Here is a 57671-nt window from a genome sequence, read left to right as displayed (position 1 = left end):
CAGCCACCTCAAGATCAGGATACCTATAAAACCTTGTTGGAATCCACCAAAGCGATTCCATGGAAAATCGATTGGGCCTCCAAACGCTTCAGCTATATTGGCCCGCAAATCGAAGCCTTGCTCGGCTGGACACCGGACAGCTGGCAATCTGTAGAAGATTGGGTGGCTCGTATGCACGAGGAAGACCGGGAAAGGGTATTTAACTTCTGTGTCAGCCAATCCCTGCAAGGGCGCGATCACGAGGCAGACTACCGTGCGCTCACCGCCGATGGCGGCGTTGTCTGGATACGTGACGTCGTGCATGTGATCCGTGCTGCAAATGGCGAGCCAGAAGCGCTGATAGGCTTTATGTTTGACATCAGCGAACGCAAGCAGACAGAACAGCAATTACTGGACTTGCAAAAACAACTAGAAATGCTGTCTTATCAAGATGGACTGACAGGGGTGGCCAACCGCCGCAGGTTTGAGGAGGTGCTTGCGCGAGAGTGGCTGGAAGCCTGCCAACATCAGCAACCACTGGCCCTGATGATGATAGATATTGATTACTTCAAGCAATTTAATGACTTTCACGGCCATTTAAAAGGTGATGAGATTCTCAAGCAGGTAGCCAATACCTTAGCGCGTGCGGGTACCCGCGCCAAAGACTTCTTTGCCAGGTTTGGCGGCGAAGAGTTTGCCTGGATTTTGCCAGACACCGACCTTGCAGCGGCGGGCAAGATTGCAGAGCGCTGCCGCAACCTGATCTTTAAGGCACAAATTCCGCACCCGGATTCAGCCATTAGCCAGTTACTCACCATCAGTGTCGGGGTGGGCAGTATGATTCCGACCACAGCGGACGAGTTGAAAGATTTTGTAGCGGACGTTGACCGTTTGATGTATCTCGCCAAACATCAAGGCAGGGGCAGGATTATCTTACAGACCTCTGCTTAAGTGCATTGCAAGCAGGCACGGTCATTGTGAGGGTTAATGCAGCTGCATGGCCTGGCGGATGGCTGCAGTTCTGGCGTCAGCCACCGCTTGCTTGATCTGCGCCGGTGACTGGCATTGTTGAGCAATCGCACCAGCGTCCACGGTGAGAGCGGCTTGCAGTGCAGACATCAAGTGCTCGGCATCCTCCAGGGGACACTGTTCCAGCCCAAGGCGGCCGCGGCTGTCGCATTCGCAGGCCTTGAGAAAATCCTCAAAACGGCTACGTTGCCTGAACGCGTCCAGCTCCTCTAAAAAATGCAATAACGTGGCCGCTTTCATTTGCCGCGCCGCATGTAATTTGCCATGGTACTTCGCCACCACGAGGGCGAGGTCCTTGCAGTCGTTGGGCACTTTCAGGCGGGCCACCACATCGCGAATCAAGTCCACACTGCGCAACTCATGGCCAATATGGCGCGGCAACACCTCAGCCGGTGTCGTGCCTTTGCCAAGGTCATGCGTCAAGGCAGCAAAACGCACCGGCAAGCTAAACTGTTGGCTGGCGGCATAGTCAATCACCATCATGACATGGACACCGGTATCCACTTCCGGGTGATAGGTGGCGGTTTGCGGCACCCCCCACAAACGATCCAGTTCAGGGAAAATGATTTTCAACGCACCGCATGCGCGCAGCATCTCAAACATCCGGCTAGGCTTGGACTCGAGCAGACCTTTGGCAATTTCTTGCCAGACACGTTCAGGCACCAGGGCATCGACCTCTCCGGCAGCGACCATCTCGCACATCAATGCCATGGTTTCAGGGGCGACACTAAAATCGGTAAATCTGGCCAGAAAGCGGGCAGCACGCAGGATTCTGACCGGGTCTTCACTGAATGCAGCGGTCACATGTCGCAGCAGTCTTTTTTCGATATCGGACTGGCCGCCAAAAGGATCAATCAGTTGACCATCTTCTGCCTGGGCAATGGCATTCATGGTGAAATCGCGCCTGGCCAAGTCCTCCTCCAGCGTCACCTCAGGTGAAGCGTGGACGCTAAACCCTTTGTAACCCTTGGCTGTTTTACGCTCGGTACGGGCCAGCGCATACTCTTGCTGGGTATGTGGATGTAAAAAGACAGGAAAATCTTTGCCCACCGTCCGGTAGCCCGCGGCCAGCATTTGCTCTGGAGTGGTCCCGACCACCACATAGTCACGGTCTTTGACGGGCAGGCCAAGCAAGGTATCCCGCACGGCGCCGCCCACTTGATAAATCTGCATAACAGGCGACCCTGTAAGCGATTAACGTCTGGCGTTAATCACACGCCCCGCCGCCGCACGGAACTGGTCATACGCTCCGCGTGGGTTGTTTTTTACCAGGTATCCGGAAATCACGGCAAACATATCAGTCGGCACGACACATAACTCGTTGGCCATCGGTTGCTGGCACACGTTATCCACCTGCATGGATTTGACGTTATCGCGCGAAATCAGCTTGATGGGCAGCAGCTGCATAAAGCTGCCTTGTAATAGCGACATACGCAAGCTCAAGCCTAGGATGGGGCGCTGCACATGAATGGTTTTCATGACCGCCTCTATGATCTGTTGCAAGGTCATGATGGCCGGCCCACCCAACTCGTAGGTTTTACCATAGGTGGCAGGTTCGTCAACGGCATTCACCATGGCGGCGGCCACGTCTTCCACCCAGATTGGCTGGAACTTGGCGTTAGGCATGGCTAGCGCCAGCACAGGGATCCATTGGATCAGCTTGGCAAACAGGTTGATAAAGCGGTCACGCGTGCCAAAAATCACAGAAGGCCGGAAGATCGTCACATGCAGCTTTTTACTAAAGGCCATGACCGCACTGTCCCCGGCCGCTTTACTGCGCAAGTATTCGCTTGGTGCGGTGGCAGAGGCTTGCAATGCACTCATGTGCAGCAAGCGTGGAATTCCCAGTGCTTCGCACAGCTCGGAGACACGGCGGGGAAACTGGTGATGCATTTTCTCAAAAGCGTTATCACGGGTTTGATGCAGGACGCCGATCAAGTTGATCACCACATCACTGCCTTGCAGCTGAGCCTTGAGGGCAGCTTCATCATGGATATCGCATTCCACGACCTGCACTTGCGGTAGAAGGATCAAATGCTTGGCCTGCTCGCGACGACGCGTGATCACTTTGACGCGGTAACCGGCCTGATCTAGCCTGGCGACCACACTGCTACCAACAAAACCACTACCACCTAACACTGTGACTGTCTTCATTTGCTTGTCCTGATACGTCTTGCGTTAAATTATTCCGTGCTTGCCTGATATTGTACCCAAAAACGGTCTGTTACTCTTGCTCAGAAATCGTGATCGTCGTGGTGACCGTGTCAGCATCGGCCAGCGTGCGGGCAGGAATCGTGCCCAGGCGCTTTTTGAGCGTCAGCACAGGCAAACCTAACCGCGCCGCATACATGTGGGCGTTGGCCAGCACTTTTTTCACATAATTGCGTGTCTCGCTAAACGGGATAGTCTCGGCGTAAATGGCCCCTTCAAGCGGGGTATTAGCCGCCCAGCGCCGCGCCCGGCTGGGTCCGGCGTTATAGGCAGCCGTGGCCATCACTTCCTGGCCGTTGAATGTATCCAGCGTATAGCGCATGTAATAAGTGCCCAAGTTCACATTGGTTTCGATGTCATGCAGCATGCCGTCGTGGTAGCTGCTCAAGCCGAGCTTTTTGGCAATCCATTTAGCAGTCGTGGGCATCACCTGCATTAAGCCGCCAGCCCCCACTGAAGATTTGGCATAGTGCATAAAACGGCTTTCCTGCCGGATAATGCCGTACACCCAGGCCTCATCAATCTCCCGGCTTCGCGAGGCTTTTTGCAGGTAATCGCGGTAGGGCGTGGGATAGCGCAACTCAAAGTTATGTGTACGGCTGGTTTTGTCTGCCGCCAGCACGGCCAGGTCATACCAGCCTTTTAACATGGCATATTGTGCTGCGACAATACGGCCTGGGTCGTCGAGCGCCTCCAGCAAGTACATCCATTCCAGGCGTGCCTCATAACGTGCGTCAACATCAAACAACGCTTCCATGCGCTTGACTGGTGGCTGCCGCGCAAATTGCCGGACTTCGTCGTCAGCCGGTTGATAAGTGGCAGTCGGTTCGCCTAGCACCGGTCCCAAATCCTCCGCGGCCAGCCAGCCGTAAAAATGCCGCTCTTGCGAGAGCTTGGCCAACAAGGCATTGGCTTCTGCGGGCTGCCCTTTCACTAATAACGCCCGGGCTTTCCAATAACGCCAGGCGGGTTCTTCAGCCAAGGCCGCGGGCATCTCATTGATCACCTTGAGTAATTGCGTCCAGTCTTGCTGGCGCAGAGCCGCCCGCGCAAACCATTCCCATTGTTCGTTATTGAACACGGCGGCATTGACTTTACTAAAGCTTTGCAAGGCTTCTGGGGCATGTTTACGCGCCGCTTCCAGCGCGATATACGCCAGCACCAGTTGCTTTTCCTCGGCGTCCAGAAAACCGTTATATTTTTGATAACTGGCACGCGCCACCTCAATCTCGGCCTTGGCTTGACGGTGTATGGCATACATATATAACGCGCGGCCATAAGCACTACGGTCCTGGATGCTGCCTTTTTTTAGCGCCAACGCCGGGTTTTGCGTGACTTCGTCGAGCTGTTTAAACAGGGCTGCATCTGTTTTGCTGCTCCGTTTGGCCATCACTTTTGCCAGGCTGGCTTTATTGGCAAACAGCGCATCACGGTAAAGCGTCAGTAACAATTTCTCATCCAGTACGCCAACCTGCTGCAATGCTTCCAGCATGCCTTGGCAATCTGGCGGCAAGTCTTTGCCTGCCAGCAACAGTTTTTTGCCATCTTCATAAGCGTTGGGGTCATCCATGGCGATCCCCGCCTGCACCTGATAACACTGGTTACCCACATCATTCAGGCTGTAATACATGGGCATTTGCGCCCGCATCTCAACAAACTGGTCCCAGAACTGCAACCGGCCCAGTCGCTTCAACCATAATTCACGCACGCGTTGCGACAGCAGGGACTCATTGTTCTCTTGCAAAAAGGCTTGCACCTGGTAATAAGAAAGCTGATCCAGGGTGAGGATCATTTGCCAGTATTGCAAATAAGGTAGCAATGGCGAGCGCTTTTGCCTGAGGGTTTCGGTCGCTTCGCTTAACTGGTTAAGGTTTCTGGTTTGATAGGCCTGTTTAGCCTGTGCATAGACCTCAGCATCGCCCGCAAATACGGCGGTCGACAAGGCGAGCAAACAGGCAGCCAGTGCCACGAAAGAGAAAAGTCTAGTCTTCATGCATCAACGATCACGTGTGTCCGTGATCAACTTCAAATTCTGGCCAATCGACTGAGGAAAAAGAACAGCAGCAATAACAAAACCACCACAAAACCACCGCGCCAGACCGCTTTGAGCCAGCGCCAGTAGCGGGGCTGCCCGGTCTGCCAACCCAGCAAGCCCAAGATCAGGGTGCTTAACACCAGCACGCTAAACAGGATACGGATCCACCACATGGTTATTTGCCTGGACGCTGTTTACACCGGCAACAACGGTGCCGGATTGAAATAATCACGCTGTTTGACAAAACCGACTGGCGCATGGGCATCGTTATCAAACGTACAATACTCCCAGGCTGTTTCGTCAGCCAGCAAGGCGCGCAACAGTTGATTGTTCAAGGCATGCCCAGATTTGAATGCGGTAAACTGGCCGATAATCGGGTAGCCGAGAATATAGAGGTCGCCAATCGCATCGAGTACCTTGTGCTTAGCAAACTCGTCGTCGTAGCGTAAGCCACCGCCATTGAGGACTTTGTATTCATCGAGCACAATCGCGTTATCCAGGCTGCCGCCTTTAGCGAGGCCATTCGCACGCAGGTATTCGACCTCATGCATAAACCCGAAGGTGCGCGCACGGCTGATCTCGTCCACATAGCTCTGGCTGTCATAGTCTATGGTGACCGTTTTGCCAGAGTATTCAAATACGGGATGTGCAAAATCAATGGTAAATTCGGCTTTAAAGCCATGATGCGGTGTAAATTTTGCCCATTTATCACCTTCTTGTACTTCTACCGGCTTCAGGATACGCACAAACTTCTTCGGCGCCTCCAGTTCTTGCAATCCGGCAGTTTGCAAGAGATAGATAAACGGCCCCGAACTGCCATCCATGATGGGCACTTCGGCAGCCGTCAGCTCTATCAATACATTGTCTACCCCCAAACCGGCGAGGGCAGACATCAAATGCTCCACGGTAGCCACGCGCGCACCTGAAAACTCTAGGGCGGAGCTCAGGCGAGTGTCATTCACTGCTGTCGGGGCGACCCGCATGGCAGGCGCATCGGGCAAATCGATGCGCTGGAACACCACTCCATGATCAGCGGGCGCAGGTTTGAGCGTCAGCGTGACTTTTTCACCACTGTGCAGCCCAACGCCGGTGGCGCTGATCGTTTGTTTAAGCGTGCGTTGCTTTAACATGGTTTTCTCTACAATTAATGATTGGCGACATTATAAGCCAATCGCTGTACTCACTTATGATTCATCTGGCCTCACCTGTCATACATCCGGTGTAGCCAGGCTCATCATTAGTCTGCCTGCTTGCGCAAAAATGCTGGGATATCGTACTCTTCAATCCCGGAATTTTTCATCGCTTCTACCTGTGCACGACGGCTATTGCTGGTGAATACCGCTGGTTCGTCTTCTTCCACCGCATTGAAAATCGGCTGGTTAGTCGTGCCATCACGCAGAGTGGTCATCACCTTGAGCTCTGGTTTAGCCTGGCGTTTACCGACGGAACCATTCAAGCCGGTGGCCACCATGGTCACACGCAGGTTATCGCCCATGCTTTCATCCATCACGTTACCGACAATCACGGTTGCGTCTTCAGCAGTGAATTCTTTAATGGTGTTCATCACATCATAGTATTCACGCATCTTGAAGCTGCCGCTGGCACTGATGTTGACCAGTACGCCACGTGCATTGGCCAGATTTACGTCTTCCAGCAATGGGCTGGCGACCGCTTGTTCAGCCGCAATACGGGCACGGTTAGGACCGCTGGCTTCAGCAGAGCCCATCATCGCCATGCCCATTTCAGACATCACGGTACGTACGTCAGCAAAGTCGACGTTGACCAAGCCTGGGCAGTTAATGATTTCTGCAATGCCGGAAACCGCATTATGCAACACGTCGTTGGCAGCACGGTAAGCTTCCACCACGGTCACGTCTTCACCCAGCACGTCCATCAACTTCTCGTTAGGAATAACGATAAGAGAGTCTACATACTGTGAAAGTTCTTCCAGGCCTTCTTGCGCCACTTTGGCACGTTTACCTTCAAAGGCAAACGGCTTGGTCACCACGGCCACGGTCAGGATACCCATTTCACGCGCCACTTCTGCAATGATCGGTGCTGCCCCGGTACCGGTACCGCCACCCATGCCTGCAGTAATAAACAACATATCCGCACCGTCTATGGTTTCGGCGATGCTGTCACGGTCTTCCAAGGCTGCTTCGCGGCCGATTTCCGGTTTAGCACCGGCACCCAGGCCTTTGGTAATGTCAGAACCAATTTGCAACACGACTTTAGCATGGCTCTTTTTCAGCGCCTGCATGTCGGTGTTGGCGCAAATAAACTCCACGCCGGTCACGCTCTTGGTCATCATGTGCTCAACGGCGTTTCCACCGCAACCACCGACACCAATCACCTTGATTACGGCACCATCATTCTCTTTGTCAAAAATCTCAATCATACTCACCCTCCATTGCCTATTATTTGAGTGCTTGGTTTGCCCCGCACACTCGCCCTAAAACACATTTAAAAAACCACAAAAAAAACCTAAAAGTTGCCGGTAAACCAGCTCTTCATCCTTTCGAGCAACCTGCCAAACGAACCGGATTGCAGATCACCCACCATTTGTTTCTCCACCTGCTGCTTGGCCATCAGCAATAGGCCAATGCCAGTGGCATAACGCGGATTGCCCACCACTTCTGATAAGCCTTCCACATACCTCGGCACGCCCAGGCGCACCGGGGTATGGAAAATTTCTTCGCCCAACTCGACCATACCGCGCATCTGTGCTGCACCACCGGTGATGACGATGCCAGAAGCAATCATGGACTCCATGCCGCTGCGACGCAGTTCTTGCTGCACAAACTCATAAATCTCTTCGACGCGGTCTTCGATCACCTCGGTCAGGGCCTGGCAGGACAACTGACGCGGTTCACGGCCATCCACGGCTGGCACTTCTACCACTTCACGCGGGTCAGCCAACTGGCGCAAAGCGCAGCCGTGCTTGACCTTGATTTCTTCTGCAGACTGCGTTGGTGTACGCAAGGCCACTGCAATGTCATTGGTGATCTGGTCACCGGCAATCGGGATCACGGCGGTATGGCGGATCGCGCCATTCTTGAACACTGCCAGGTCTGTGGTGCCGCCACCGATATCCACCAGGCAGACACCCAGTTCCTTTTCATCATCCGTCAGCACCGACTCACTCGAAGCCAATGGCTGCAGAATCAGGTCACTGACTTCCAGCCCGCAGCGCTTGATACATTTGACGATGTTCTGCGCCGCGGCAATGGCACCGGTCACAATATGTACCCGCACTTCGAGGCGGATGCCACTCATGCCCAACGGTTCGCGCACATCTTCCTGACCGTCGATAATGAATTCCTGGGTCAGGATATGCAGAATCTGCTGGTCGGCCGGTAGCGCAATCGCACGCGCTGTTTCCACCACGCGGTCGATATCCATCTGCGAGACTTCGCTCTCCTTGATTTTCACCATGCCATGCGAGTTCAGGCTCTTGACGTGGCTGCCTGCAATGCCGGAATACACCGTATTGATTTTGCAATCCGCCATCAGCTCCACTTCTTCAATCGCGCGCTGAATCGCCTGCATGGTGGAGTCAATATTCACAACCACGCCTTTTTTCAAGCCACGGGAAGCATGCTGCCCAACCCCAATCACTTTCAGGGTGCCTTCCGGCAAGATTTCTGCCGCAATCGCAACAATCTTCGAGGTGCCGATATCCAGCCCCACGATCAAATTCTTATCTTCTCTGACTCTACTCATGTGTTTTCCTTGACCATCTTTCTGGCTGTCTGCCGCCTACGCCCCAGGCCGTGGCATGCGCAAGGCAAAGCCATTCGGGTAGCGCAAATCTGCATAACGCCAGTCGCTCTCTGCAATACTTGCTTGCTGACGGTAAGCCGTCACAAACTGTTGCAATCTTTGTTTCGCGGCTTCCCGCCCCAGCATCATCTGGCGGCCATCCGCTGTTTTAATTTCCCAAGCGCGCCGGGAGGACAGGCTCAGCTGCTGTATCTGTAGCGGCGTGCCTGCCAGCATCTGCGCAAAGCTAGCATAGCCTTGCGCGACTTCTTTCACTGCATCACCCGGCCCATAAAAGGTCGGCAATTGCTCATCCGAGGCGGCCTGGAACAGCTCGCCATGTTTGTTGACCAAGGCCACGCCGCCCCAGCGGCCCAGGGCCTGATGTTCCTCAATCTGCACCACAATGGTGTCTGGCCACTGGCGGCGGACCGCGACCTTGCGTGCCCAGGGTAACTTTTCAAAAGCGGTCCGCGTGCGTTGCAGGTCTAGCGTGTAAAAGTTGCCCTTGAGGTATTTGCGCACAATTAACTGAATCTGCTCATGATTGACATGATCCAGGTTACCCTCTACCTGCACTTGCTTGACCGGGAAGATGGGCAAATGCAACACCACGAACAACAAGGCGTATAACAGCATCACCACCACCAGCGAAAACAGCAGGTTGGCAATCCAGTTCAGCAATGTTGGTCTATCCCACATCCTCTTGGCCGTCCTCTTTAAACGTTACCCAGTGTTTGTTGCAAAATACGGATCACCAGGGCATCAAAATCCATGCCCGCCGCTTTGGCGGCCATCGGCACCAGGCTGTGATCGGTCATGCCAGGGCTGGTATTCACCTCCAGAAAATAATGTTTACCCGCCTCATCCATCAAAAAGTCCACCCGGCCCCAGCCTTTGCAGCCCAGTACCTTGAATGCCTGTACGGCTTCAGCCTGGATCTGTTGCTCCTGCACGGCAGACAGGCCGCATGGGCAGCGGTATTCAGTGTCATCACGCAAATACTTGGCTTCGTAATCGTAATATTCGTTTTTGGGCACAATGCGTACGATAGGTAGCGCAGTCTCGCCCAAGATGCCCACGGTATATTCGCCGCCACCGACAAACTGTTCGGCAATCACCAGCGGGTCTGATTGTTTGGCCAGTGCATAAGCAGGCGGTACATCGCTGGCCTGCTTGACCTTGCTGACCCCGATGCTGGAACCCTCATTGGCCGGTTTAATAAATAGCGGCAAACCGAGTGCCGTCACCACATTCTCCACATGGGTCGTGTCGTCCATGAGCACGTAGTTAGGGGTTGTCACGCCCGCGGCCGTCCACAGCAGCTTGGTGCGCCATTTATCCATGCCAAGTGCGGATGCCATGACACCACTACCGGTATAAGGGATGCCCATCAATTCGAGCGCACCCTGTATGGTGCCGTCTTCGCCATAGCGGCCATGCAAGGCAATAAAGGCACGGTCATACGCTTTGAGCGCAGACAAATCCTGTGTGGCCGGGTCAAAGGCATGCGCATCTACGCCTTGGCGCTGCAAGGCCGCCAGTACCGCAGAGCCGCTTTTGAGCGACACTTCACGCTCGCCAGAGCGACCACCAAACAACACCGCTACTTTGCCAAATTGAGACTGACTTGCACTCATGCTTGTAAAACACCTTCCCCAATGACTTTAACTTCCTGTACCAATGCCACGCCTTGTTTGGCGAGCACGGTGCTTTTCACCTGCTCGATCAAAGATTCAATATCCGCCGCGCTGGCATGCCCCAGATTCACAATAAAATTGGCATGCTTTTCCGACACCTGCGCACCACCAATGGTGAGCCCCTTCAAGCCCGAGGCTTCAATCAGGCGGGCGGCGAAATCGCCTTCAGGATTCCTGAAGGTAGAACCGGCGCTCGGCATATTCAGTGGCTGGCTGGCCAAGCGCTTTGCCAGCAACTGCTTAATCTGTTCGGCTGAAGCCTTGCCATCCCCCGCTGGCACGGCAAACCAGCCGCCTAAAAACCACTCATCTGCTGCTGGATGGGTCACATGTCGATAACTGGGCTGGTATTCTGCTTTCATGCGCGTTTGCACCAAGCCTGCACGGTTAATCGTTTTTACTTCATCCACCCACTGCCAGGTTTCGCCCCCATAACAACCGGCATTCATTGCCAGCGCGCCGCCTACGGTGCCAGGAATCCCTGCCATAAACTCGGCACCCGCGCGGTCCTGACTGGCAGCAAAGCGCGCCAACTTAGCGCAGGTCACGCCCGCATCGGCATAAATACGTTCACCCTGCACCTCCAGCGCTTGCAGCGCCTGGTGCATGACCACCACCGTCCCGCGCACGCCCCCATCGCGTACCAGCAGGTTGCTGCCCAAGCCAATAAAGGTCAGCGGTTCACTGGCCGATAACTGCTGCAAAAACTGTTGCAACGCTTGCACGCTGTCTGCCAGCACCAGCCGGTCTGCCGGACCGCCGACACGCCAGCTGGTATAGCGGGCCAAAGGCTCGTTTTTGAGCACTTGCAACCCCAAGGATTTCACACCGGCGGCACTCATACGCTGGCCAGCTCCCGTGTTTTGGCCGCTACGCTACCGATATTGCCAGCGCCCATCACCACCACCACATCGCCAGGCAGCACACTCTCAAGAATGGCTGCGGGCAGTTCTTCGGTAGTTTCGACAAAGCGAGGCTCCACCTTGCCGTTGACGCGGATGGCGCGGATCAGGCTGCGCGTATCTGCCGCCACAATCGGCGACTCACCCGCCGCATACACTTCGGTTAACAACAGCGCATCCACCGTCGACAGCACTTTTACAAAATCTTCAAAACAATCACGGGTACGCGTGTAGCGGTGCGGCTGGAAGGCAAGCACCAGGCGGCGGTCAGGAAAAGCGCCGCGCGCGGCGGCTATCACTGCCTGCATTTCAATCGGGTGATGTCCGTAGTCATCCACCAGCGTGAAGTGTCCACCGGGATGCCCGTCGTGCTTGATCGCGATTTCACCATAACGCTCAAAGCGGCGGCCCACCCCGCGGAACTCGGCCAACGCCTTGAGGATGGCAGCGTCCGGGACATTCAACTCAGTGGCAATCGCAATCGCCGCCAGTGCATTCAGCACATAATGGTGGCCTGGCAGATTCAAGGTCACCTCGTTACGTACGGTCACGCCGTTTTTACGCACCAGGGTGAAATGCATTTTGCCGTTGTCGGCAACGATGTTTTCTGCACGGATCGCGGCCTCTTCGTGCGTGCCATAGGTCGTCACCGGACGTGTCACGCGCGGCAGGATTTCACGCACATTGGCGTCATCGATACACAACACCGCCATGCCCCAGAAAGGGATCTGTTGCAAGAACTCAACGAAGGCCGTTTTGAGTTTGTCAAAACTGTGCTCATAGGTGTCCATGTGATCCTGGTCGATATTGGTCACCACGGCCATGATCGGGGTCAGGTGCAAGAACGACGCATCCGACTCATCGGCCTCCACCACGATCAACTCACCGGTGCCCAGACGGGCATTGGCGCTGGCGGCTTCGAGCTTGCCGCCAATCACAAAGGTCGGATCCATATCGGCCTCAGCCAAAATACTGGCAATCAGGCTGGTCGTCGTCGTTTTGCCATGCGTGCCTGCCACGGCGATGCCTTGCTTGAAGCGCATCAACTCTGCGAGCATGACCGCCCGTGGAATCACCGGCACTTTACGTGCTCGGGCAGCCATAATTTCCGGGTTTTCTTCATTGATCGCGCTGGAGACTACCACGACATCCGCATTGCCAAGATGCTCAGTGGCATGCCCTTGAAATACCGTGGCCCCAAAACCTTGCAAGCGCCTGGTGGTCGCATTGCTGGCCAAGTCCGAGCCGCTGACTTCAAAGCCTAGATTCAGCAACACTTCGGCAATGCCGCTCATGCCTGAGCCACCGATGCCGATAAAATGAATTTTTTTAACTTTATGTTTCATAATGCTTTCAGTGTGCTGTTGTTCCGGCCAATTGCTGGCAAACCGCAGCGACTTGGCCAGTCGCCTGTGGCCGGGCCAATGCGCGTGCTTTTTGTGCCATGTGCAGGCAAGTCGCTCTATCCAGGGTTTGCAATAACGCAGCCAGTTGCGCGATATCCAGGTCGCGCTGCTGAATCAGCTGCGCGGCACCTGCTTGTGCCAAATATGCCGCATTGGTGGTCTGGTGGTCATCGACCGCAAACGGGAATGGCACCAGGATGCTAGCCGCCCCTACATTGGCCAGTTCTGCGACTGTCAAGGCGCCGGCACGGCAAATCACCAGATCCGCCCAGGCATAGACTTCTGCCATGTCATGGATAAAAGCACGGCAATCTGCCGCTACCCCAGCTTCGGCATAGGCCTTTTTCAAAGCTTCAATCTGTTTTTCGCCAGACTGGTGAATAATCTGTGGCCGCGCATTGAGCGGCAACTGTGCAAAGGCTTTGGGCAACAAGGTGTTTAACGCCACCGCCCCCAAACTGCCGCCAACCACGAGCACACGTAACACGCCATGATGTTCAGCAAAGCGTTGCTCCGGCATGGGTAAACCACTAATGCCCTCGCGCACCGGATTACCAACCATTTCCCCTTTGGCCCCCAATGCATTTGGAAACCCGGTCAAAACGCGGTTTGCCAACTTGGCCAGGACTTTATTAGTCAGCCCAGCCACCGAGTTTTGCTCATGAATCACCAGCGGCACGCCAGCCAGCTTGGCCATGACGCCGCCTGGAAAAGCGGCAAAGCCGCCCATGCCCAGGACCACATGCGGTTGATACTGCTTGATCGCCGCCCCTGCCTGTGAAAATGCACGCGCCAGTTTGACTGGCAATGTCACCCAGCCCATGAGACCTTTACCGCGCACGCCTTGCATGGTCATCATGGCTTTTGCATAGGGCTTGTCGGCAATCAGCCGGTTTTCCATGCCGCCCTCGGTGGCTAGCCAGACGATTTTCCAACCCTGTGCATGCAAAGCATCAGCCACGGCAATGGCAGGATACACATGCCCGCCAGTGCCCCCGGCCATCACCATCAATGTGTATGGGCGGCTCATGTCTGCAACCCTTTTTGAAGCCGTCTATTTTCAAAATCAATGCGTAGCAACACTGACAAAGCGATGCAATTGGCCAAAATGCCGCTACCGCCATAAGACAACAATGGCAGCGTCAAGCCTTTGGTGGGGAGCAAGCCCATGTTCACACCCATATTGATAAAGCCCTGCACCCCCATCCAGACACCAATGCCTTGTGCCAGCAAAGCGGAGTAATAACGCTCATTGGCGACCGCTTCTTTGGCAATACTAAAGGCGCGGATTACCAGCCAGGCAAACAGCAATACCACGACAAGTACGCCCACATAGCCCAGCTCCTCGGCGACCACAGCCAGCAAAAAGTCGGTATGGGCTTCTGGCAGATAGAGCAGCTTTTCCACACTGCCGCCCAGGCCTACGCCCCAGAACTCGCCGCGCCCAAATGCGATCAAGGCATGTGACAGCTGGTAACCGGTATCAAACGGGTCATCAAAAGGATTCAAAAAGCCTTTCATACGCTCCAAACGGTAAGGCTCCATCACCACCAAGCCAATCACTGCCAGCGGTAAGGCACCAAGCATGGCCAGAAACACCTTGAGATTGACGCCACCCAGCCACATGATAGAAAACGCAATCGAGGCCGTGACCGCAAAGGCGCCAAAATCAGGCTCTTTCAACAACAGCACACCGACAAACACCATCACACCCAACATGGGTAAAAATCCTTTTTTAAAGCTATGCATGTTGCTGGCCTTACGCACGGCATAGTCCGATGCATACATGGCAATGAACAACTTCATCAATTCCGATGGCTGCAGATTCATAATCAACAGTGAAATCCAGCGGCGGCTGCCATTCACCACTTTGCCAATCCCAGGGATCAACACCAGGATCAACAGCACGATGCCGGCAATAAACAGGTAGGGCGACATCTTTTGCCACCAGGCCATAGGCACCTGAAACACCACAATGGCCGCAGTCAACCCGACCCCGATATACAAAGCCTGGCGCACCAGAAAATAAGTGCTGTTATGGCCAAACATCTTGCTTGAGTCGGCATAGGCAATCGAGGCGGAATACACCATGACCATGCCGAACGCCAGCAATGACAGCACGACCCACACCAGCGACTGATCGTAGTTAGGGGAGTTATAGCGCTCTCGCGACATCATCAGCGGCCCAAGCATGCGGCCTCCATGGCTTTGACCGCTTCCACAAATACCTGGGCGCGGTGCTCGTAGTTGCGGAACATATCAAAACTGGCGCAGGCGGGAGACAACAGCACAGCGTCGCCAGCTTCAGCCAGTGTTTTGGCAATATGCACTGCGGCGGTTAAATCCACCGCATCGACCACAGGCAGTTGCAAGTGCTGCAATACCTGTTGAATCTTGGGGCCGTCGCGGCCAATCAAAACCACGGCGCGGGCATGATGCAATACGGCATCACGCAAAGGAGTAAAGTCCTGGCCTTTGCCATCGCCACCAGCAATCAGCACCACTTTTTGTGGTTTGCCCTGTTTGAGCATGCCACTGATCGCGGCACAGGTCGCACCGACGTTCGTGCCTTTGGAGTCGTCATAAAAATCGATCTCCTCAATATTGGCAACCCACTCCACACGGTGCGGCAAGCCTGCAAAGGATTGCACTGTATGCAGGATAGAGACCTTGTCTATGCCGATGGCCTGTGTCAGCGCAATGGCCGCCAGTGCATTGGCAATATTATGTTTGCCACGGATCTGCAAGGTATCGGCTTCAATATAGTGCCGATTACCCGCACACAGCCAGCCCGCGTCATTCAGGCCATAATCATTGATACTGGGCGCCGGATTCACCCCAAATGACACCTGCGGCAAACTACCGGCCAGCGCCAGGCTGGCAGCATCATCGCGGTTCACCACGGCAATCTTGGCATGCTGGTAGATACGGGCCTTGGCCTGGGCATAATCCGCCATGCCGTCATACCTATCCATATGGTCCTCTGACAGATTCAGCACCGTGGCCACATCGACTTCCAGGCTGTGCGTTGTTTCCAGCTGGAAACTGGACAGCTCCAGCACATACACATCCGGCGCTGGCATTTGTAAAGTATCCAGCACCGGCAAACCGATATTGCCTGCCACGATGGTATTCAGGCCAGCCTGCTTGCAGATTTCACCCACCAGCGAGGTCACCGTGGTTTTGCCATTTGAACCGGTGATGGCAATCACCTTGGCATAAGGCGCACGGAACCGGGCAAACAGCTCGACATCGCCGACGATGGCCTTGCCCTGCGCCATCAAATCAGCTAACACGGGTTCTTTCAAACCCACACCTGGGCTGGCCACAATCAGGTCCATGCTAGACAACAAGCTGCTGTTAAATGGCCCCAGGTGGTACTCCACCTCAGGAAACTCTTCTTGCAGGCGATCCAGGCCAGACGGATGCAGGCGTGAGTCAAACATCACCACTTCTGCGTTCATGCCGCGCAGCCAGCGCAAGACCGAGAAACCGGTATCACCCAGTCCCAGCACAGCAATGCGTTGTTGTTCGAAGTGTTTTTTCATGTGTTTGCTTGACGATCCCTAATTCGTCTTATCTCAACTTAAGCGTGGATAACCCCACCAACACCAGCATCATGGTGATGATCCAGAAACGGACAACCACCTGCGTCTCTTTCCAGCCCTTTTGTTCGTAGTGATGGTGCAGCGGCGCCATCAGGAAAATGCGTTTGCCCGTGCCGGTCATTTTCTTGGTGTACTTGAAATACAGTACCTGCACCGCGACCGAGAAGGTCTCAATCACGAACACGCCCCCCATGATGAACAGCACGATTTCTTGGCGGACAATCACAGCCACCACGCCGAGGGCAGCCCCAAGGGCCAGTGCGCCGACATCGCCCATGAATACTTCAGCCGGATAGGCGTTAAACCACAAAAAGCCCAGCCCTGCGCCGGCCATCGCCGCACAGAACACCATCAACTCACTGGCGCCGGCGACATAAGGAATCCCGAGGTATTTGGAAAACACAGCATGCCCGGCAACATAAGAGAAAATCGCCAGCGCGCTACCCACCATCACAGTAGGCAAGGTCGCCAGACCATCCAGGCCATCGGTCAGGTTGACGGCATTGCTGCTCCCCACAATCACCAGGTAGGTCAGCACAATAAAACCGGCAGCACTGAGCGGAAACACCAAATGCTTGAAGAAGGGCACAATTAACGTGGTTTCCACAGGCGTGGTAGAGGTCGCGTAGAGAAAGCCTGCAACACCAAAGCCAATCAAGCTTTGCCAGAAATATTTTTCTTTGGCAGACAAGCCTTTGGGATTCTTGTAGACCACTTTACGGTAGTCATCGACCCAGCCAACCGCGCCAAAACCCAAGGTCGTGATGAGCACCACCCAGATAAAGCGGTTATGCAAATTGCCCCATAACAAGGTAGAGATGGCAATCGCCACCAGGATCAATGCGCCGCCCATGGTCGGCGTACCGGCTTTGACCAGATGGGTTTGCGGGCCGTCATCACGCACGGCCTGACCGACTTTGTATTCGGTCAGCTTGCGGATCATGGCTGGCCCGACCAGAAATGAAATGGCCAAGGCCGTCAGTGTCGCCAGCACAGCCCTGAAGGTGATGTAGTTAAATACATGAAACCCATGCACATCCGAAGCCAGCCATTTTGTTAGTTCTAGTAACATACTTTTCCTATTTCCCCACCGATTCAGTGGCCTGCGCCTCAACTAACGCCTGTACCACGCGTTCCATTTGCATAAAACGCGACCCCTTCACCAACACAGTATCCTGCGCAGTCACTGCTTTATTTAATGCCTCAACCAGGCTACTGAGCGACTCAAAATGCTGTGCCTGGGGGCCAAAAGCCTGAACAGCTGCTTGACTCATCTTGCCGAGTGCAAAGAGCTGACGGATTCCACTGTCTTTGGCATAACGACCGATCTCGGCGTGCATGGCTTCCGCATCCGCGCCAAGCTCACCCATATCTCCCATCACAAACACAGCATTGATCGCCTGGCCTTTGAGCACATCCAGCGCAGCCTTCATTGAGTCCGGGTTAGCGTTGTAGGTGTCATCAATCAGGCGTGCGCCACAGGCAGCACGCTTTTGTTGCAAACGGCCCTTGACGCCTGCAAATTGCGCCAAGCCTTGTGCCACTTCTGCCAGGCTGGCACCGGCCGCCAGACAACTGGCAGCCGCAGCGAGTGCATTCATCACGTTGTGTGCGCCTGGCACTGCCAGCTTCACCATGACGGTCTCACCTTGGAACCGAATATTGAACTGGCTCTCTGCGTCCAGCATTTCACCTTGCACATCAGCCGCCTGCTGCATGCCAAAGCTCAACAACCGGCGGGTGGGATTCAGGCTACGCCAGTAATCAGCAAACATACTGTCAGCATTGATCACGGCCACGCCATCTTCTGCCAGCCCAGCAAAAATTTCGCCTTTGGCTTTGGCAATATTTTCACGTGAGCCCAGTTCGCCGATGTGCGCAGTGCCGGCGTTATTGATGACTGCCACATTGGGTCGTGCCAGGCGTGTCAGATAATCAATTTCACCAAGATGGTTCATGCCCATTTCGATCACGGCGCAACGGTGCGCCGGGCGCAAACGCAACAAAGTCAGCGGCATGCCGATATCGTTATTAAAGTTGCCAGCAGTCGCCAACACTTGCTCGGCGCCAACGACATGCACTTGCATAATGGCGGCAATCATTTCCTTGGTGGTGGTTTTGCCGTTGCTGCCAGTAACAGCAATCAAGGGCAACGCCAGCTGCTGGCGCCACCAACTGGCCAGTTGACCCAACGCCAGGCGGGTATCTTTCACCAGCACAGTCGGCAACACTGTTTCTACAGGTTTGCTGACCAAGGCAGCCACGGCACCCTGTGTGGCGACTTGCGGCAAAAAGTCATGCCCATCAAACTTTTCTCCGGGCAAGGCAACAAACAACTGTCCAGGCAATACGCGGCGACTATCGGTATCCACGGAAGTCACCATGACATCCGTTCCGTTTAACGTCCCCGGCAATACCTCGGCGATGGTCTTCAGTGCGATCATGCCTTCCCCTTTTTCTTCAATGCACTTTGCACCCACTCCGCATCACTGAACGGATAGCGGATGCCCTGGATTTCCTGGTAATCCTCATGGCCTTTGCCAGCGACCAGCACCACATCGCCTTTCGCTGCCCGGCCAATGGCGAGCGCAATCGCTTTGGCGCGGTCAGTTTCCACCTCAGCTTCCCGGCGCATGCCCTCGGCAATTGCCGCGATAATGGCGTAAGGATTTTCACTGCGCGGATTGTCATTGGTAATCAGGACCGCATCGGCCAATTCATCGGCAATCCGCCCCATCTCACTGCGCTTGCCACTGTCGCGGTCGCCGCCACAGCCAAACACACAGGTCAACTTGCCGCGGGTTTGCATGCGCAAGGTATGCAGGGCTTTTTCCAGCGCATCTGGCGTATGGGCGTAATCCACCACCACCAGTGGCAAGTCGCCCCCGCCAAACATCTGCATGCGGCCCGCCACGGGCACCAGCCCGGAGACGGCCTGCAAGGCGGCAGGCAACGCCACCTGATTCGCCAACAGGCTGCCCAGTACGGCCAAGGCGTTATACACATTGAATTGGCCCAGTGCATGCAATTGCACCTCACCAATGCCATGCGGGGTACGCACCTTAATTTCAAAGCCGGTGGCATGCATGGTGACCGCAGTCGCACAAATATCTGCCTCTGGCTTCAAGCCGTAGCTGATCACGGTTTTACCTTGTTTGCGCAATTCAGCGGTGAGGCTGGCCCCAAACGCATCATCCATGTTGATGACGGCTGCGGACAGTGTTTGCCAGTCAAACAATTTGCGTTTGGCGGCTTGGTAAGCCTCCATGGTCAGGTGGTAATCCAGATGGTCACGGGTCAGGTTGGTGAACACGGCCACATCAAACGCCACCCCATTGACGCGCCCTTGATCCAGGCCATGCGAAGACACTTCCATCGCTACCATCTGCACCTGGTCCAGCACAAAATTGGCCAGCATGTTTTGCAACTCCACCGGACCCGGCGTTGTGTTTTGCGTGGGCTGCAAGTCTTCGAGCAAGCCGTTGCCCAGCGTGCCAATCACGGCTGACTGGCGCTGCAAAAAGCGGTAAGCCTGCGCCAACCAATGCGTGACTGTCGTTTTACCGTTAGTCCCGGTCACCCCTACGCACCACAGCTGCTCGGAAGGATTCTTGTAAAACTGGCTAGCGATATGCCCGACTTGGTATTTAAGCGCAGGGATGGCAATGTTGTGGACTTGCCAGTCCGGGTTCCAGTCAAAGCCTTCGCTATCCCAAATCACGGTATTGACGCCTTTGGCAATCGCATCAGCGATGTAATCGCGGCCATCACTATGTTGGCCGGGGTAGGCGAGGAACAAGCCATGTTTTTCCACTTTGCGGCTATCTGCCGTAATGCCATGGACAGGCGCGGGAATAATATATTTACTCACATCGCCTCCTTGACTTCAGCCGCATCCGCAGGCGGTGTCACGGGCAGCGCATTACCGTCTTGCGGGATCACAAGCATACGCAACACATCATTCATGACTGCACTGAAGACGGGGGCCGCCACGCTGCCGCCGTAGTATTCGCCATTGCTGGGCTCGTCTATCATCACCGCCATGATCAGGCGTGGATTAGAGGCAGGCACCATACCCACAAACGAACCCACATATTTATCATGCTCATAGCCATGATCGCCAAGTTTGTGTGCAGTGCCGGTTTTACCCGCCACGCGGTAACCGGTCACCTGCGCCTTGATCGCGGTGCCGCCCGGCTGCACGACCAGCTCCAGCATGTCCTTCACCGAATTGGCCACTTTAGCCGAAAACACCTGACGCCCAACAGGTGGCTCGGAAAGTTTGTTCAGGGTGACTGGCAGCAATTCGCCCTCATTGGCAAATACCGTGTAGGCGCGTGCCAACTGCAACAAAGTCACACTGATGCCGTGCCCATAAGACATGGTGGCCTGCTCAATCGGGCGCCAGGTCTTGTAGTCACGCACCTTGCCAGAAGCTTCGCCAGGAAAACCAATCTTGGTCGGCGATCCAAAACCAAGTTGCACATAGGTGTTCCACAATTGCTCGCGGTTTAAATCCAGCGCCATTTTGGCCGAACCAACGTTGGAAGATTTCTGGATCACCTGCGATACGGTCAAGACCTGATTCGGATGCGCATCATGAATGGTGGCGGTCCCAATACGCAAAAAGCCGGGGGCAGTCTGGATTTTGGTATCGGGCTGGTAGGGACCAAATTCCATAGCTGCTGCCGCTGTGACCGGCTTCATGGTCGAGCCTGGCTCAAAAATATTGACGATGGCCGAGTTACGCAATTTGCTGGCCACATTGACCGGATTGTTCGGGTTGTAAGTCGGGATATTCACCAAGGCCAGCACTTCACCGGTTTTGGCATCCAGCACCACCGCTGCCGCCGCTTTGGCTTTGTGTTTTTCTACCGCGCGCGACAGCTCGCGATGCACCACGTATTGCACGGTACGGTCTATACTCAAGACGAGGTCCTGACCATCGTGTGGCAGTTTCACCGCCACCAGGTCTTCCACCACATGTCCCTTGCGGTCACGCACAAAGTCACGTTTGCCCGGTGTCCCAGACAAGATATTGTTACGGTAGAGCTCCATGCCCTCAACGCCGGTGTCATCCACCCCGGTGAAACCGACGATATGCGCCGCCACTTCTGCCGCTGGGTAGAAGCGTTTGTATTCTTTCTGACTGAATACGCCGGGCACTTTCATCGCCATCACCTGTTTTGCCACATCGGGCGCCACTCTCCGTTTGATATATACAAATTCTTTTTTCTTTTTCTGCAACTTCTGCTGCAGCTCTTTGGGCGGCATCTCCAGCAATTTCGCCATTTGCTTGAGTTGCGCCGCCGTAAACTGCACGTCGGTCGGGTTAGCCCACAACGACTCCACCGGCAAGCTAATCGCCAATGGCTTGAAGTTACGGTCATAAATCTTGCCGCGATGCGGCATCAACACTACTTTGCGCCGCGAAAACGCTTCACCCTTTTTAATCAGGTAATCCTTATGCAAGGTTTGCAGGTAAAACCCTCGGCCCAGCAAGGCAACAAAAGCGAGCAACAGCGCCACCAGCAGCGTTCTTCTGCGCCAGGCTGGCAGCTTGACCAGCTTGTGTTGGCTTTCCTTAAGCAACATGACTCTTGATCCTCGTCACGCCTGCTCAGGGCGCCGCTGGCGCATCGAGCAGAATGACCTGCGTTTGCTGCATACTCGGACTGTGCATATGCAACTTGGTGGTCGCAAACTCTTCCAGGCGCGAATGCATGGCCCAGGTACTTTGCTCAATTTGCAACTGGTCATACTCTGTCATGTATTGCTTGGTCAGCATTTCCTGCCGGTCCAGCTCAAAATACAGCTTGCGCGCCTTGTACTGGGCCGTGACCACGCCCAGCGCCATCGCAATCGTCAATGCAAACAAAATCAAGTTGAGCCGGATCACTGATTCAAACCTTGTTCAACCTGTTTACTGCACCGAGGTCCGCTCAGCCACACGCAATACCGCACTGCGGGAACGCACATTGGCAGCCACTTCCGCCTTGCCTGGCTTGATGGCCTTACCCACCGGCATCATGCGCGGCTGCGGCAAATCCTTGGCACGCACAGGCAATCCTGCAGGCAGGTTGTCGCGGTCCGCCTCAGACTGGATAAAGCGCTTGACGATACGGTCTTCCAGCGAATGGAAGCTGATCACCGCCAGACGGCCTTGCGGACGCAGCAAACGCAAACAATCCGGCAACACTAGCGAGAGTTCCTCAAGCTCTTGATTGACGAAAATCCGTAAAGCCTGAAATGTGCGCGTTGCAGGGTTCTGGCCCGGCTCATTCTTGGGGATGGCGCCTGCCACGATCTTGGCAAGTTGTCCTGTAGTGGTGATGGCATGCCCATCTTCGCGCTCTTTAATAAGCGCCCTTGCAACCTGCTTAGCAAACCGTTCTTCACCATAGTCTTTAATCACCTCCACCAATTGTTTTTCTGGCATTTCAGCCAGCCACTCTGCCGCGGTCTTGCCGCGGCTTTGATCCATACGCATGTCCAGCGGCCCGTCAAAGCGGAAACTGAAACCACGCTCACCCTCATCAATCTGTGGCGACGAAATGCCCAGATCGAGCAAAATGCCATCCACCGCCTGCACGCCCATTGACTCCAGCACAACCGCCATCGAGGAAAAATGCGCATGCACCATCGTAAAACGCACATCGGCAATGGCCTGGCCATGCGCCACCGCCGCCAGATCACGGTCCAGCGCGATCAAACGGCCTTCAGCCCCCAACCGGGAAAGAATGCGACGGCTATGTCCGCCACGGCCAAATGTCCCATCCACATACACGCCATCTGCACGCACATTCAAAGCGTCTACCGCCTCATGCAATAACACGGTGATATGACTGGTGGCGACTGGTGACACTGACGTTTCCGTCAAGGACGCGGGCGCTGACTTCGCGCCCCGCGTCATAGCGAGAATCCTTCGAGCTCTTGTGGAATCTGCAATTGATCCGCAGCCATCAGGCTTTCCAGCTGCTGATCCCATGCCGCCAGATCCCACACTTCAAAATGACTGCCCTGCCCGACCATCATGACGTCCTTATCGAGCTTGGCAAATTTGCGCAGTACGGCATTCACCAGCAAGCGGCCTGCAGAATCCAGATGCATCACATCTGCCTGACCCACGATCATGCGTTGAATACCACTGGTTTGAGGATTAAAACTGGACAAACTGGTCAACTTGGTTTCAATCGGCTCCCAAGCTGCTTTCGGATACAAAATCAGGCAACGGTGCGGATGCGCCGTGAGCACCACTTCCCCCTGCCCCCCTTCCGTCAGGGCGTCACGATGCTTGGCCGGCACACTTAGCCGCCCCTTCGCATCCAAACTCAACTGTACCGCCCCACGAAACATCAATTTTGATCCTTAACCCTATTTTTTGTTGAAAAAAGGAATAATTTCCCACAATTCAACACAAAATTACCCTTTTGCACACTATAGATAAAAAAAAAGTGCTTGGCAAGCACTTTGGGCGAAAAAATCTCTTTTAAAGACAAGGACTTAGAGCGTTTTAACAAAGCAATTCAAATCAATACATTGGCGCAATTAATACACAAAGTTGTTTAATAAAAATAGCTATCTCATTGAAAATATTGAATAATTAAAAAACATCATTTTTTAGTGATTTTTTAGGCGCCGATCAGGTCTATCACAGCACGCCCCTGATCCGCCAACTTCATGTGATGAAATACGCTCCACGCTTAAAATTCCTGATCATAGGCACGGTCATTTTGCTGGCCATGCAATGGCATACCTGGTGGTTTTACCTGAACCCACCACCAGATTTTAGCCATGGGCAAGTGGTGCTCTACGCCACCGACTGGTGCCCCTATTGCGAAAAAACACGCGCATTGCTGGCCGCCAAAGGCATTCCCTACCGGGAAATGAATATCGAAACCTCAACCGAGGCGCGCAGCCAATACCAGCGGCTGGCGGCCAGCGGCGTACCGGTATTATTAGTCGCAGGCGAGGTCGTTCGTGGGTATCACCAGAAAAGAATGGAATCCGTATTGGATGCTTGGCAGCGGGAACACAAACCAGCTGCCCTATCCCAATAATACGGCTTAGGCTAAACGATAAAGAATGCCTAACATGCGCTTATTTAGCCTAAGCCCCTCAAACTGACCACTCAACAATGATTACCGCTATAAACATATAGGAAAACTTCCTTAAAAAAGATATGCTTTGGGAAAACTGGCCCATGCATCCCTGTTTAATCGCCCAATCAAATACGCTGTGAAAGCGGTATAACTGGCGGGTCCGAATACATACTTAAAAAGTTAACTTATCAATTAGACCCTAGCCAAAATTAGATACCAGTCATGCAACCGATGATATTCCGCAAACTCCGCTTACTCCCACTCCTTTTAATGGCACTGAGCCTGCCAGTGAGTGCAACCAATGGCATTCTGCTTATTGGTTACGGCGCTGAGTCCACCCTCATGGGCGGGGCGGATACCGCTGTGGCAAGGGATACCAGCGCACTGAACACCAACCCGGCCGGCCTGGTGCAAATCAAAAGCAAGCAGTTTGATGCTTACGGCTCATTGCTGCGCACTACCCACCTCGAACAGGTTGACGCGCGCAATGACCAACACGCAGATAATCGTTACACCTTATTGGCTGGTGGCGGATATGCACAAGCGCTGGAAGACCTTCCTTGTACTGTGGGCATTGGCTTTTTTACCCAAGGCGGGGCCGGGGCGGTGTTTAAGCATATCAACACGCCGTTTGGCACCAATGACGAGATGTACTCTTTGTTTGGTATCGCCAAAATCACGCCAGGCATGGCTTGCCAGGTGAATGACCGTTTATCCGTGGGTGCCGTACTGAGCATCAATTACGCCAGCATTAAGCAAGAGTTTTTTTATAACACTTCAGTCCCGAACGTATTTTCGGGATTTAAAAACAAGGGCGCAGATACGATACGCCCAGGGTTTAAGGTAGGCTTGCAATACCAACTGGATGAGCAATGGACACTGGGCTTAAGCTATACCGAAAAAACGGAATTGCCACTGACTGGCGGGACATCACTGGTAAATAATGGCGCATCAGGCGTTGTCCGTTACCGTGATTTGAGCATTAAGGGGTTTGCTCTGCCGCGCGAGGTGGCGATTGGTGCCGCATTCAAACCGGATGACCGCTGGCTGCTCTCCGCCAAACTCAACTGGATACAATGGAGCGATGCCATTAAAGATGTCACCACCACCTGGCAAGACCCTGACAGTCCATCCGCAGCCAGCCAACTGAGAACGGTGAGCCCGCAGAATTGGCATGATCAACTGGTCTACGCCCTGGGCGCGGCCTATCGCTACGACGACAAAACGACGCTATATGCAGGTTACAACTATGGTAAAAATCCGGTACCCAAGCAAAATTCAAGCGCGCTGCTGGCCGCGACCCTGGAACAACACATCACGCTGGGCATGGCTCGCAAGCTCGATGCCAACTGGAAACTCACCAGTGGTATCGAATGGCTGCTGCCAAAAGACGTGACTTACAATAGCAATGTGTTTGGACAAAATACCGAAGCGAATAACGGCGGTTTTTTCCTGCACTTGATGCTGAGCAAACAGTGGTAAACAGACACAGGTTAAGCTAAATTTAGCTTAACCTGCCTAATGACGTTCGCTGAACAATGGCGACAGCCCTTAATGTCCCTGACCGCTCTTGAGAAGGTCAGTGTTAAATCCAAACACCTTGCCTGCCCAGAGAAATATCACCCAGGCGAGCACCCCAAACGGCAAATACCCGGCAAAGCCCAGCAGCGGCATTTCGACATAAATATGAATCACATTCACGTAAGGGATATCGTATACCCAATAATTAGGGTTAGTGACCGGCAATACGGGATGCGCGCTACCATAGTTCCACACTTCCCAGAATAAGCCGTTAATGATGGCACTGAGCGCCATCAACAGTACCGGACTCCAATTGCCTTTGGCAACATCGGTAAATGGCGTCCAGATGCCACGCATCATCAATATGCCACTAATGCCAATTAAAGGCGCAATCCACATCGCCCAAAACAACGGATATGGCCAGAACGGCACTGCCGCCAACAAGATAAAGCTCAGAAATAACATTGGCTTTGCCGGAAACGATAGCACAGGACCTTGTGCATAGCGTGCGACAAATTTTGGAAACGCATTGAGCAAGGTATACCACTCAAAAATTGCAGGCCACACCGTGGTATATGCAAACAGAAAAATCCATACAATCTTGGTATGGTTTAATGCAGGAATATCATCCGTATTGGGGTAATACCAGTTACCTAAAGCAAAATAATCAAAATATTCAAAGAAATACCAGCCAACCAGCGAAACCACCGCACTGATCAAAAAAGTTTTTGGCCGGCTGGAAAACAGCGAGTAGCCGCCAGAATAGCGATAGGCCAGGCCATCAAGCACAAAGATGAACCCCCACCACATTGGTGTAAACGCGTAATAAACCAAATCGCCAAACGGCGTGGTGCGCGCCCACATCAGCCACCAGAAAAACAGCGTGACGACCAAGCCTGCCCAAAACCACCAAGGTAATGCTCGTAGTGCAGGCCGTGGGGAGGGCGTCACTGGCTTAAAGCCAAACCATTGTGGGAAGATATAAAGAAGCGCAACCACGGCTTCCAGCGCAGCCACGCCAATAAATACCAGCAGGTTAAAACCAGGCGGGTCCTCCACAAACTGCGGCGGAAAAATGCCAAAGCCTGGGGGAAGATGCGTGGATGGATAAGCGAACCAGGATGAAATCAATGGGATGATTACCATCGCCAAAATCGTCATCACCAGCGCAGAACGTGTGCTATTTGAAAACATAAAACCTCCCCTTGGTTAAAGACGCAACAATGCGTTCTGATTGCTATTGGATTGCCAGTGTCACTGGCTCATGATTGCCTCTTGCGGGCCCGTTTATTTTGGTACATACGCTCGTCAGCCAGGCGCATGAACTCAGAGATGCTCTCAACCTCGTAATAGTAGGCGGATCCTGCACTGGCACCCGAAAACTCAAACCCCTCACCCCGCATATGCTCAACGGCTTTTTGCAGCGCTTCCTCAACGACGATTACCTCGCCTTTATGACTCAATACGGCAAACTCATCCCCACCCAACCGGTACAGGACCAGGGTGCCTCCCAAATAATGCTGGTATTTTTTTGCAAAGCAGATGAGTAATTCGTCACCGCGCGCATGTCCATAATGATCGTTATAGAACTTCAACCCATCCAGATCAATAAAGGTCAGGCTGCTCTGCATGGGTAGCCGATCCAGCGACTTCACAAACGCATAGCGATTCGGCAGGCTGGTCAAGGCATCCGAATTAGCCACTTTCTCTGTCAAACCAAGCGCCTCGAGTGCCTCTTCTTTTTCTTTATGCAGTTGGGCGAATTGAAAGGAAAGCACCAACGCCAGCAACACGACCTCAATGGCAACGCTCACCAAGCCCAGATGCTCGATATACAAATCAAATTGCTGATGCATTTTGCTGAGGCTGATCGTAATAATGCCCGACACAAAAAACAGGCTGATCGCGATTAAATAGCGTTTAGCGGTCGCATTTTTACGTTGGCTTTGCCTGATGGCCGTCGCCAGGCCATAACATAAAAACATTCCCACTTCGTAGCGGCAAAACTCCAGAGACCAGTTGGGGAAAATAACTGCCAGCAGCAGAAACAACATCATTACTGCCAAAATCAGCATCCCCGCAGCATAGAGCCGCTTATGCTGGTAAGGGTTGATTTCCAATAGATGCATCACAAAAAAGATATACGCAATACTGGAGAACAGGATGGGCATAGACGCCCAATATATTGAGTGGACATTGAGCAAATCAGGGAGAACGAGCAGGGCCGCGCTGTTAAAGACAAAATTGCCCGCAATAAAAATGGCATACATTGCCTCCACACTGCGATTGCGACTCGCCGCCAGTGCCGTGTAATAAATCCCCAGCCCCCAAAAGACCCCCAAACAAAACAGGGTGAGCGCATTTCCTCGCTTGATCGCATGCATGTAGCTGGCCTGATCCTCCCAATAAGGCTCGGGAATGGCCAGGTAGTTGGTGGAAATCAGCTGTGTGGCCAAGACATATTTCCCAGGGGCCAGGCTGACGCTGCGGCCATGGCGCAGGAAAAAGGGATTTTCTATCTGGCGGCCAATCCCGCCCTCTAGTGTCGCCACTTCACGCCCTTGCTCGTCATACACCTGATGACGGAAATACTCTATCGTACTGGTATTTTTGAAGTCAAAAACATAGGTATCTGCTTTATTGACCTCAAAAGAAGCCATGTAAAGATAATGCCCGCCTGTGGGGCTGACGGTCTCAACCGGGGTGTATTTTTGATGCAGGGGATCAGGCACAAACTGATGGTGAGTTTGCCCACGCGCATATGCATGGACAAGATACCAAGCCCCCTCTGTGGACTGAGGGGCCGCCTGCACCCAGCCAATGGACCACCAAGCGATGATCACCGCTATCAGCCCCCTGCCCAAGCTCTTCAACATCCCCATGCTTTGAATAACCGTTTTTTATTGATTAATACGCAAACTATACAAGAAAGTCACGCCATCGCACAGCCTCACTGCCCACCCCTGATCGGCTCCCACTCGCGCATGGTGATTTTCAAGGCGTCCTCTCAATATGCATCTCAAAAGCGTAGTGTTGGCTTAGGCTGCCGCCATCAGAATGGAAAGGCCTACAGCCAGCGCGCTCAAACAGCCAGGGCTACGAAAATGACAGTTTGATGGATTGGGGTGGTCTGATATCAAGCCGGGGAAGACCACTGCAAAAACGCTGTGGTAAATAAAAGTAAAGCCAACCGGTAAGCCGGGTTCTGTAACTACTTGCGTAGCCGACAGCCATTCCTCTAGGCGTGCAATTACTCACACGCTCAAGCTATCTACCCGCTGGCAGCGCGAGCCACGCCTTATGTCTTGCGACAAATGCCAGCCTATTTGATATTGCTGCAGATGGAGGTTACCGCGTTTCACCGTAACTTAATACGCTCGTCTCTGTGGCCCTATTCCTCGCCTTATACTGTTGCCAGCTTTCAGCGTACGGCCGTTAGCCGTCATCCCGCTCTGTGCAGCCCGGACTTTCCTCCCCCTGTGTACACAGGCGGCGACTGTCTGGTTGGCTTCGGCGCTATTTTACCACGCATGAACGAACACCCTATAATGGGCGAAATTATCCTAGACTGAAGTCTTATGAACACAGCAGAAAAACCCGGCCAACTGGATCCTTCCTGGCAAGCAGTGCTTGGCACTGAATTTGACCAGCCTTACATGCAATCACTCAAAGCCTTTTTGCAGCAAGAAAAAGCGGCAGGCAAGCATATCTTTCCGCCAGGACCGCTAATTTTCAATGCCTTTAATCACACGCCTTTCGATAAAGTGCGCGTGGTGATTATTGGCCAGGACCCTTACCATGGACCCGGCCAAGCGCATGGATTAAGCTTTTCCGTGCCCGCGGGGGTGGCCTTGCCCCCCTCCCTGATCAACATCTTTAAAGAAATAGAAGCCGATCTCGGCCTGCGCATGAGTGGCAGTGGCGATCTGACACCGTGGGCGGATCAGGGCGTGCTGTTGCTGAACGCCACGCTCACCGTACAAATGGCCAATGCCGGCTCGCACCAAAACCGCGGCTGGGAGCAATTTACCGATGCGGCGATTGCCGCCTTGAATGCCAAACGGAAGGGACTAGTATTTGTGCTATGGGGCAGCTACGCACAAAAGAAAGGGGCCATGATAGACCCCAACAAACATCTGATTTTAAAGTCGGTGCACCCCTCGCCCCTCTCGGCACACCGTGGTTTTTTTGGCAATCACCAGTTCTCTATGATCAACGCCTATCTCACTTCACAAGGCCAAGCACCCATCAATTGGCAACTTTAAACCAGCTTCCAGGCTACCGATTGCCCGGCGCGCAAGGGCACCAATGCATCTTCTGCAAAGGGAATAGCCTCGGGTACGATCCAGCTTTGTTTGTGCAAGGTCACCTGCGTCGTATTGCGCGGCAGTTGGTAAAAATCCGGCCCATAAAAGCTGGCAAAGCCTTCGAGCTTATCCAGCGCGCCCGCTTCTTCAAAAGCTTCGGCGTATAACTCAATCGCCGCATGTGCGGTGTACATGCCGGCACAGCCACAGCTGGCTTCTTTGGCTGATTTTGGATGGGGTGCGCTGTCTGTCCCCAAAAAGAATTTGGGCAAACCGGATGTCGCCGCCTTGACCAGGGCGGCACGATGGGTTTCGCGCTTGAGCACGGGCAGGCAGTAATGGTGCGGACGGATACCGCCGGTGAACATAGCATTGCGGTTCATGAGTAAATGATGCGCGGTGATGGTAGCGGCCAGATTGGCTGGCCCGGCAGCCACAAATTCGGCGGCATCTTGGGTGGTGATATGCTCAAACACGACTTTTAAGCCAGGAAAGTCCTTGAGCAGCAGTTGCAAATGGCGCTCAATAAATACTTTTTCACGGTCAAAGACATCGACATCACTGTCGGTGACTTCACCATGTATCAGCAAAGGTATGCCCTGCTTTTCCATCTCGGCCAAGGCAGATGCACACTTATGCAGGCTGGTGACTCCGGAATCGCTATTGGTAGTCGCCCCGGCCGGATACAGCTTAACCGCATGCACCACCCCAGACTGACGTGCTGCAGCAATTTCGCTGGCTGGTGTATTGTCTGTGAGATAAAGCGTCATCAAGGGCTCGAACACCATGCCTGCTGGCAACGCCTGCTTGATGCGCTGATAATAAGCCAGTGCAGCCTCAGCCGTGGTGACAGGCGGGCGCAAGTTAGGCATGACGATGGCCCGCGCAAACTGTTTGGCCGTATCCGGCAATACCGCTTTCAAGCCTTCGCCATCTCTGAGATGCAAATGCCAGTCATCGGGACGGGTGAGCGTAATCTTGGTTGTCATGCCTATTTACCTTTATTCATGAGGATGAGCGGCCTTGATTGCCAGCGCCGCTTCGTAGAGTTCATTTTTTTTCTGGCCGGTGATATCGGTTGCCAATGCCACTGCCTGCTTCAGTGGTAATTCTTGCAACAGGCGCTGCAGTATCCTTAATGTTTCGTCATCCAGACCCTCGGCTTTTTCCTGTATATCCGCATGCACCAGCAAGACAAACTCACCGCGTTGCTGGTTAGGATCAGCCTGCAACCAGGCGATAGCCTCAGCCAAGCTGCAAGTATGGATAGTCTCAAACGTTTTGGTCAGTTCGCGTGCCAATGTCAGCTGGCGGTGACCACCCAGCACGTTCGCCATATCAGTGACACACTCAACAATGCGGTGCGGTGCTTCGTAAAAAACCAGTGTAGTTGGCAGCGCTTTTACCACCTCTAAACGCTTACGCCGTTGTGAGCCACTGGCGGGCAAAAATCCCTCAAAATAAAAACCGGGCTGGGCAATCCCTGCCGCAGATAATGCCGTAATCACAGCACTCACGCCTGGAATCGGCACCACCGCTAAGCCTGCCTGCCTGACAGCTTGTACCACCAGCGCACCAGGGTCACTCACGGCAGGGGTGCCGGCATCGGTCACCAGTGCAATTGACTCCCCGGCCTGCAAGCGCTTGATCAACCCTTGTGCCGATTGCTGTTCATTGTGTTCATGGACCGCCAGCAAAGGCTTGCTGATGCCTAAATGCCTTAATAGTCCTACCGTATGGCGGGTATCTTCTGCAGCAATCGCATCGACCTGCTGCAAGATGGCTATCGCACGCTGCGTGATATCGCCCAGATTGCCGATAGGCGTGGCGACTACATATAATGTGCCTGTCTCAGTCATCGTGCTATTTTATGCCATTGCAGGCATTTCGCTAAGTTGTTTCATGCTCGATTCAATGCGCTAAGTGCAGAGATCACCCAGTTGAGGACCCTATGAAACTGAATCCAAACAATCAGGGCTTGGCCGCAGAGCAGGCCGCCGCGGCTTACCTGCAACAGCAGGGTCTCACATTGGTGACCCAAAACTACAGCTGCCGCTACGGCGAAATCGACCTGATCATGCATGATAAAAACACGCTGGTGTTTGTTGAGGTGAGACTGCGCAGCAACCGTGGCTTCACCAGTGCCGCCGACAGCATTCACTACCACAAGCAGCAAAAACTGTTGCGCGCGGCACAACATTACTTGCAAAGCCTGGACCGTCAGCCGCCCTGCCGCTTTGATGCGATCCTGTTCGATCACAGCAGCTACCAGTCGCCAGAATGGATTCGTAATGCAATCGACACATAAAAAGCGTAGAATTTTATTATTGAATGCCTGTCACACCTTCTCATCCGTTCATTTCACTTGCTAACACACAAGGAATCCTCATGACAAAAAAACTCTCACTCATTGCAATGCTATTATTGAGTGTGCAATTAGCAGGCTGCTTTCCAGCAGTGGTTGGCGGTGCCGCCGCAGGTGGCGCAATGGCCGCAGACCGCAGAACTTCCGGCATTTATGTCGAAGATGAAAACATCGAATTGAAAACGTTGAAACGGTTGTCGCAATATATGGATAAAGCCTCGCACATCAATGTGACCAGCTATAACCGCATCGTGCTACTCACTGGCGAAGTACCGAATGCCGGACAGCAAGCACAAGCCGAAACACTGACCCGTGAAATTTCCAACGTACGCAACATTCATAATGCGATTACCGTCGGTTTTGCTTCCTCGATCAGCGACCGCACCAATGACGCTTACATCACCACCAAGGTCAAAGCCCGCTTTGTGAGCGAAAACAAGTTCCCAGCAAATGTAGTTAAAGTCGTGACTGAAGCCAGCGTGGTTTACCTGCTGGGCATCGTGTCTGAAAAAGAGGCCGAAGACGCAGTAGAAATCGCCAGAAGTACCGAAGGCGTAAGCAAAGTCGTTAAAGTCTTCGAATACACCAACTAAGGATAGAAGGAATTATTGCTGATATTCGCAAGCAACACCGCTCCGCTACGCGCATCGCCGGATGTGCTTTTGTGGGGCGACTGGCCTGCATAAGGTATCAGCTTATGCCGTCTCTCCCGCATTATTCAATTTGTTTTTTAAGGAATCCTTATGGAAAATCAGGAAATTATTATTCAAGGCATTACACTGGGTGGCAAGCCTTTCCGCCCAAGTGACTGGGTGGACCGCATGTGCAGCACCTATGCCAGCTTTGGTGATGACAAGAAGCTGCGTTACTCCCCTTATCTAAAACCGAAACTGGTCAACAATGTCCGCAGCCTGTCTGTGGATATGAAACTTAAAGATGTCAACCCGGCAGGCTTTGAGCAATTGATGCAGTTTGCCAAAGAGAATCAACTCAGTGTCATCAATCCAGCGGGCGAAGCGGTCAGTATTTAGCATCTGATCTTGCTGCAGCACTCAAACGGATTTTGCTGGTTAAGCCTGTGCGCTTTGAACTAGGGGTTCACTGGTAAACCAAACGCGGATTCTTTGAGTACCCTCTCTAACCAGATTCGGCTCAAAGCGCCGCGTTTAACCTGATACAGACTGCCATCTGGCGCGTAAATATAGGTTGTAGGCAACACTTCAGGCTTGTGAACGATGGATTTTTGCATATCACCGAGCACGATTGGATAAGAAATCAGCATGTCATCGACATATTTCTTCACGGATGCTACTGACTCATACTGTACCGCCACCCCCAGCACCATCACACGCTGACTGGCGTAGGCATCGTAAAAAGTCACCAGTTCCGGCATTTCTTGCAGACAAGGCGGACACCATGGCGCCCAGTAATTCACCACCAGCCAACGCCCTTTATATTGGGAAAGCTGATGCCGTTGGCCTGCCATGTCCTGCATGACCCAGTCTTTCGCCGCCTCTTGTGCCAGTCCCATACAGGGGCTAAACACCAGCAGTGCACTCAGCCCTAAGATGCGCAACTTGTTAAATAACATCAAGCCCTCTTGTTTTTGATCAATACTCACCGCATTATCAAACAATAATGCAGGGAAAAACTTGATTATGCTGGAAAACTGTTGCTATACTAGCTGCAATCTTTTTAGTAATTTCAGTCTGTAGCAAATTACTCACTCAAAAATAACTGATTCAAATAACGTTTAGCCTAAACAATATTTAGTCAAACACATTCAGAATTTTTCTGTTTATACCCTGTCTACTATTGATTTACACCCTTCACCATTCTTAAGAGGCAATAATGAGCGACAACATTACCCATTTAAGCGACGCCAGCTTTGAACAAGAAGTATTGCAATCCACGATTCCGGTACTGGTTGATTACTGGGCAGAATGGTGTGGTCCTTGCAAAATGATTGCGCCAATTCTGGATGAGATCAGCAAGGAATATGCTGGCCGCCTGAAAGTTGCCAAACTCAACATTGATGACAACCAGAACACGCCGCCCAAATATGGCATTCGCGGCATCCCTACGCTGATGTTATTCAAAAACGGTAATGTTGAAGCGACTAAAGTCGGCGCATTGTCCAAGTCTCAGCTTAGCGCGTTCATCGACAGCAATATCTAACGCCTACACCCGGTTTCCAAGTCTGCGAAACCGGGTTTTCTTTTCAATCTCTAAGATGTTTCTCAATCTTGCGAGTTATTCATGCACTTATCCGACCTTAAACACCTCCCTGTGACCGAACTGGTCGAAATGGCGATTGCCAATGACATTGAAAATGCAAGTCGCATGCGTAAGCAGGACCTGATTTTTGCCATCCTCAAAAACAAGGCAAAAAAAGGCGACAGCATTTTTGGTGATGGCACGCTGGAAGTGTTGCCAGACGGATTTGGCTTTTTGCGTTCTCCAGACACCTCTTACCTGGCTGGCCCGGATGATATTTACGTGTCCCCTTCGCAGATTAGACGGTTTAACCTGCACACTGGCGATAGCATTCAGGGCGAAATCCGCACCCCCAAGGAAGGTGAGCGTTATTTTGCCTTGGTTAAAGTCGATAGCGTCAATGGTGAAGCGCCTGAGAATACCAAACACAAGATTCTGTTTGAAAACCTGACGCCCCTGTTCCCAACTGTACCCCTCACATTGGAACGTGAGATCCGCGGTGAAGAAAACATTACCAGCCGTGTGATTGATATGATCGCGCCGATTGGTAAAGGGCAGCGCGCCTTGCTGGTCGCCAGCCCCAAGAGTGGTAAAACCGTCATGCTGCAAAATATTGCGCATGCGATTACCGCCAACCACCCAGACTGTATCCTGATTGTGTTGCTGATCGACGAGCGCCCTGAAGAGGTGACCGAGATGACCCGCTCTGTACGTGGTGAAGTCGTGGCTTCAACCTTTGATGAACCGGCCACCCGCCATGTTCAAGTCGCCGAAATGGTGCTGGAAAAAGCCAAACGCCTGGTCGAACACAAAAAAGATGTGGTGATTCTACTAGACTCTATCACCCGACTGGCACGTGCCTATAACACGGTGATCCCATCTTCAGGCAAAGTCCTGACCGGGGGGGTGGACGCCAATGCGCTGCAAAAACCTAAGCGTTTCTTTGGTGCGGCACGTAACGTCGAGGAAGGTGGTTCGCTGACCATCATCGCCACGGCGCTGGTTGATACCGGGTCACGCATGGACGATGTGATTTACGAAGAATTCAAAGGCACCGGCAACATGGAAATCCACTTGGATAGACGGATGGCCGAGAAACGCACTTACCCGGCCATCAACGTCAACAAGTCTGGCACCCGCCGTGAAGAACTGTTACTGGACAAAGATGTGTTGCAGAAAATCTGGGTACTGCGCAAATTGCTCTATCCGATGGACGACCTCGAGGCGATGGAGTTCTTGCTTGATAAGATCAAGGCGACCAAGAGCAACAACGACTTTTTTGACAGCATGCGTCGTGGCTAACGCCGATCACGATACAAATATTTTTGAGATTGTGCTTGATAAAGCCCATGAAATCATAGATAATCGCGCGTTTACTGCAACTGCTTAAGATTAGAGAGAAAGCATGAAAGCTGACATTCACCCAAATTACCCGGAAATCAACGTCACATGTAGCTGTGGCAATAAATTTAAAACCCGGTCTACCACTGGTAAAGACTTGAACATTGAAGTATGTTCACAGTGCCACCCGTTCTACACCGGTAAACAGAAGATCGTGGACACCGCTGGTCGCGTTGAGAAATTCCGCCAAAAATACGGCATGTAATTTCGGCGAAGATCGTCCAGAAAGGCAGCATGGCTGCCTTTTTTGTTTTCATCTATACTGCTTTGGCTTGTTTGTGTTGAATCACTTACTCCAGTTAAAGGCATTTACTTCGCGACCTGTACTCCACGATGCAGTTTTACATTGACCACGACTGGCAAGAAAACATGGCCACCCCGCGTGCCAAGGTGGGGGAGCGTGCCAAGGCGCACCTGTTAATCTTGCTCTGTGCCATCTGGTTGTGTGTAGGCTTAATTGGGCACTCCCCCTGGAAGCCGTTTGAATCACAAACGGCCAGTATCATCCAAAGTTTGTTTGAGCACCCATTCCTCTCTGCGAAAAGCTGGACAGAGGGTATATGGATTGCCCCAGTATCTGCAGGCCACCCTGCGCTTGAAACGCCACCGTTGTTTTACTGGGTCGCCACCGGCTTCGCGCATTTGCTGTCTCCTTTTTTACCGATACATGATGCAGCCCGGCTGAGCGTGGGCGTGTGGATGCTGCTGACACTCATCATGATGGGGCTCAGTGGCCGTGAACTCTGGAATTTTGGAGTCGGCAGGCAAACCAACTTTATTTTTATCGGCTGTTTGGGATTAGTTGTCAGTGCACACACCATGATGCCGGCCATCGCCGCTTTGACAGGGATTACCATGGCCTTTTACGCCCAAGCACTGGTCATCCGCAAACCAATCCGCGCCACCCTCTTGCTGGCGACAGGTTTGATGATCTCCTTTTTGGCTGGCGGCGTATTACCTGCGCTCACTATTGTCGCCACCACCGCTTGCTTGTTGTTCCTGCCAGCCATCCGCCAACATCGCGCCCAATCCCAGGCGTTGCTAACAGGCGTGTTGCTTGCTACGCCCGGCATCTGGCTTTGGTGTTCGCTGTGCCAGCAATGGGCACCGGAGCTATGGCAAGGCTGGTGGGCATCCCAATGGCAAGTACAATTTCCAACAAAACACACTTACTTTGTCAGGACATTGGCCTGGTATGCCTGGCCTGCCCTGCCTTTTGCCATGTGGGGCGTTTGGCGTTTCCGCCAGAGCGTTTTATCAACCTACCGGTTTCAACTGGGACTGATCTTTTTTACAGTGGCTTTTGTCTTGATTGGCTTTTACAGCGACCGTAGCGAAGTGAATGCTTTACCCTTACTGGTACCGCTCACCGTGCTGGCTGCTGGCAGCATTGAAACACTCAAACGCGGTGCTGCAGGCGCCTTAAACTGGTTTGGATTGATCCTGTTCGGCATTTTGATCGCGATTGCCTGGTTAGGATGGTGGGCCATGCTCAATGGATCACCAGTTAAACTTTACCAACGCCTGAGTTACCTGTCTGGATTGCAAACCATTCCATTTAGCCTGCTCTATGGTGCGATTGCAGTCGCAGTGACCCTGATCTGGCTGTCTATCGTCTTGCGCTCCAAACATTCCAACCGCTCCAGCGCCACGAATTGGGCCATAGGCATGACCTGCGCCTGGACGGTATTTATGAGTTTGTGGCTCCCCATGATAGAAGCTGCGCGCACCTATCAACCTTTGTTTGAAGATTTACGCCATCATTTGCCTGAGCATTACCAATGCATTTATGCGCAAAATATCGGCAGCTCGCAAGAAGAGTTACTGCACTATCATGCCAAAATCCGTTTACAGACTCAGCCATCTGCAAAACTCACCTGTGATTTGTATCTGATTGAAGACCAGCCTGGCAAACGCCATGTGTTACCTGGGGATGAATGGCGCGTCATTTGGGAAGGGGAACAGACCCGCCAGAATCGCGAGTCTTTCAGATTGTTACAGCGACACAGCAAATAGCCCAAGTCCAGTCCGGCAAGGCATCGATCTAAGCCGCCATTCAAAATCAGGGTTATTGCACGTATTGCTGTACCGCCGCAACCACTTGTGGATGCAACCCTTGCCCCTGATGCTGCTGGACGTGGCTAACCAGACTTTTGATCATGACGGAATTCCAGAATTTTTTCAGATGGCTGGCGATTTCACGCTGAGCTTCTTCCGTATCAGGATTGGCCTCAAAAAAGTCACCGATCTGGTTAGCCATTTTAATTAATTTTTCAACATCCATTTCCAAGCACACTTTCTTGTGAATGACTGCTCAGGCCGCTGGGCCAAGCTCGCCGCTATACACAACACATTGGCCCGCCCTGGCAAAGCCAACCAGTAAAAAACCATACTCCTTAGCCAGGTTAACAGCCAAAGCCGTAGGAGCCGAGATCGCCACCAACACGCGGCCACCCGCCATCGCGACTTTTTGCACCATTTCGTAACTGGCACGGCTAGTCGTCAGCACCCAGTGGTCCTGCCAGCAGTCAGGCCACGCGACTTGCTGGCGCAACAGCGAACCGATCAGTTTATCCAGGGCGTTATGCCTACCCACATCCTCCCGCACACACACGACTTTCCCCTGCCTATCGGCAAGGGCGGTGGCATGGGTCGCGCCTGTCATCTGTTGCAGAGGCTGCTGGGATTGCAATCCTGCAAGCGCCGTAGCGATGACGTCAGCATCCAGTCTGACGGGCGCTGATACGGCCCTGTCAGGATGCTTAAATACTTGCTGCAGGCTTTCTGCACCGCATAAACCGCAACCCGTTCGGCCAGTGAGGTTACGCCGTTGCGCCTTCAGTGCAACAAATTGCTCGGTGGCTAATTCTATGTGCAGCTCAACCCCCTGCAATTGACCATCGTCATGCATGATCGCTTTCGCCTCAACCCCATAAATCTGGTTGCGCGCAGTGATGATGCCTTCAGTAAAAGAAAACCCATAGGCAAAATCTTCCAGGTCAGCCGGGGTAGCCATCATTACTACATGTGAAATCCCGTTATACACAAACGCAATCGGGACTTCTTGCGCCAAAGCGTCGGCGACGACCGTCACCTCACCCTGCCGCCAGCGACTCACCGCCAGCGTGGCAACCGCTTGCGCAGCTGCTTGTGGCGGCAATGCCTGCTCAACCGACAGAGAACATTGCGTAAACACCTCTTTCACTGCGGTCATCAGGATACAACCGTCTGCGGATCCATGCCTGACAACTCAATCTGGGTATCACTGAATGAACGATACTGTTTTTGCCAATCAGACAATTGATTTACCTTGGATACCTGCACTGCCGTCACCTTGTACTCTGGACAATTGGTCGCCCAATCCGAGTTATCGGTGGTAATCACATTGGCACCGGACTCAGGATGATGGAAAGTGGTATAGACCACGCCAGGTTGTACGCGCTCGGTAATCCTGGCTCGCAACACGGTCTGCCCGGCGCGGCTGGTAATCCCCACCCAGTCGCCCTCAACAATCCCACGGTCCTCAGCATCATGCGGGTGAATCTCGATCACATCCTCATGATGCCAGACCACGTTTTGGGTACGTCTGGTTTGCGCACCTACGTTGTATTGAGACAAGATACGGCCTGTGGTCAGGATCAAGGGATACTTCTGGTTAACACGCTCAGTGGTAGGCACATACTGCGTCACAAAGAACTTGCCCTTGCCACGCACAAATGCATCCACATGCATGGTCGGTGTGCCAGCCGGCGCCTCATCGTTACAAGGCCACTGGATACTGCCCAACTCATCCAGTTTTTTAAAGCTGACTCCAGCAAAAGTAGGAGTCAAAGCGGCAATCTCATCCATGATCTCGCTGGCATGTGCGTACTGCATGGGATAACCCAGAGCAGCCGAAAACTTAGCGGTAATCTCCCAGTCTTCCATCCCGTTCTTGGGCGTCATGACTTTACGCACGGGCGAAATGCGGCGCTCGGCATTGGTAAACGTGCCATTTTTCTCGAGGAATGACGCCCCGGGGAAAAACACATGCGCAAACTTGGCGGTTTCATTCAAGAACAAGTCCTGCACAATCACACATTCCATATTTTCCAATGCATGGGTGACGTGCTGGGTGTCTGGGTCTGACTGGGCAATATCCTCACCCACACAGTAGACCGCTTTAAAACTGCCTTCAGCGGCCAGGTCCAGCATATTGGGAATACGCAGTCCAGGATCGGCGCTCAGTTTGACGCCCCATGCCTGCTCGAATTGTGCCCGTGTTTCATCATCAGACACATGACGGTAACCTGGGAATTCATGCGGCATGGACCCCATGTCACAAGAGCCTTGCACATTATTCTGCCCGCGCAACGGGTTCACCCCCACGCCTTCACGACCGACATTCGCGGTCGCCATCGCCAGGTTGGCAATACCCATCACGGTGGTGGAACCTTGGCTGTGCTCTGTGACGCCTAAGCCATAGTAGATGGCCGCATTGCCACCGGTAGCATACAAGCGTGCAGCTTCTCTCACCTCTTTGGCTGGCACGCCCAATTCTTTTTCAAGTGCTTCTGGAGAGTTTTCAGGCTTGGCGGCAAAATCACGCCAGGCCACATAAGAATCCCATTCGCAGCGCGCTTTAACAAAGTCCTCTTGTACCAACCCTTCGGTCACAATCACATGCGAAATAGCTGAAATCATGGCCACATTGGTCCCTGGGCGCAGCTTAAGGTGATAGTCAGCACGGATATGGGGAGAATTGCCGACCAGGTCGATTTCGCGTGGATCGACGATAATCAGTTTGGCCCCTTCACGCAAACGGCGCTTCATCAATGAACCAAACACAGGGTGACCATCGGTAGGATTAGCACCCATGACAAAAATCACATCTGACTTCATCACTGAATCAAAGGTCTGTGTGCCCGCAGACTCTCCTAGCGTTTGCTTGAGGCCATAACCGGTCGGGCTATGGCAAACACGGGCACAAGTATCCACGTTATTCACGCCAAACACGGCGCGGATCAGTTTTTGAGTGACATACACTTCTTCATTGGTACAACGGCTGGAAGTGATCCCCCCAACGGCCTCTTTGCCATACTGTTTTTGGATACGCTGGATTTCGCCAGCAGCATAATTAATTGCCTCATCCCAGCTCACTTTTTGCCAGGGATCATGAATACTCTTGCGTATCATAGGTGTGGTAATGCGATCCGCATGCGTCGCATAGCCCCAGGCAAAGCGACCTTTGACACAACTGTGGCCATGGTTGGCGCCACCGCTTTTGCTTGGCGTCATGCGCACCACTTGTTCGCCCTTCATCTCTGCGTCAAAACTACAGCCCACGCCGCAATAGGCGCATGTTGTTGTCACTTTATGCTCTGGCGTCCCAGCCTCAATCACGGTTTTTTCCATCAGTGTGGCGGTCGGGCAAGCTTGCACACATGCACCGCAAGACACACATTCAGAGTCCAGGAAATCTTTATTGCCCGCTGAGACTTTGCTATCAAAGCCGCGGCCTTGAATGGTCAAGGCAAAAGTACCTTGGGTTTCCTCACACGCACGCACGCAACGCGAACAGACGATACATTTGGATGGGTCAAAGGTGAAATAAGGATTGGACTCATCTTTAGCTTGCCCCAGGTGATTTTCGCCTTCGTAGCCATAGCGGACTTCACGCAAACCCACCGCACCCGCCATGTCCTGCAACTCGCAAGCCCCATTGGCGCCGCAAGTCAGGCAGTCCAGCGGATGGTCAGAAATATACAACTCCATGATGCCCCGGCGTACATCGGCCAATTTAGGCGTTTGCGTTTTCACCTTGAGGCCGGGCGCGACTGGCGTCGTACAAGAGGCAGGATAGCCACGACGCCCTTCGATTTCGACCAGGCATAAGCGGCAGGAACCAAACGGCTCTAGAGAGTCAGTAGCACAAAGCTTAGGTACGGTAACGCCCCCCAACTGCGCCGCATGCATGATAGAAGTGCCCTCAGGCACGGTGACGTCCACCCCATCAATATTGAGGGTCACCATCACATCGCTATCTGATTTTGGTGTGCCATAATCCTTGTCCGGGTCATACTTGAGGGATTGCGGCTGTGAAGAGGAGTATTTAATGTCATCCATAATAATGTCCTTTGCTGCCTAGGCTGCAGCCTCTTTACCACTTAATCCAAAGTCTTCAGGGAAATGGTTCAATGCACTCAAGACCGGGTAAGGCGTCATCCCGCCTAAGGCACACAATGAACCGTTCAGCATGGTGTCTGATAAATCGCGCAACAAATGTACCTGCTTGGCGCGGTTATTTCCGACCATAATCTTGTCCATCACCTCGACCCCACGGGTTGAGCCGATGCGGCAAGGCGTACATTTGCCACAACTTTCCTCAGCGCAAAACTCGAAGGCGTAGCGTGCCATTTTCGCCATGTCGACACTGTCATCAAAGGCGACAATGCCGCCGTGCCCCAGTACCGCCCAGATTTTGCCGAATTCTTCATAATCCAGCGGCGTATCAAACTGGCTTTCAGGCAAGTAGGCGCCCAACGGCCCACCCACTTGTACGGCACGAATTGGCCGTCCGGTCGCTGAACCGCCACCATAGTCATACAGCAACTCACGCAAGGTCGCGCCAAAGGCCAACTCCACCAGGCCGGTTTGTTTTAAATTGCCCGCCAACTGGATAGGCAAGGTGCCGCGTGAACGCCCCATCCCATAATCTGCATAATATTGCGCGCCTTTATCCAGAATAATCGGCACCGTCGCGAGCGAAATCACGTTATTCACAATGGTTGGCTTGCCAAACAAGCCTTCAATGGCAGGCAGCGGTGGCTTGAAGCGCACCAGTCCACGCTTGCCTTCCAGGCTTTCCAATAAAGAAGTTTCTTCGCCACACACATAAGCGCCTGCCGCACGGCGCACCTCCAGGTGAAACGTATGGCCGGAGCCCTGTATATTCTCACCCAGGTAACCGGCATGATTGGCCTTACGGATCGCCTCATTCAGTGTTTTCAAGGCATGTGGATATTCGCTACGCAAATAGATATAACCCTGTGTTGCCCCGACAGCAATCCCGGCAATGGTCATGCCTTCAATCAAGACAAACGGATCGTCTTCCATGATCATACGATCGGAATAGGTGCCAGAATCGCCCTCATCCGCATTACAAACCACATACTTTTGTTCGGCGGGCGCATTCAACACCGTATTCCATTTAATGCCGGTCGGGAACGCAGCGCCGCCGCGGCCACGCAAGCCCGAGTCTGTCACCGCTTTGACGATGTCCGCGCCAGACATTGCCAGCGCATTTTTGAGCCCTTGATACCCATCCTGTGCAAGATAGTCTTCGAGCGAGAGCGGTTCAGTCACACCGACCCGTGCAAAAGTGAGACGCTGCTGTTTTTTTAGCCAGGAGAGCTCTTCAGTCAAGCCGAGATATAAAGGATGCGCTTTTGCTTGGTCTGCCAAGGGCTGGGTAAACCCGGCATCAAACAAGCCAGCCACATCTGCGGGTGAGACTGGGCCAAAGGCGACACGCCCTTGCGCACTTTCAACTTCGACCAGGGGCTCTAGCCAGAACAACCCTCGTGAGCCATTACGCACCAGCGTAATGGCTAGGCCTCTTGCCTCGGCTTCTTGGATGATTTTTTTTGCAGTGCGCTCAGCCCCTAAAGAAAGCGCTGTCGAATCGATAGGCACATAGATTTTAACCATGACACACCTCAGCAATCAGATCCGTCACTTTTTGTGTATTCATGCGGCCATAGACCTCTTCATCCAGCATGACGGCAGGCGAGCAACCACAATTGCCCAGACAGTAGACCGGTAGCAAGGTCACTTCGCCATCCGCAGTGGTTTGATGATAGTCCACGCCTAGTCTGGCTTTCAATTCTGCCTCCAGCTTTTCTGAGCCCATGGCTTGGCAGGACTCAGCGCGGCAAACTTGCAACACGTGTTTGCCAACCGGATGGGTATGGAAATGATGATAGAAACTCACCACGCCGTGCACCTCGGCCACCGAGAGTGCCAAGGCCTTGGCAATGTCTGGATAGACGGTTTCCGGCACATAGCCGATATCGTCCTGAATCGCATGTAACAGCGGCATTAAGCCCCCCGGTACATGCTGGTGTGCTTGAATATGCGCTTGAATTTGCGCATGCTGTTCATGGCTTAAAGTGTTATCCAAACCGACCTCACATCCTGACGAGTTACAATTCAGTTACATTCTATCACCATGGCATCATATCCTCTATTTATGCCTTGTTAAAGCAAAAAAAGGGCATAAAATGCTGATTACTTTAAATTTTAATGATTGCAATGCACACGCCAGCCCCTCTGCCCACCCAATTGATCGACCAGTTTAGCCGACAGGTGGACTACATCCGCCTGTCGATTACTGACCGCTGCGATTTTCGCTGCCAATATTGCATGGCAGAGGACATGACCTTTTTACCTCGTCACGAAGTCATGTCCCTGGAAGAGTGCGCGCGTCTGGTTAAATTGTTTGTCCGTATGGGCGTACGTAAAGTTCGCATCACTGGTGGTGAACCGCTGGTACGCAAAAATGCACTCTGGCTGTTTGAGGAGATTGGTCATTTGCCTGGCCTGCAAGAGTGTGTCATCACCACGAATGGCAGCCAACTGGATAAATATGCCCAAGCATTGAAAGCGGCAGGGGTTAAACGCATCAATATTTCCATCGATAGTTTGCAGGCAGACCGATTTAAAGCCATCACGCGCGTAGGCGAATTATCCAAAGTATTGAGCGGCTTGGATGCTGCCATCGCGGCCGGCTTTGAAAACATTAAAATCAATTCAGTCCTGATGCGGGGCATCAATGAGGATGAAGCAGAAGCCCTGGTTGACTTTGCCATTCAAAAACACATCGATATTAGTTTTATTGAAGAAATGCCGTTGGGCGAAGTGGCGCACAACCGCGAGCAGAGTTACGTGAATAACTCAGAGACGCTGGCATTGCTTAAAAGTAAGTTCTCACTCACGCCAAGCACCCACAAAACCGGCGGTCCTGCCCGCTATTGGCAGGTGAACGGGCAAGCCACCAGAATTGGTTTTATTTCACCTCATAGCCACAACTTTTGTGAAAACTGCAACCGCGTTCGCATCACCTGCCAGGGAGAGCTGTTTTTATGCCTGGGCCAGGATCATCAGGTCAATTTATTGCCACTGTTGCGTCAGCATCCAGATGATGACTTGCCCCTGGTAGAAGCCATTTTGCATGGCATGCGCATCAAACCCAAAGGGCATGACTTTGATTTGCGTCGAGCCTCACCCGCCGTCGTGCGCTTCATGTCCCATACAGGTGGTTGATGCAGATAACCGCAGTCATTCTTGCCGGAGGGCGCGGCTTGCGCATGGGGGGCGTGGACAAAGGCCTGGTAGACCATCAGGGCAAGCCGCTGGTCGCGCACGTGCTTGAACGCATCCAGCCACAAGTGGACCATGTCCTCATCAATGCCAACCGTCATCTGGACGAGTACCAGCGTTTTGGCGTACCCGTGGTCACTGATGCCAACGACCAGTTTGAGGGTCCTTTAGCCGGCATGCAAGCCGGTATGCAGCATGCAGCCACGGACTGGATCGTGAGCGTTCCGTGTGATTCGCCCTTACTACCGCTGGACCTGGTCAGTCGGCTCAAAAGCGCCGTAGAGGTCGCGCAACAATTACACAAGCAAGTCAACACCCTGGCGATTGCCCGCAGCCAGAGCGGGACACACCCGGTCTTTTGCCTGATGCCGCGCACCCTGTGCAACGATTTAGATCAATTTTTAGCGCAAGGCCAACGCAAAGTGAGTGCGTGGCAAGCGCAGCATCCTCATATATACGTTAGCTTTGAAGATGAGCAAGCGTTTACCAACATCAATGAACGCCAACAAACCTCCCTATGAACCAGAAACAAGATTTATTACGTCAATTAGCCCACGACCCGGCTGGCGCTGAGGATTATGACCCGAATGCCATGTCGGTCGCTCAAGCGCGGCTGTACATCCAGCAATTCCTGACGCCCGTGCAAGAGACCGAGCGCATCTCGATCAAGCACGCGCTTGGCCGAGTGCTCGCTAGCCCGGTGATCTCTTCGCTCAATGTGCCTGGCCATAACAACTCTGCCATGGATGGCTTTGCCTTCAGGCACGCGGAAGCGGCACAGCGTTTGCATATTGTCGGCACCGCTTTTGCCGGCAGAGCATTTGACGCAATCATTCCAGCGGGAGCTTGCATCAAAATTATGACCGGCGCCGTGGTGCCGCCAGATGCAGATACCGTCGTCATGCAGGAACATACAGCGGTCGACGGTGAATATGTCAGCATCCAAAAATTGCCAGGCAAGGGCGCCAACGTACGTTTGGAAGGCGAAGACATCGCGATCGGGCAAACCGTACTTGATAACGGTCACACGCTGCAGCCAGCGGATATGGGTTTACTGGCCTCGTTAGGGATCGCCGAGATAGAAGTTTACCGGCGTCTCAAAGTGGCTTTTTTCACAACTGGTGATGAGCTGGTCAGCGTAGGGCAGCCCTTGCAAGCGGGCCAAATTTACGACAGCAACCGCTACAGCCTGTGGGGCATGTTGCAAGCCTTGGGCGTAGAGGTTGAGGATATGGGGAATATCGCAGATGATCCTCAAGCACTGGAACATACGCTGTTGCAAGCCGCGGCGCAGTTTGATGTGGTGATCACCAGTGGTGGCGTCTCTGTTGGTGAGGCAGACTTTATGAAGCAACTGCTGGCAACCCATGGCGAAGTGCTCTTCTGGAAAATCAACATGAAACCAGGGCGGCCGCTGGCATATGGCAAGTTGGGGCAAGCACATTATTTTGGCTTGCCTGGCAATCCAGTTTCCACCATGGTCACGTTTTACCAGTTTGTACAATCTGCGCTCAAAACCTTGATGGGAAGCCCGCAAAGCACAGTTCCCACATTTAAAGTTGAATGCGTCAGCACGATCAAAAAAGCGCCGGGCCGCACCGAGTTTCAACGCGGGATCTTGTTTCAGGCGGGAAATCACTGGAAGGTCAAAACCACTGGCGAGCAAGGGTCCGGTATTTTAAGCAGCATGAGCCAGGCCAATTGCTTTATTTTGCTCGACGACTACGCTCAATCCATAGAAGCAGGTAGTTGGGTAGAAGTACAACCATTCAAAGGTATTTTCTAGCCCACTCCAACCTAGGCAAACTGGCAAGAATATTCAAAAATAGCTTATAGTGTCGGCTTGCTGCGGGGGTCATCAAAAGGGATATTGGCGTGCAAGCCGTGATAAAAGAAACAAAACAATTCAGTCATTTATTAGAGTGGTGCTTAATTGCCTCACTGCTGATACATGCTTTGATGATGTTTACCCTTCCCAAACCTGACTACGACCTGCCGCCGCCTAAAAAGCAGGAAATCCGCATTGAACTGGTCAAACCAGAGCCACCAGCAGTGAAGCCTGCCCCGCCAGCTCCTGCAGAACCTGAGCCTGTAAAACCGACCCCGCCCAAACCACAGCCACAGCAGCCAAAAGCAGAACCTAAGCCCATAGAGCAAAAGCCTGTGATACCACAAAAGCCGTCGCCGACGCCAGAGCAAGCAGTAGAAACACCTCGTCCTGTGGTAGAGTCACCCGCCCCGGCCGTGATTGCCGCGAAACCCAGCGTCAGTGAAGCCAAGCCTGAAGTCGCAGTGCCACCCCCTGCGCCCGCAGCCCCGCCAGAACCTGTCAAGGCTTCTGGTCCTAGCGAAGGGGACATTGACGCAGCGCGCAATGCCTTTAGAAGTGCGGCGCATCGGGAGTTGAAGAAAAATCAGCGCTACCCGCGCATTGCACAAGACAGAGGCATAGAGGGCGATGTCAAACTAAGCATTAGCATTGACGATCATGGCAATATCACCAATATTGAGGTGGTCGAATCCAGCGGCAACAAAGCCATTGATGATGCGGCCTTAGCTGCAGCACAAAAATCGCAACTAAAACCTCACTTCCACGAGATATTACGTGGCAGAATCAATAACATTATTGTTACGGTCAGCTTCAAACTTTCCAGTTAGGCGCACATCTTGTTCAAGCGAAAGCCAGACAGCTCTTCCAAACATTGGCAACATGACAAACCGCTCAGGTCCTTACTGCTTTTTCACGACATTTATTTTATTGCCCTGATTGTGCTCGCCGTCGCCAGTGGCGGCTACGGTATTTACTTATGGGACAAGGCCTCCAAACAATCCCAACGCATCAATGTTGTGATCCAGGAAATTTATCTGGTGCGGGGCGACCTTTACCGGCAAATGAAAGAGCTATTTGATGCCTTTTTTTTGCAGGAAGCGAATGCACTTAATGAGTACAACCAATATACGACATCCATTCTTTTGCATATGGAGCGTTTGCAGTCGATTGCCCTGGACCAGGAAGAGCGCGATGCGCTGATGGAGATCGAACACAAATACCGCAGCCTGGTGAATGAAGCTCCTGCGCTGTTTTACCGTTACAAAAATAATCCGGACCGCAATGCCCAGAAATCCATCTATCAGGACATTGAAACCGGCATTTTCAAACACTACGAAGAAGTATCAAAGCGGGCAGAACGTCTGCTCATGATCAAGCAAGGTGAAATCAAGCACAGACTGGATGAAGCAAGAAGCAACTCTATCGCGGTCCTGTCGTTGCCACTGCTACTAGCCTGTGTGCTGATCGTCTATTCCAGGCGCATCCTGAAAGAATCCATCGTGCGCCCGATTAATGACATCATGCAAGCCACCAATGCGATTAGTGGCGGTAGCCTCACCCATCAGGTGCCAGAGGCTGGCGCGGAAGAGTTGGCCATGCTATCGCGTGAAATCAATAAGATGGCCGAAGACTTGGCAGCCAGCCGCGATGCACTGGTCAAAAGCGAGAAACAAGCCGCACTTGGCCTGCTGGTGCCTATGCTGGCCCATAACATCCGCAACCCTTTGGCGAGTATCCGGGCGACCGCGCAAGTCATTGATGACCCGCAACTCGACAAAGATACCATTGAGTCTATTCAAGGCATCATCCACACCGTCGACCGGCTAGAGCGCTGGACAGGTAGCCTGCTGTCATACCTTCATCCAATTAAGCCTATGCTTAATCAATTACGACTATCCAATATTGTGCAAGGGGCGATCACCACCTTAAATCCCAAGCTCAATGAAAAGCAGATCCGGCTGCAAGAAAACAGCACAACGGTGCAACAGCTCATTTTGACCGATGAGCACTTATTGGAACAAATGCTCTACAACCTGCTTCTAAACGCCACAGAGGCATCACCTAAAGGGGCAGAAATCCAACTGCATTGTTCCCTGCATGATCAATTGCTGACGCTAGTGATTATTGATCAGGGGCCGGGCATGCCCTTTAAGCCTGACCCGCACGCACTGACGCCCGGGCCAACCACCAAGCGGTTTGGTACTGGTCTTGGCATTCCGTTTGCATTTAAAGTGTGCGAGGAGCTCGGCGGTAGCATGACCTTTGAAAGTAGTGCAGGCACCGGAACGCGCATTACCATCTTGTTACCGCAATAATCATCAGCCTCTATTGTGCTGCATGATTGCAGGCAAGGAATGTGCGATTTGTGCTTGCTTAATTTTGTATTTTTATCAACAATGTGATTAAGTGATAGCGATGTCAACTATGTTAAATTCACCTGTTCCAGAACTCAGCTTACCTGCGACCTCCAGCCTGCAATTTAATAGCAAAGACTATTTAGGCAAGTTTCTCGTCCTGTATTTTTACCCCAAGGACTCTACCCCAGGCTGTACGACGCAAGGGATGCAATTCCGTGATATGCATGCTGCCTTTTTAGAAGCGAATGCCGTCATTTTTGGTATTTCACGTGACACCCTCAAATCGCATGAAAACTTCAAGGCCAAATACAGCTTTCCATTTGAACTCATCTCAGACAGCGATGAAGTGGCTTGCCAGGCATTTGATGTGATTAAAATGAAAAACATGTACGGCAAACAAGTGCGCGGTATTGAGCGCAGTACATTTCTGGTGAACCCACAAGGCATCATTGTGCGCGAATGGCGTGGTGTCAAAGTCGATGGTCATGCCGCTGAGGTATTAGCCAGCATACAGTCTTCCCACTCATAAAAGTGATTTTCTATGGCCCGTGCTCCACAAACCAAGCTTTTTGTTCTCGATACTAACGTTTTGATGCACGACCCTTCGTCGCTGTTCAGATTTGAAGAGCACGATGTCTACCTCCCCATGGTCACCTTGGAGGAGCTGGACAACAATAAAAAAGGCTTGACCGAGGTGGCAAGGAATGCGCGCCAAGCCAGCCGATTCCTAGAAGAAATCATGGGCGGCAATGAGAGTGCCAACCTTGAAGAGGGCTGTCCGCTAGCTATCCAGGGTAACCGCCATTTAACCGGGAAACTGTTTTTCCAAACAGAACATGTGCCAACCGATTTGCCTGGACTGGCTGGCAGTAAGGCAGATAACCAGATCATCAGCGTAGTGCTGGCGCTCAAGAAGCAACATACGAAACGCAATGTGATTCTGGTGAGTAAGGATATTAATATCCGCATCAAAGCCCGCGCCATGGGCGTGGCGGCTGAGGACTATTTTAACGACAAGGTGCTGGAAGACAGCGATATGCTGTACACCGGCTTGCGCGAACTGCCAGAAAACTTTTGGGACTTGCACAGCAAGGACATGCATTCATGGCAGGAATCTGGCCGGATGTATTACAAAATCAGCGGCCCGATCGTCAAATCACTGCTCGTGAACGAGTTTGTTTTTTATGAATTCAACAAGCCGTTTCATGCCATTGTGCGCAAAATTGAAGATAATGCAGCCATCCTGGAAGTTGTTCAGGACCACATGAACCCCAAACACAGCGTGTGGGGAATTACCGCGCGCAACCGTGAGCAAAACTTTGCGCTCAACCTGCTGATGGACCCTGACATTGATTTTGTCACCCTGCTAGGCCAGGCTGGCACCGGCAAAACCCTGCTCACCCTGGCAGCCGCGCTCACACAAACCCTGGATAAAAAACGTTACTCGGAAATCATCATGACCCGCGTGACCGTGCCAGTCGGTGAAGATATCGGCTTTTTACCAGGCACCGAAGAAGAAAAAATGGCCCCCTGGATGGGAGCACTCGAAGACAACCTGGATGTCCTCAATAAAACCGATGAGGACGTGGGAGAATGGGGGCGTGCAGCCACCCAGGACCTGATCCGCACCCGCATTAAAATCAAATCCTTGAACTTCATGCGTGGCCGGACCTTCCTGAACAAGTTTCTGATCATAGACGAAGCACAAAACCTCACACCAAAACAAATGAAAACCTTGATTACACGTGCTGGTCCCGGCACCAAAGTGGTCTGCCTGGGGAATATTGCCCAGATTGATACGCCATACCTCACAGAAGGTAGCTCAGGGTTGACTTATGTCGTTGACCGCTTTAAAAACTGGTCGCATAACGGACATATCACCCTGGTGCGTGGTGAGCGCTCCCGCCTGGCGGATTTTGCAGCAGAGGTCTTGTAGACACTCGTCTGCGCGCTTGTTATGGTCAAAGGCTTTTATACCTTACTGATTGCCCAGTTTTTGTCGGCAATCGCAGATAATGCATTGCTATTTGCTGCGATTGCCCTACTGGCAAAATTAAACGCCCCTAGTTGGCATGAGCCGCTATTACGCGAATTTTTTGTGATTTCCTACATCTTGCTGGCGCCTTTTGTCGGTCCTTTTGCCGATGCCCTGCCCAAAGGTCGGGTCATGTTTTTGAGTAATGGCCTGAAGTTTATTGGCTGCCTGATGGCGCTAGCAGGCATTCCGCCCCTGTATGCATACGCAGTGGTTGGAATCGGTGCCGCGGCATATTCGCCGGCGAAATACGGCATTCTGACCGAGATGCTGCCGTCAAATCTGCTAATCAAGGCCAATGCCTGGATGGAAGGCACCACAGTCACGGCAATTATTTTAGGGCCAGTGCTCGGCTCGACCTTGTCCGCAAATAACCCATATATCGGCATTGCCTGTATCATGTGTTTGTATTTGCTGGCAGCAGCCTTCAATTACTATATTCCCAAGGTGCCGATTGACCACAAAGTAGAACAAAAAAATCTCTGGTTTCTACTCAAGGATTTTTGGCACGCATTCATCACACTCTGGAAAGATCCGCAAGGCCAGGTGTCACTCGCTGTCACCACCTTATTCTGGGGTGCCGGTGCAACATTACAGTTTGTGGTTCTGCAATGGGCGGATATCCGTTTAGGCTTCTCGCAACAACAAGCCACTTATTTGATTGCTATTCTTGCTGTGGGGATCGCGATCGGCTCGATTATCGCTTCTAAATATGTTGAGCTTGAGAATGCCGTTAAAGTATTACCGGCTGGCATTTATATGGGGATCTTGGTGATGACCATGATCGTCATCCACAGCCCGATACTGGCTGGCATCTTGCTGTTTGTCATCGGCATGCTTTCAGGCTACTTCCTGGTACCGCTAAACTCATTGCTGCAGCACAGAGGGCATCATCTACTCGGGGCCGGACACTCGATTGCCGTGCAGAACTTTAACGAGAACATCGGTATTCTATTACTGCTGGGTGCTTACACCTGGATGGTAGGCGCCAAACTTGAGATCAATACCATTGTCGCTATTTTCGGCACCTTTATTATTCTAAGCATGTCATTGATCACCTTGGTTTATCGCAAGCACATCCAGCGGTAAGCGTTCGATAAAAATTGGATTTTAAGCAATAAAAAAGGGCGCTTGAGCGCCCTTTTTTATTGTTGAAGGTTAATGCAATTTGACATGCGGTTCAGTCCGTCTCGAAATGATACGCCCAATCGTATGCACAATAACCGCTAACACCCCGTGCAAGGCCATTAAGTGCATTTTATACAACGAACGATACATTACTCGAGCGAACAGCCCCTGGATGTACATGCTGCCACCCGCCACCGCGCCCATCAAGCTACCAACAGTCGAGTATTTACCCAAATTCACCAATGAACCGTAATCAGTGTAGTGGAACTCTGGCAAGGACTCTTTCCCAGCAACACGCGCTTTCACTGTCTTGATCAGCAGCGAAGCCTGCTGATGGGCTGCCTGTGCACGTGGCGGCACTGTCGCATCGTGACCCAGCCAAGGGCAAGCCGCGCAATCCCCAAATGCAAAGATATTGGTATCACGCGTCGTTTGCAAATGTTGGTTCACCACTAACTGGTTAATACGGTTTGTCTCCAAACCATCAATATCCTTGAGGAAATCAGGTGCTTTGATACCAGCTGCCCAAACAACTAACTCCGCAGGAATCGTACGTCCGCTATGTGTAGTGATCCCTTTAGGCGATACCTCGGTCACCCGTTCACCGGTGAAGACATTGACCCGTAATTTACGCAGCTCAACATCCACCGCATAAGAAAGCTTAGGTGGCAGCGCTGGCAAAATACGGTCACTGGCTTCAATCAATGAAATTTTTACATCGCGGTCTGCATCAATCTTATCCAGGCCATAGGCCGCAAGTTCACGCGTCGTATTGTGCAACTCGGCGGCCAACTCTACACCGGTTGCGCCAGCCCCTACAATCGCCACTTCAAGCTGACCGGGTTTTAAAGGCTCAGGTTGTGTTTGCGCGCGCAGCAATGCATTGTGTAAATAGCGATGGAATTTTTGCGCTTGTGCCTGGGTATCCAAGGCAAGCGAATACTCACGCGCCCCTTTGATACCAAAATCATTGGTAGTACTTCCCACTGCAATAATCAAGGTATCGTATTTGAATGAACGGCGCGCAATGATTTCATTACCGTCCTCATCATGCACGGGGGCCAAAAACACCTCACGCGTGGCACGATTCAGGCCATCCATGCGGCCTAATCTGAATTTGAAGTGATGCCAGTGTGCCTGTGCCAGATACTCCAGCTCATGGCGGTCAGGGTCCATGCTGCCTGCTGCAATTTCATGCAATAGCGGTTTCCAGACATGGGTTCGGGTTGCATCAATCAAAGTGATCCTGGCCTTTTTCTTTTTGCCCAAGGAATCACCCAATTTGGTGGCTAACTCCAGGCCACCTGCACCACCACCTACAATAATGACATGGTGTAAATCATTTTCGTCAGTCACGCTCACATTAATCCTTCAATAAAAAAGCGCGCCTGCCGTACTGCCAAGCGCGCACAACACCTCAAATAATACGACTATTCGTTACCAGTAATTTTGGCATGACTACGAATAAAAGCGATGATTTTCAATACATCGTCAGGCTTCAAACCATCATCTGGCGCCATCAAACCAAAGCCTTTAGCACCCATCCCGCCGTTGGTACCATGCCAGATGGTTTCAAACATGCCTTTATTAGTTGCATTCTTCGCATAGCGGAAATTTTCACCGATCAAGCCAGGCCCTACAGCGCCTTCACCATGCCCGCCGTGGCAAGCAACACAAGAGAACAAGTTGAATTTCTTTTTGCCTTCTTTAATCGCCTCTTCATTACCAATATATGGGTTTTTACCTGTTGCCAAAAACTCCTTGGCAGCAGGCGTATCAAACATTTTATGGTCAATTTCCATCGGTTGACCGTCTTGGGTAGCGACAAACTGTATCGCTTTAACATCCCCACTTTCGGCGGAAGCACTTGCCGATTGCCCACCGTTGTTACATGCCGACAACATTGCAGCCAACAATGCTGTTAATAATAAACTTCTCATCGTTACCCCCAGGTTTTATATAGTGTTATTCCTTAAAATGCTGCCACGCTTGTTATATTCTTATGATCATACAGCATGTTTTTATTGTGCCATAAAAACAAAAAACGGTCACCTAAGTGACCGTCTTTATTCGCAACGAATTATTCGTTACCTGTCATGCCTACGTTGCTGTTACTACGCACATAAGCAATTACTTTCAACACTTCATCTGGCTTCAAACCATCATCTGGAGCCATCAGGCCAAAACCTTTAGCGCCCATACCACCGTTGGTACCGTGCCAGATGGTTTCGAACATGCCTTTGTTTGTTGCGTTTTTAGCGTAACGGAAGTTCGCGCCAATCAGGCCAGGGCCAACAGCGCCTTCACCTTTACCACCGTGACAAGCAACACAGGAGTACATGTTGAAAATTTTCTTGCCTTTTTTGATGGCATCTTCGTTACCGATGTAAGGGTTTTTACCCGTTGCCAAAAACTCTTTAGCAGCATCTGTATCGAACAAAGCCTTGTCAATATTAATGGTAGAACCGTCTTGAGTTGCTGAAAAAGTAATATCAGCCATTGCACCTGTGGCAAATGCCATCAAGGAAATCAACAATGCTGATTTAAGTGTGTTGCCTAACATGTTTTCTCCTAATCCTAAACAAAATGAGCGGCGATAAGTGGAAAACCAAACAATTACCGCATGCTCATTTAACGAATCGTTCCAGAAACGGTTGACGAATAATTCATTAATTAATGACAGAATTTATCACACAGCCATCTCAAAACAAGGCAACGATTCTACTGTGTTTTTTTTTGCTTGTCATTAGCAACTGCCTGTTTATAAAACTTTTTTGGCAGCACTGTTATTTTTTATACACACTATCGCCTTCAACCACAGGCACGGTTGGGATCCCATAGTCTTTCAAAATGGCATCAATTTTATCTTTGTTGCGCTCCAGGGCTTCATTAATCATTTTGATGCGCTCTTTATCCTTCATCCGGACAGCCACTGAAATGTTCCAGTACTCCTTACCTTTGAGATTCACTTTGTTGTACTCAGGAATCAGGCGCATCTCAAGTGGCACTTTGGAGTTTTTTACGAAGTAGCCAGCGATCGGCCCCCACATTACGGCGACATCAATGTCGCCTTTAACCAGATCATCAATTATGAAACTGGTTGGTAAATTCAGGTCACGCTGCAAGCGGTAAGGGCGTGCATTCGTCATCAAGTTAAAATCATTCAGAGGAATGGTGGCCGGACTTTTATCTACAATCCCGATAATGCCTTTTTTCAAGTCTGGGGAATCCCAGTTAGTAATATCGTAATTACTATCCTTACGCCAGACGAATACATGGCCTGAGCGATAGTAAGGTTTAGACGTCCTCAAGCCGTCAAAGTCGGATGTCATGCCAATGATCACATCACAGCGCATCGCGTTAATCGTATTGCGCAAGAAACCTTGGCGGTTATAAGCATATTGAAAGGTCAGCTTTTTGCCGAGATCATCCGCCAGCACTTTTGCAATTTTGTCCTCAAATCCTTCCAGCTTTATATTTGAGTAAGGCATATTGTCGGGATCAGAACAGACCTTGAACTCAGACTCATCCGCTACGCGGCGCACTTCACCAATCCGGCCCTCATCAGGGTTGATGGAGGGAATGTCAATCTCTTCTGCAGACACCCATGATTGCGCTACCAACATCAATCCAACCGCACCCAGCATATTCCATATTTTCATTTTGACTTCTTCCTTTTTTGTGATTGTTTCCTGTCGCTTTTTGAACTTCTTCATATGCAAAAGTTCGATTAACTCACGACAAACTCAATCATCTTATCTTGAATACGTATTGATTTGTAGGGAAACACTACTTAATTAATTGTTCATGGTTTTTAATCATGAAATTCATGAAAAAAAACACCCTGCCGAAGCAGGGTGTTAAGGAGTCAACGTACTTCTGTAAATGTAATTTAAGTCTAACTCAAATTACAGTGAGAACACGTTCAATGCACCGCCGCCAGGAGCAGCGTTGTACTTGGTCAACTCTTTGTAGCCACCAGCAGCACCCAGTGCGTCTGTGTCGTTAGTCATACCCAAGTTCATCGCAACACCAGCCCAACCACCGATACCGGACAATACGCCAACGTATTGTTTACCAGCATGGCCGTAGGTGAATGCGTTACCAATCACGCCAGAACCCACTTGGAATTTCCACAGTTCTTTACCGTTTTGTGCATCAACAGCTTTGAACCAGCGATCCAAAGTACCGTAGAACACGATGTTAGAAGCTGTAGTCAGAGCACCGCCCCATGCAGAGAACTTCTCTTTGTTGTACCAAACTTTTTTGTTGGTCATTGGATCGTAAGCGCCGAAGCCACCCATTACGCCGTCTGGACCAGCAAACATAGTCAAAGTAGCACCAACCCATGGTTGACCAGCAACGTATTTGGACTCAACTGGCTCGTATGTCATACATACGTGGTTCAATGGTGT

The 57671-nt window shown here is 52.2% G+C and carries 54 protein-coding genes, 1 other RNA gene and 1 pseudogene (1 of these 56 running past the window's edge); 19 read left to right on the top strand and 37 right to left on the bottom strand.

The genetic code is table 11. From position 1 onward, the window contains the following. Positions 1 to 930: the 3' portion of a GGDEF domain-containing protein gene (locus tag ACIDF8_RS13320; protein ID WP_412011101.1), read on the top strand. The gene continues 12 nt to the left of window position 1, outside the view; 930 of the gene's 942 nt are visible here — the last part of the coding sequence; its start codon lies off the left edge, out of view; the stop codon is at positions 928 to 930. A gap of 33 nt (positions 931 to 963) precedes the next feature. Here ACIDF8_RS13320 and ACIDF8_RS13315 read toward each other — a convergent pair whose 3' ends face one another. The 21 genes from ACIDF8_RS13315 to mraZ form a co-directional block, all read right to left on the bottom strand. Then, positions 964 to 2181, bottom strand: a complete 1218-nt coding sequence (locus tag ACIDF8_RS13315) for a multifunctional CCA addition/repair protein (RefSeq protein WP_412011100.1) — start codon at positions 2179 to 2181, stop codon at positions 964 to 966. 21 nt (positions 2182 to 2202) lie between these two features. Next, entirely contained in the window at positions 2203 to 3162 is a 960-nt protein-coding gene (locus tag ACIDF8_RS13310; RefSeq protein WP_412011099.1) for a complex I NDUFA9 subunit family protein, read from the bottom strand. A 70-nt stretch (positions 3163 to 3232) separates the two neighbouring features. Beyond that, positions 3233 to 5212: a transglycosylase SLT domain-containing protein gene (locus ACIDF8_RS13305; protein WP_412011098.1), complete on the bottom strand. Its 1980-nt coding sequence runs from the start codon at positions 5210 to 5212 to the stop codon at positions 3233 to 3235. Between the two features lie 32 nt (positions 5213 to 5244). Then, positions 5245 to 5427 (bottom strand): hypothetical protein, encoded by a 183-nt coding sequence (locus ACIDF8_RS13300; RefSeq protein WP_412011097.1) that lies wholly within the window; start codon positions 5425 to 5427, stop codon positions 5245 to 5247. 21 nt (positions 5428 to 5448) lie between these two features. Then, complete coding sequence (gene lpxC, locus ACIDF8_RS13295; RefSeq protein WP_412011096.1) at positions 5449 to 6384, bottom strand: UDP-3-O-acyl-N-acetylglucosamine deacetylase; 936 nt, start codon at positions 6382 to 6384, stop codon at positions 5449 to 5451. Between the two features lie 107 nt (positions 6385 to 6491). Beyond that, entirely contained in the window at positions 6492 to 7652 is a 1161-nt protein-coding gene (gene ftsZ / locus ACIDF8_RS13290; RefSeq protein ID WP_412011095.1) for a cell division protein FtsZ, read from the bottom strand. A gap of 86 nt (positions 7653 to 7738) precedes the next feature. Then, a complete protein-coding gene (gene ftsA, locus ACIDF8_RS13285) occupies positions 7739 to 8977 on the bottom strand; it encodes a cell division protein FtsA (protein ID WP_412011094.1) in 1239 nt (412 codons plus the stop codon). Between the two features lie 36 nt (positions 8978 to 9013). Next, positions 9014 to 9718: a cell division protein FtsQ/DivIB gene (locus ACIDF8_RS13280; RefSeq protein WP_412011093.1), complete on the bottom strand. Its 705-nt coding sequence runs from the start codon at positions 9716 to 9718 to the stop codon at positions 9014 to 9016. A gap of 17 nt (positions 9719 to 9735) precedes the next feature. Then, positions 9736 to 10656 (bottom strand): D-alanine--D-alanine ligase, encoded by a 921-nt coding sequence (locus ACIDF8_RS13275; protein ID WP_412011092.1) that lies wholly within the window; start codon positions 10654 to 10656, stop codon positions 9736 to 9738. After that, positions 10653 to 11558 carry a UDP-N-acetylmuramate dehydrogenase gene (gene murB, locus ACIDF8_RS13270; RefSeq protein ID WP_412011091.1) on the bottom strand — a complete coding sequence of 302 codons (906 nt, stop codon included), beginning with the start codon at positions 11556 to 11558 and terminating at the stop codon, positions 10653 to 10655. Before murB ends, ACIDF8_RS13275 begins: the two co-directional genes overlap by 4 nt. Continuing rightward, positions 11555 to 12964 (bottom strand): UDP-N-acetylmuramate--L-alanine ligase, encoded by a 1410-nt coding sequence (gene murC, locus ACIDF8_RS13265; protein ID WP_412011090.1) that lies wholly within the window; start codon positions 12962 to 12964, stop codon positions 11555 to 11557. The genes murB and murC overlap by 4 nt, the downstream gene beginning before the upstream one ends. Positions 12965 to 12971: 7 nt before the next feature. Beyond that, a complete protein-coding gene (murG, locus tag ACIDF8_RS13260; RefSeq protein WP_412011089.1) occupies positions 12972 to 14054 on the bottom strand; it encodes an undecaprenyldiphospho-muramoylpentapeptide beta-N-acetylglucosaminyltransferase in 1083 nt (360 codons plus the stop codon). Next, a complete protein-coding gene (gene ftsW, locus ACIDF8_RS13255) occupies positions 14051 to 15217 on the bottom strand; it encodes a putative lipid II flippase FtsW (RefSeq protein ID WP_412011088.1) in 1167 nt (388 codons plus the stop codon). The genes murG and ftsW overlap by 4 nt, the downstream gene beginning before the upstream one ends. After that, a complete protein-coding gene (murD, locus tag ACIDF8_RS13250) occupies positions 15202 to 16572 on the bottom strand; it encodes a UDP-N-acetylmuramoyl-L-alanine--D-glutamate ligase (protein WP_412011087.1) in 1371 nt (456 codons plus the stop codon). The genes ftsW and murD overlap by 16 nt, the downstream gene beginning before the upstream one ends. A gap of 28 nt (positions 16573 to 16600) precedes the next feature. Then, entirely contained in the window at positions 16601 to 17704 is a 1104-nt protein-coding gene (mraY, locus tag ACIDF8_RS13245) for a phospho-N-acetylmuramoyl-pentapeptide-transferase (protein ID WP_412011086.1), read from the bottom strand. A gap of 7 nt (positions 17705 to 17711) precedes the next feature. Then, positions 17712 to 19076, bottom strand: a complete 1365-nt coding sequence (locus ACIDF8_RS13240) for a UDP-N-acetylmuramoyl-tripeptide--D-alanyl-D-alanine ligase (protein ID WP_412011085.1) — start codon at positions 19074 to 19076, stop codon at positions 17712 to 17714. Beyond that, positions 19073 to 20503 (bottom strand): UDP-N-acetylmuramoyl-L-alanyl-D-glutamate--2,6-diaminopimelate ligase, encoded by a 1431-nt coding sequence (locus ACIDF8_RS13235; RefSeq protein ID WP_412011084.1) that lies wholly within the window; start codon positions 20501 to 20503, stop codon positions 19073 to 19075. The genes ACIDF8_RS13240 and ACIDF8_RS13235 overlap by 4 nt, the downstream gene beginning before the upstream one ends. After that, the gene (locus ACIDF8_RS13230; protein WP_412011083.1) at positions 20500 to 22227 is read right to left on the bottom strand and encodes a peptidoglycan D,D-transpeptidase FtsI family protein; all 1728 of its coding nucleotides are present in this window, start codon (positions 22225 to 22227) and stop codon (positions 20500 to 20502) included. Before ACIDF8_RS13230 ends, ACIDF8_RS13235 begins: the two co-directional genes overlap by 4 nt. A gap of 25 nt (positions 22228 to 22252) precedes the next feature. Next, positions 22253 to 22531 (bottom strand): cell division protein FtsL, encoded by a 279-nt coding sequence (gene ftsL / locus ACIDF8_RS13225; protein WP_412011082.1) that lies wholly within the window; start codon positions 22529 to 22531, stop codon positions 22253 to 22255. Positions 22532 to 22555: 24 nt separating this feature from the next. Beyond that, a complete protein-coding gene (gene rsmH, locus ACIDF8_RS13220) occupies positions 22556 to 23545 on the bottom strand; it encodes a 16S rRNA (cytosine(1402)-N(4))-methyltransferase RsmH (RefSeq protein WP_412011081.1) in 990 nt (329 codons plus the stop codon). Then, a complete protein-coding gene (gene mraZ / locus ACIDF8_RS13215; protein ID WP_412011080.1) occupies positions 23542 to 23988 on the bottom strand; it encodes a division/cell wall cluster transcriptional repressor MraZ in 447 nt (148 codons plus the stop codon). Before mraZ ends, rsmH begins: the two co-directional genes overlap by 4 nt. A gap of 329 nt (positions 23989 to 24317) precedes the next feature. Between mraZ and ACIDF8_RS13210 the strand changes: the two genes are divergently transcribed. Both ACIDF8_RS13210 and ACIDF8_RS13205 read left to right on the top strand, forming a co-directional pair. Further along, a complete protein-coding gene (locus ACIDF8_RS13210; RefSeq protein WP_412011079.1) occupies positions 24318 to 24692 on the top strand; it encodes a glutaredoxin family protein in 375 nt (124 codons plus the stop codon). Between the two features lie 264 nt (positions 24693 to 24956). Then, positions 24957 to 26216: an OmpP1/FadL family transporter gene (locus tag ACIDF8_RS13205; protein WP_412011078.1), complete on the top strand. Its 1260-nt coding sequence runs from the start codon at positions 24957 to 24959 to the stop codon at positions 26214 to 26216. Positions 26217 to 26285: 69 nt separating this feature from the next. Here the strand turns inward: ACIDF8_RS13205 and ACIDF8_RS13200 are convergent, their stop codons facing one another. From ACIDF8_RS13200 to rnpB, 3 genes are all read right to left on the bottom strand, one after another. Then, positions 26286 to 27449 carry a mechanosensitive ion channel protein MscS gene (locus ACIDF8_RS13200; RefSeq protein WP_412011077.1) on the bottom strand — a complete coding sequence of 388 codons (1164 nt, stop codon included), beginning with the start codon at positions 27447 to 27449 and terminating at the stop codon, positions 26286 to 26288. A gap of 68 nt (positions 27450 to 27517) precedes the next feature. Then, a complete protein-coding gene (locus tag ACIDF8_RS13195; RefSeq protein ID WP_412011076.1) occupies positions 27518 to 29131 on the bottom strand; it encodes a sensor domain-containing diguanylate cyclase in 1614 nt (537 codons plus the stop codon). Positions 29132 to 29433: 302 nt separating this feature from the next. Then, an RNA gene (rnpB, locus tag ACIDF8_RS13190) (RNase P RNA component class A) lies at positions 29434 to 29767 on the bottom strand. Positions 29768 to 29833: 66 nt separating this feature from the next. Between rnpB and ung the strand changes: the two genes are divergently transcribed. Beyond that, positions 29834 to 30520: a uracil-DNA glycosylase gene (ung, locus tag ACIDF8_RS13185; protein WP_412011075.1), complete on the top strand. Its 687-nt coding sequence runs from the start codon at positions 29834 to 29836 to the stop codon at positions 30518 to 30520. On the opposite strand, the gene pyrC is transcribed toward ung, so the two are convergent. Both pyrC and rsmI read right to left on the bottom strand, forming a co-directional pair. After that, positions 30517 to 31551, bottom strand: a complete 1035-nt coding sequence (gene pyrC / locus ACIDF8_RS13180) for a dihydroorotase (RefSeq protein ID WP_412011074.1) — start codon at positions 31549 to 31551, stop codon at positions 30517 to 30519. The two genes, ung and pyrC, sit on opposite strands and share 4 nt — an antisense overlap. Positions 31552 to 31563: 12 nt before the next feature. Further along, positions 31564 to 32421 (bottom strand): 16S rRNA (cytidine(1402)-2'-O)-methyltransferase, encoded by an 858-nt coding sequence (rsmI, locus tag ACIDF8_RS13175; protein ID WP_412011073.1) that lies wholly within the window; start codon positions 32419 to 32421, stop codon positions 31564 to 31566. Positions 32422 to 32513: 92 nt separating this feature from the next. Between rsmI and ACIDF8_RS13170 the strand changes: the two genes are divergently transcribed. From ACIDF8_RS13170 to ACIDF8_RS13160, 3 genes are all read left to right on the top strand, one after another. Beyond that, positions 32514 to 32870 carry a YraN family protein gene (locus tag ACIDF8_RS13170; protein WP_412011072.1) on the top strand — a complete coding sequence of 119 codons (357 nt, stop codon included), beginning with the start codon at positions 32514 to 32516 and terminating at the stop codon, positions 32868 to 32870. Between the two features lie 80 nt (positions 32871 to 32950). After that, positions 32951 to 33520, top strand: coding sequence for a BON domain-containing protein (locus tag ACIDF8_RS13165; RefSeq protein ID WP_412011071.1), 570 nt, complete (start codon positions 32951 to 32953; stop codon positions 33518 to 33520). A gap of 150 nt (positions 33521 to 33670) precedes the next feature. Beyond that, the gene (locus ACIDF8_RS13160) at positions 33671 to 33958 is read left to right on the top strand and encodes a DUF3579 domain-containing protein (protein ID WP_412011070.1); all 288 of its coding nucleotides are present in this window, start codon (positions 33671 to 33673) and stop codon (positions 33956 to 33958) included. Positions 33959 to 34017: 59 nt separating this feature from the next. On the opposite strand, the gene ACIDF8_RS13155 is transcribed toward ACIDF8_RS13160, so the two are convergent. Beyond that, positions 34018 to 34518 (bottom strand): TlpA family protein disulfide reductase, encoded by a 501-nt coding sequence (locus ACIDF8_RS13155; RefSeq protein ID WP_412011069.1) that lies wholly within the window; start codon positions 34516 to 34518, stop codon positions 34018 to 34020. 260 nt (positions 34519 to 34778) lie between these two features. Between ACIDF8_RS13155 and trxA the strand changes: the two genes are divergently transcribed. The 4 genes from trxA to ACIDF8_RS13135 all read left to right on the top strand — a co-directional run bounded on the left by trxA (position 34779) and on the right by ACIDF8_RS13135 (position 38561). Further along, on the top strand, positions 34779 to 35105 hold the full coding sequence (gene trxA / locus ACIDF8_RS13150; protein WP_194749174.1) for a thioredoxin TrxA: 327 nt from the start codon (positions 34779 to 34781) through the stop codon (positions 35103 to 35105). A gap of 81 nt (positions 35106 to 35186) precedes the next feature. Next, complete coding sequence (rho, locus tag ACIDF8_RS13145; RefSeq protein WP_412011068.1) at positions 35187 to 36446, top strand: transcription termination factor Rho; 1260 nt, start codon at positions 35187 to 35189, stop codon at positions 36444 to 36446. Positions 36447 to 36549: 103 nt separating this feature from the next. After that, positions 36550 to 36750 (top strand): 50S ribosomal protein L31, encoded by a 201-nt coding sequence (gene rpmE, locus ACIDF8_RS13140; protein ID WP_049639371.1) that lies wholly within the window; start codon positions 36550 to 36552, stop codon positions 36748 to 36750. 128 nt (positions 36751 to 36878) lie between these two features. Continuing rightward, positions 36879 to 38561 carry an ArnT family glycosyltransferase gene (locus tag ACIDF8_RS13135; RefSeq protein ID WP_412011067.1) on the top strand — a complete coding sequence of 561 codons (1683 nt, stop codon included), beginning with the start codon at positions 36879 to 36881 and terminating at the stop codon, positions 38559 to 38561. 52 nt (positions 38562 to 38613) lie between these two features. On the opposite strand, the gene ACIDF8_RS13130 is transcribed toward ACIDF8_RS13135, so the two are convergent. From ACIDF8_RS13130 to ACIDF8_RS13110, 5 genes are read right to left on the bottom strand one after another with little or no spacing between them, the layout of a single operon-like run. Beyond that, the gene (locus tag ACIDF8_RS13130) at positions 38614 to 38829 is read right to left on the bottom strand and encodes a formate dehydrogenase subunit delta (protein ID WP_412011066.1); all 216 of its coding nucleotides are present in this window, start codon (positions 38827 to 38829) and stop codon (positions 38614 to 38616) included. 30 nt (positions 38830 to 38859) lie between these two features. Further along, the gene (gene fdhD / locus ACIDF8_RS13125; protein ID WP_412011065.1) at positions 38860 to 39759 is read right to left on the bottom strand and encodes a formate dehydrogenase accessory sulfurtransferase FdhD; all 900 of its coding nucleotides are present in this window, start codon (positions 39757 to 39759) and stop codon (positions 38860 to 38862) included. Then, a complete protein-coding gene (gene fdhF / locus ACIDF8_RS13120) occupies positions 39759 to 42650 on the bottom strand; it encodes a formate dehydrogenase subunit alpha (protein WP_412011064.1) in 2892 nt (963 codons plus the stop codon). The genes fdhD and fdhF overlap by 1 nt, the downstream gene beginning before the upstream one ends. An 18-nt stretch (positions 42651 to 42668) precedes the next feature. Next, on the bottom strand, positions 42669 to 44234 hold the full coding sequence (locus ACIDF8_RS13115) for a formate dehydrogenase beta subunit (RefSeq protein WP_412011063.1): 1566 nt from the start codon (positions 44232 to 44234) through the stop codon (positions 42669 to 42671). After that, positions 44227 to 44706, bottom strand: coding sequence for a formate dehydrogenase subunit gamma (locus ACIDF8_RS13110; protein ID WP_412011062.1), 480 nt, complete (start codon positions 44704 to 44706; stop codon positions 44227 to 44229). Before ACIDF8_RS13110 ends, ACIDF8_RS13115 begins: the two co-directional genes overlap by 8 nt. Positions 44707 to 44837: 131 nt before the next feature. Here ACIDF8_RS13110 and moaA point away from each other — a divergent pair, with 131 nt between their 5' ends. The 8 genes from moaA (at position 44838) to lplT (ending at position 53217) form a co-directional block, all read left to right on the top strand. Further along, positions 44838 to 45848 carry a GTP 3',8-cyclase MoaA gene (gene moaA / locus ACIDF8_RS13105; RefSeq protein ID WP_412011061.1) on the top strand — a complete coding sequence of 337 codons (1011 nt, stop codon included), beginning with the start codon at positions 44838 to 44840 and terminating at the stop codon, positions 45846 to 45848. Then, a complete protein-coding gene (gene mobA, locus ACIDF8_RS13100; protein WP_412011060.1) occupies positions 45848 to 46426 on the top strand; it encodes a molybdenum cofactor guanylyltransferase MobA in 579 nt (192 codons plus the stop codon). The genes moaA and mobA overlap by 1 nt, the downstream gene beginning before the upstream one ends. After that, positions 46423 to 47691, top strand: coding sequence for a gephyrin-like molybdotransferase Glp (gene glp / locus ACIDF8_RS13095; RefSeq protein ID WP_412011059.1), 1269 nt, complete (start codon positions 46423 to 46425; stop codon positions 47689 to 47691). The genes mobA and glp overlap by 4 nt, the downstream gene beginning before the upstream one ends. Positions 47692 to 47864: 173 nt before the next feature. After that, positions 47865 to 48563, top strand: a complete 699-nt coding sequence (locus ACIDF8_RS13090; RefSeq protein WP_412011058.1) for a TonB family protein — start codon at positions 47865 to 47867, stop codon at positions 48561 to 48563. 9 nt (positions 48564 to 48572) lie between these two features. Next, positions 48573 to 50051 (top strand): sensor histidine kinase, encoded by a 1479-nt coding sequence (locus tag ACIDF8_RS13085; RefSeq protein WP_412011057.1) that lies wholly within the window; start codon positions 48573 to 48575, stop codon positions 50049 to 50051. Positions 50052 to 50160: 109 nt separating this feature from the next. Next, on the top strand, positions 50161 to 50622 hold the full coding sequence (locus ACIDF8_RS13080) for a peroxiredoxin (RefSeq protein WP_412011206.1): 462 nt from the start codon (positions 50161 to 50163) through the stop codon (positions 50620 to 50622). Positions 50623 to 50634: 12 nt separating this feature from the next. Beyond that, positions 50635 to 52029 carry a PhoH family protein gene (locus tag ACIDF8_RS13075; RefSeq protein ID WP_412011056.1) on the top strand — a complete coding sequence of 465 codons (1395 nt, stop codon included), beginning with the start codon at positions 50635 to 50637 and terminating at the stop codon, positions 52027 to 52029. Positions 52030 to 52050: 21 nt separating this feature from the next. After that, a complete protein-coding gene (gene lplT, locus ACIDF8_RS13070; RefSeq protein WP_412011055.1) occupies positions 52051 to 53217 on the top strand; it encodes a lysophospholipid transporter LplT in 1167 nt (388 codons plus the stop codon). Between the two features lie 69 nt (positions 53218 to 53286). On the opposite strand, the gene ACIDF8_RS13065 is transcribed toward lplT, so the two are convergent. The 5 genes and pseudogenes from ACIDF8_RS13065 to ACIDF8_RS13045 form a co-directional block, all read right to left on the bottom strand. Continuing rightward, complete coding sequence (locus tag ACIDF8_RS13065) at positions 53287 to 54612, bottom strand: NAD(P)/FAD-dependent oxidoreductase (protein ID WP_412011054.1); 1326 nt, start codon at positions 54610 to 54612, stop codon at positions 53287 to 53289. Between the two features lie 74 nt (positions 54613 to 54686). Then, positions 54687 to 55196, bottom strand: a complete 510-nt coding sequence (locus ACIDF8_RS13060) for a c-type cytochrome (RefSeq protein ID WP_412011053.1) — start codon at positions 55194 to 55196, stop codon at positions 54687 to 54689. Positions 55197 to 55336: 140 nt separating this feature from the next. Continuing rightward, the gene (locus ACIDF8_RS13055; RefSeq protein ID WP_412011052.1) at positions 55337 to 55819 is read right to left on the bottom strand and encodes a c-type cytochrome; all 483 of its coding nucleotides are present in this window, start codon (positions 55817 to 55819) and stop codon (positions 55337 to 55339) included. A 223-nt stretch (positions 55820 to 56042) separates the two neighbouring features. Continuing rightward, on the bottom strand, positions 56043 to 56918 hold the full coding sequence (locus tag ACIDF8_RS13050; protein ID WP_412011051.1) for a quinoprotein dehydrogenase-associated putative ABC transporter substrate-binding protein: 876 nt from the start codon (positions 56916 to 56918) through the stop codon (positions 56043 to 56045). 246 nt (positions 56919 to 57164) lie between these two features. Further along, positions 57165 to 57671, bottom strand: a pseudogene (locus ACIDF8_RS13045) (PQQ-dependent dehydrogenase, methanol/ethanol family); the annotation flags it as partial.

The sequence above is a fragment of the Methylophilus sp. 3sh_L genome, from assembly GCF_046766015.1.
GTDB lineage: Bacteria > Pseudomonadota > Gammaproteobacteria > Burkholderiales > Methylophilaceae > Methylophilus.
This window is presented reverse-complemented; position numbering and strand designations above follow the sequence as displayed.

Bases quoted from the DNA above. Each gene is read 5' to 3' on its own strand.
- lpxC (WP_412011096.1), bottom strand. From the start codon at position 6,384: ATGTTAAAGCAACGCACGCTTAAACAAACGATCAGCGCCACCGGCGTT.
- ACIDF8_RS13310 (WP_412011099.1), bottom strand. From the start codon at position 3,162: ATGAAGACAGTCACAGTGTTAGGTGGTAGTGGTTTTGTTGGTAGCAGT.
- pyrC (WP_412011074.1), bottom strand. From the start codon at position 31,551: ATGACAACCAAGATTACGCTCACCCGTCCCGATGACTGGCATTTGCAT.
- fdhF (WP_412011064.1), bottom strand. From the start codon at position 42,650: ATGGATGACATTAAATACTCCTCTTCACAGCCGCAATCCCTCAAGTAT.
- ACIDF8_RS13280 (WP_412011093.1), bottom strand. From the start codon at position 9,718: ATGTGGGATAGACCAACATTGCTGAACTGGATTGCCAACCTGCTGTTT.
- lplT (WP_412011055.1), top strand. From the start codon at position 52,051: ATGGTCAAAGGCTTTTATACCTTACTGATTGCCCAGTTTTTGTCGGCA.
- ACIDF8_RS13075 (WP_412011056.1), top strand. From the start codon at position 50,635: ATGGCCCGTGCTCCACAAACCAAGCTTTTTGTTCTCGATACTAACGTT.
- glp (WP_412011059.1), top strand. From the start codon at position 46,423: ATGAACCAGAAACAAGATTTATTACGTCAATTAGCCCACGACCCGGCT.
- ACIDF8_RS13060 (WP_412011053.1), bottom strand. From the start codon at position 55,196: ATGAGAAGTTTATTATTAACAGCATTGTTGGCTGCAATGTTGTCGGCA.
- ACIDF8_RS13275 (WP_412011092.1), bottom strand. From the start codon at position 10,656: ATGAGTGCAAGTCAGTCTCAATTTGGCAAAGTAGCGGTGTTGTTTGGT.
- rho (WP_412011068.1), top strand. From the start codon at position 35,187: ATGCACTTATCCGACCTTAAACACCTCCCTGTGACCGAACTGGTCGAA.
- ACIDF8_RS13195 (WP_412011076.1), bottom strand. From the start codon at position 29,131: ATGTTGAAGAGCTTGGGCAGGGGGCTGATAGCGGTGATCATCGCTTGG.
- ACIDF8_RS13300 (WP_412011097.1), bottom strand. From the start codon at position 5,427: ATGTGGTGGATCCGTATCCTGTTTAGCGTGCTGGTGTTAAGCACCCTG.
- ACIDF8_RS13165 (WP_412011071.1), top strand. From the start codon at position 32,951: ATGACAAAAAAACTCTCACTCATTGCAATGCTATTATTGAGTGTGCAA.
- ACIDF8_RS13135 (WP_412011067.1), top strand. From the start codon at position 36,879: ATGCAGTTTTACATTGACCACGACTGGCAAGAAAACATGGCCACCCCG.
- mraY (WP_412011086.1), bottom strand. From the start codon at position 17,704: ATGTTACTAGAACTAACAAAATGGCTGGCTTCGGATGTGCATGGGTTT.
- ACIDF8_RS13205 (WP_412011078.1), top strand. From the start codon at position 24,957: ATGCAACCGATGATATTCCGCAAACTCCGCTTACTCCCACTCCTTTTA.
- ACIDF8_RS13090 (WP_412011058.1), top strand. From the start codon at position 47,865: ATGATGTTTACCCTTCCCAAACCTGACTACGACCTGCCGCCGCCTAAA.
- rsmH (WP_412011081.1), bottom strand. From the start codon at position 23,545: ATGACGCGGGGCGCGAAGTCAGCGCCCGCGTCCTTGACGGAAACGTCA.
- ACIDF8_RS13305 (WP_412011098.1), bottom strand. From the start codon at position 5,212: ATGAAGACTAGACTTTTCTCTTTCGTGGCACTGGCTGCCTGTTTGCTC.
- murC (WP_412011090.1), bottom strand. From the start codon at position 12,964: ATGAAACATAAAGTTAAAAAAATTCATTTTATCGGCATCGGTGGCTCA.
- ACIDF8_RS13315 (WP_412011100.1), bottom strand. From the start codon at position 2,181: ATGCAGATTTATCAAGTGGGCGGCGCCGTGCGGGATACCTTGCTTGGC.
- ACIDF8_RS13200 (WP_412011077.1), bottom strand. From the start codon at position 27,449: ATGTTTTCAAATAGCACACGTTCTGCGCTGGTGATGACGATTTTGGCG.
- ung (WP_412011075.1), top strand. From the start codon at position 29,834: ATGAACACAGCAGAAAAACCCGGCCAACTGGATCCTTCCTGGCAAGCA.
- ACIDF8_RS13240 (WP_412011085.1), bottom strand. From the start codon at position 19,076: ATGATCGCACTGAAGACCATCGCCGAGGTATTGCCGGGGACGTTAAAC.
- ftsZ (WP_412011095.1), bottom strand. From the start codon at position 7,652: ATGATTGAGATTTTTGACAAAGAGAATGATGGTGCCGTAATCAAGGTG.
- mraZ (WP_412011080.1), bottom strand. From the start codon at position 23,988: ATGTTTCGTGGGGCGGTACAGTTGAGTTTGGATGCGAAGGGGCGGCTA.
- ftsW (WP_412011088.1), bottom strand. From the start codon at position 15,217: ATGCTTGGGCCGCTGATGATGTCGCGAGAGCGCTATAACTCCCCTAAC.
- trxA (WP_194749174.1), top strand. From the start codon at position 34,779: ATGAGCGACAACATTACCCATTTAAGCGACGCCAGCTTTGAACAAGAA.
- murD (WP_412011087.1), bottom strand. From the start codon at position 16,572: ATGAAAAAACACTTCGAACAACAACGCATTGCTGTGCTGGGACTGGGT.
- ftsA (WP_412011094.1), bottom strand. From the start codon at position 8,977: ATGAGTAGAGTCAGAGAAGATAAGAATTTGATCGTGGGGCTGGATATC.
- rpmE (WP_049639371.1), top strand. From the start codon at position 36,550: ATGAAAGCTGACATTCACCCAAATTACCCGGAAATCAACGTCACATGT.
- rsmI (WP_412011073.1), bottom strand. From the start codon at position 32,421: ATGACTGAGACAGGCACATTATATGTAGTCGCCACGCCTATCGGCAAT.
- ACIDF8_RS13230 (WP_412011083.1), bottom strand. From the start codon at position 22,227: ATGTTGCTTAAGGAAAGCCAACACAAGCTGGTCAAGCTGCCAGCCTGG.
- moaA (WP_412011061.1), top strand. From the start codon at position 44,838: ATGCACACGCCAGCCCCTCTGCCCACCCAATTGATCGACCAGTTTAGC.
- ACIDF8_RS13170 (WP_412011072.1), top strand. From the start codon at position 32,514: ATGAAACTGAATCCAAACAATCAGGGCTTGGCCGCAGAGCAGGCCGCC.
- ACIDF8_RS13080 (WP_412011206.1), top strand. From the start codon at position 50,161: ATGTTAAATTCACCTGTTCCAGAACTCAGCTTACCTGCGACCTCCAGC.
- ACIDF8_RS13160 (WP_412011070.1), top strand. From the start codon at position 33,671: ATGGAAAATCAGGAAATTATTATTCAAGGCATTACACTGGGTGGCAAG.
- murG (WP_412011089.1), bottom strand. From the start codon at position 14,054: ATGAGCCGCCCATACACATTGATGGTGATGGCCGGGGGCACTGGCGGG.
- murB (WP_412011091.1), bottom strand. From the start codon at position 11,558: ATGAGTGCCGCCGGTGTGAAATCCTTGGGGTTGCAAGTGCTCAAAAAC.
- ACIDF8_RS13130 (WP_412011066.1), bottom strand. From the start codon at position 38,829: ATGGATGTTGAAAAATTAATTAAAATGGCTAACCAGATCGGTGACTTT.
- ACIDF8_RS13050 (WP_412011051.1), bottom strand. From the start codon at position 56,918: ATGAAAATATGGAATATGCTGGGTGCGGTTGGATTGATGTTGGTAGCG.
- ACIDF8_RS13055 (WP_412011052.1), bottom strand. From the start codon at position 55,819: ATGTTAGGCAACACACTTAAATCAGCATTGTTGATTTCCTTGATGGCA.
- ACIDF8_RS13115 (WP_412011063.1), bottom strand. From the start codon at position 44,234: ATGGTTAAAATCTATGTGCCTATCGATTCGACAGCGCTTTCTTTAGGG.
- mobA (WP_412011060.1), top strand. From the start codon at position 45,848: ATGCAGATAACCGCAGTCATTCTTGCCGGAGGGCGCGGCTTGCGCATG.
- ACIDF8_RS13155 (WP_412011069.1), bottom strand. From the start codon at position 34,518: ATGTTATTTAACAAGTTGCGCATCTTAGGGCTGAGTGCACTGCTGGTG.
- ACIDF8_RS13210 (WP_412011079.1), top strand. From the start codon at position 24,318: ATGAAATACGCTCCACGCTTAAAATTCCTGATCATAGGCACGGTCATT.
- fdhD (WP_412011065.1), bottom strand. From the start codon at position 39,759: ATGACCGCAGTGAAAGAGGTGTTTACGCAATGTTCTCTGTCGGTTGAG.